The organism is Mesorhizobium sp. PL10 (assembly GCF_053714315.1).
The window spans coordinates 1-53,475 of record NZ_JBSKBR010000026.1; the positions used below are offsets into that span (position 1 = coordinate 1).

Here is a 53,475-nt window from a genome sequence, read left to right on the forward strand (position 1 = left end):
GTCCGAAAGTGATTAGGCCGCCGCCGCTACCATTGACACGACACGCCTCATATGAGGGGGGTCGCAATCAGACCCGGAAGCGCGCCGATGATCACCGCAAAGCCGCTCGCTCGCTACAGCGCTATTGAGGGCGCGCTGCGCGAGCAGCTTTGCTTCCCCGAGCGCATCGCACACGGCGCCACCATCGTCGAATCAGATTTCCTGCTCTTCGAGCGCATAGCCGGCCGAGCGTATGGTTCGGATGACGTTGTGGGGCGAGAGTGCCTTTCTCAGCCGGCTGACATGGACGTCAACGGTGCGCGCACCGACATGGATGTTGGCGGGCCAGGCGGCGCCAACAAGTTCGTCGCGGCTGCAAACCTTGCCAGGATTTTCTATCAGGTGACGTAGCAGGTTGAACTCGAGTGGGCCAAGATGGAGTTGCTGGCCATTGCAATGTACCCGACGGCTGCCGAGCTGCATCTTAAGCTCGCCGCACATCAGCGACCCTCCTTCGCCCCCGCCGTTGGGGAGCAGCGGCGTGCGCAACTTCCCGTTTAAATAGGCGAGCAATTTAGCCGGAGCGAAGGGCCGTAGGAAACTTTCATCAATGCCGGCCTTAAGCAGATCGAGCTGTTGGTGCTCGGCGCCGGATGCGATCAGGGCGATGACGGGCAGGGCCTCGGTATCCAGATCACCTTTCAGCCGGGCGCAGAGCCTGGGGCCGGCAGCGCTCGCCGGTTGGCAATCCAGGACGACAGCCTGCGGCTCACGCTCTGTCGCGTGCCGGATCGCGTCCTCGACGCCACCGGCCAGCTCAGTTGCGAAGCCGTCCACCTCCAGGACATGACTGAACAACAGGTAGAATTCGGCATCCTCAGAACAGATCAGGATGAGTGGATTCATCTGCAGGCCCTTCATAAATCAGCATTCCGCGCCAGTCGCGAGCCAACTCGCTCTCGAGCGCCGGTTCGGTGCGCGAGCTGTCCTTTCTACCGCTGCCACCAGACACCCCCCTCATGGCCCGAGGCCGATTGGAATTTGGTGTTGCCCCTGGAAACGAAGATGCACCCAAACACCTCATTTGCGGGGTTCCTTGTCGGCCACCCGCGATGGAGACCGGGGATCAGCTGTTGGATTGGGCCCGCCAGGCAAACCCGGCCGGTAGATCCGAGCTGCTGCGTGAAGGAGTCCACCCTAATCGCAGCTAACAGTTCGGCGCAGAAATCCGCCGGTAAACTCGACGCCTCCTTTATACACGCACTATCTGATGCTGACCTGACAAGGTTGCTTGCTAGCCTCGTCCCCTGGATCGCAATGTCGCTCCCCGTCATCAATGCCTCCCGGCAGTTCCCTTTCTCAAGACCAGAAAAATCAAAATGCGTGCCAACGCGAAGGGAGCCGCTGAAAAGATTTTGCGACTTTTATTTCAGGGGTTTAATGAGAATGCAGCAGAAGGTGAGGCCGAACCCACAGTGTCGCGGACTGGACAAAAGGCAACATGCCGTCGCCCGCCTGGCGTGCTTTCGGTCCCTCGCGCTGGCGATAGAGCCGACAGGGGCCAAATCTTCAAGATGTGCCTACAACAACCCCGCCTGTTCGGCTTCTTTGCGCAGGTTCTGCCGTGGCCTTGGGCCGATCTGCTGGATCACCAGTCCGGCTGCCAGTGAGCCAAGATCGCCGCAGGTCTGGAGGTCGCGTCCCTGCGTATAGCCATGCAGGAAACCGGCGGCGTAGAGGTCGCCGGCACCCGTCGTGTCGACCAGCTCCTTGATGGCGGTTGCCTTTATGACCACGGTCTCGTCGCCGCGCACGATGACCGAGCCCTTTTCGGAGCGGGTCACCGCGGCGATCTTGCAATCCTTGCGGATCTGCGCCAGCGCCTCGTCGAACGACGAAGTCTGGTAAAGCGACTTGATCTCGTGGCTGTTGGCAAAGACGATATCGACCGTGCCCGAGCGCATCAGGTCGAGGAACTCGTCACGGTAGCGGTCGACGCAGAATGGATCCGACAAGGTCATCGACACTTCACGGCCGGCAGCGTGCGCCAGCCTGGCCGTCTGCCGGATGGCTTCCTTGGCGCGCGGCGGGTCCCATAGATAGCCTTCGAAATAGGTCACCTTGGCGCCCGACGCCTTGTCAGCCTCGACATCTTCCGGCCCGAGTTCGACGCAGGCGCCGAGATAGGTGTTCATCGAGCGCTCGCCGTCGGGGGTGACGAAGATCATCGAGCGTGCGGTCGGCGGCTCGCCCTGGAGCGGCTTGGTATCGAAGGCGACGCCCTGCGCGTGGATGTCGTGCGCGTAGATTTCGCCGAGCGCATCGTTGGAGACCTTGCCGAAGAAGGCGGCGCGTCCGCCGAAGGAGGCGACGCCGGCCGCCGTGTTGCCGGCGCTGCCGCCGGAGGCCTCGATCGCCGGGCCCATGCGGCTGTAGAGCAATTCGGCGCGCTGGGTGTCGATGAGGTTCATCGCGCCCTTGATGATGCCGTTGGTTTCGAGAAAAGCCTCGTCGCACTGGGCGATGATGTCGACAATCGCATTGCCGATGCAAAGCACGTCATAATCCGGCATCAATATCTCCGCCAAAAACCCGAGCCGGCTTCTTGTCATGCCGGCCGGGTGCCCTTGTTGCGATAGATGGTCTGCCGCTTGCAGATCGAGTCGGTGGCCTCACGCACCAGCGAGACCTACCTCGCGCCGCAAGAGGTCGGCTCTGTCCGTCCTCTCCCAGGTGAACTCAGGCTCTTCACGGCCGAAGTGCCCGTAGGTCGCGGTCTTGCGGTAGATGGGGCGCAACAAATCAAGCATCTTGATAATGCCTTTGGGTCTGAGATCGAACACCTCAAGAATGAGGCGCTCGATCCTTTCTTCCTCGATCGTGGCCGTCCCAAACGTGTTGACGAAAACCGAAATCGGATTGGCCACGCCGATTGCGTAGGCAATCTGCACCTCGCAAACTTCGGCAAGTCCGGCAGCAACGACATTCTTGGCGACGTACCGGGCCGCATAGGCAGCAGAACGGTCAACCTTGGAGGGGTCCTTGCCCGAAAAGGCGCCACCGCCGTGGCGTCCCATCCCACCGTAGGAGTCGACGATGATCTTTCGTCCGGTGAGTCCGCAGTCGCCACGCGGTCCACCGACCACGAACCGTCCCGTCGGGTTGACCAGGATTCTGATCCCTGTCGTGTCCAGGTCGGTGGGCAAGACCGGCTTGATGATCTCCTCAATGACGCCTTCCCGCAGGGCTTCCTGTGAGACCTCCTCATCATGTTGGGTCGACAGGACGATGGTATCGAGCGCCACAGGGCGCAAACCTTCATAGCGTACAGAGACTTGCGATTTTACGTCAGGGCGCAGCCAGCTCAGGTGTCCTGCCTCGCGGACCTCTGCCTGCCTTTTTGTCAAGTGGTGAGCGAGTTGGATCGGCAAGGGCATTAGTGTATCGGTCTCGCTGCAAGCGTATCCGAACATGAGGCCCTGATCCCCCGCGCCCTGATCGAGATCAATCCCTCGTCCTTGATCGACGCCCTGGCTGATGTCCGACGACTGCTCGTTGATAGCCAGAACGACAGCGCAACGGCGACCATCAAACCCGATGGCGTCGTCGTCATATCCAATGTCAAGAATGGTATCGCGTGCAACTTGGCTGTAGTCGATCTGGGCGTCACTGGTGATCTCGCCAGCCAGCACGACCATCCCAGTCTTCACCAAAGTCTCACAGTTTTTCACCAAGGCCTCACAGGCGACGCGCGCCTTGGGATCCTTATGGAGAATCGCGTCGAGAATGGCGTCCGAGATGTTGTCGGCCATCTTATCCGGGTGTCCGGCGCCCACGGATTCGGAGGAGAAAACGAACTGTCTAGCCATGGATTTTGCCTCGCTTGGGGTAGGGGTTGTATGGGTTTCGTCTAGGCCGCCTTAGCGGTCGGCGATGCCGGGAACCGCGAATGCACCGGAACGCGCAGCGGGTCCCATTCGGCGTATTTGTGGGTCAAGATCGAGCCAGTCGCTTTCATGATGACCGAGGAGGCAAAATTCCGGGATGCGCTCATTTGCGCGTCGTCCGCTCCTGTCTTAGAATCAGTTCGTAAATGCGGCCATCTAACCTCACCAATGAAGACCCTGGCAGGCTCTGGACTGTGCGATGCCGCCGGCTGCGAAGTTGTTCATGATCGTTTCGCGCTCTACTTGGTCGATCTATTCAGATCATCTGTGGCCCTTGGGGCTCACGGCGGGCTGAGTGCGTTTTTTCGTCGCTCCAAATGCGGGAAGGTCTTGACGAAGCGTTCAAATTTATACGTGCCGCAGGTGATCGGTGGGTGACGCGCCGGCCTCGCTTCAGAGACACAGCTCTCCAGGGGCGCGAAACAGCGTCGTAGTCGGCATCAACGAAGAATGGAATCGAATAGCGTTCCCGTCCGGAGGTGTTCACCACCCCATGCAGGTTGGCTAGGTAGAGGTCGTTGGTCAGCTTCTGCACCAGATCGCCGATATTGATGACAAAGGTCCCAGGAATGGGCGTGCCCTCGACCCAAGCGTCATCTCGGTTCATAACCTGAAGCCCGCCGACACTGTCCTGCGCGAGAATCGTGAGGGTGCCGTAGTCGGTGTGAGCGCCAATACCGATGATCTTCTCGTCCACGACTCCAGTTTGCGGCGGATAATGCAGCAACCGCTGGATCGTGATTGGGTTCTTCATTCGAGATCGAAGAACTTGAAGGGAGATCAAGGCTGAGCGCGATTCCGCTCAGAATCTTCATTGAAAGCTCTTTCATCGCCTCGTGATAGGCGACCACGCTCTGCCGGAAACCGGGCAGGGCGGCCGGCCACTGGTTGGGCCCGCAGAAGGGGCCCTCGATGATCGACCGCTCAGGACCGATGTCGAAGCACTCTTTGAGATCCTTGGTCTTTGAAGAATCCGTGTTTTCGCCCAACACTTCGATATAGCCGTGTAGCGCGACGCCGGAATTGCTGATGTGCAGTTTCATCTTTTCGTCAAGGCGCAGATCAAAGAACGCCCGAGCCTGGGCAGAGGTCTCCCCCACCAGCTCCTCAGACACACCGTGGTTCTTGACATACATGAAGCCAACATTGGTCAGCGCCCAGCGGATCTTCCCCGCCACGCTTCGCGCGTCGCTTCCGTCAACCAGCGGAGCCATGTCGACAATTGGGACTTTGTCGAAGGACTGCCGCTGGGCGCGAAGCCTATCGTCAAGTTGGTCTAGATTCGGTTTCGTCATTACGTCACCCCTGTTGAGTCGCGTCAGCTAGGCTCGGCCAATGCGCTCTCGCGGCCGAGTTGAATTCTATGCCCCGACCATGAGCGCCCGCGGGTGAGGCTGGCGCCGTTCCAGAGATCGACGGAAACCACCCTGGGTTTAGCTCCCAGCCAGGAACAGCATCTCGTCGGGATCGTGTTCATCGAACGTTCTGCAGCATGGCGCGTGCAATTCACCCCGGTGCAAAGACGCGTGGCGTCGGCTGCCATGTGGCCAGCGCGATTTTTGCAAGCGTTATCATAGCCCCTGTTTCGCTGGTGCGCTGCCCTTCACGGGTACCCGAAGACCCAGTAGTGCGCGCCCTCCTCCGCGATGTACCTGCCGTCTCTTAAGCACTGCGCCGGCACAAGGACCCCTCATCCTGCAGACGCCGCACCTCGTCTTCAAAGCATGCAGCGTCCGCATAGCTCTTGCGGGTGCTTATGATAACAAATCCGTTCGTGCGCGCGACGCGAGCCAGCTCCCGGAGCGCATCCGGTCGGACATGCCCGAGCGTGAAGACGCCGCAGCAGACCGTAATATAATAGCTCGCGCTAGGGTAACCAGAGAGCGGCCCGTTAAGATCGACACCGGCTCGGATATGGCGGTAGACTTGGGTTTGCCGGGCCTTTTCGGCCATCTCCTCGGAGAGATCCAACCCGTCGGTCGTCCGGAAGCCGAGGCGGTCCAGTTGCACGCCGACGAGGCCTGTTCCGCTCCCAGCGTCCAGGATTGGGACGGCTGGTTGCTCCTTGGCCAAATAGGCCGTCTGCACGGCACCCGCCAATTCCGCCACGATCACGGGTTCCGCAGTATTCGTCGCGGCCAACCTCCAGCTCGCAGGCACTGGCCCATCCGCGATAGAACTCCGCCAAGCGGCCGGCGTCTCCATCGAGAGCATGGAAGTCCTTGATGCGCCTTCGTGCGGCTTGCTCGAGCGCGGTGCGTTGATCCAGGGTTTGCATGGTATTCCTCCGTATAGCGGCAGGTGGAATTTGGTGGGGCATGAGCCGGCTCCTGCAACTCTCGCGATGGGAGAAGCAAAGCTCGTGCCAGTTGGCCGAAGGGGGTTGCAAAGAAGGATTTTTCCTTAATTTTCTACTGTTTGGCCGAGGCGAACCGCAAGGTCGGTAGGCAAGCCTGTGTTGCAAACCGGACAACCAAGCGCTGGGTGTGGGGCGTTTTGAGACCCAATACGCAACCTCACACGAGCGTCACAAAGGCAGGCGCGCGTCTTCCACAAGGGGGCTCGGCCTGGTGCCGAAACAACGATCCAGTGGAGGGCGAGCCCGCCTATTCGGTATCAGCAAACGCGGCGATCGCTATCTGCGCACATTGATGATCCATGGCGCTCGCGCTGCGCTCGGTAAAGCAGGCGGCAAGCAGGATCCCCGAAGCCTCTGGCTCCGTAAGCTGCGGCAAAGGCGGCATCCCAATGTCGCGGCTGTCGCGCTCGCCAACAAGAATGCGAGGATCGTGTGGGCCATGCTCTCGGGCAGCACATTCTACGAGCCCGCACCGTCGGTGAAAGCAGCTTGAGGCGAAGCGGCAAACGAAGGAATAACAGAAGGAGGTCTCACCCCGGCAATTGCAGCAAAATGGTAGGAGATGGTGAAACGGTCATTCCGTCGCTTCCCGAACCTGATGTGTGGACCGGCTTGGCTTCGGCCAATGTCTAGGGGCCGATGAGGTGGAAGCGCGCGAAAATCCATCGGGGCTCGCGGCGAAGACGTTGTCCAGCCGCATCAGGAAGCCGGATATACGTCAGCAGTTGTGACCAACGATCCTGATCCAGCCGACCTGTTGCAATCGGGCGGGGTCCATATACGTCCACACATGAATCATAACCCAGCCTTAGACGGAACCCCCAGCCTGCCGATTTTCAAAACGGTCTCTTACTAGGTTACGGTATGCACCCGCCTAGGAATGGCAGCCGAAGCCGGCCAACTTCAGCTTGTTAATGCCCATTGGACGGGGTGGGTTGTGATTTTTGGTGAGGGCGAGATAGGAAGTGAGTGAAAGCTGCGCAAGATGTAAGCTCGACAATCTAAAGCAAGCAATCTTGCCAGCCTCAGCAGCTTGAAAGTAGTTGGTTCCTTCTCTCTTATCGATCGTCAGCTCGTCAAGGCATCAGGCGTCGACGCAACAGTGCCGCCGAAAGGAAGACCGGCAGCACTGTGTAAATGCACAGTGCGCCGATATGAAAGCCAACGCTGACGGCCGGGCGACCAAGCATCGCCGGGCGAATAAGCTCGATCGAATGTGCAAGCGGCAGAAAGCCGCCCACCTGCTGAAAAACTCCAGGCATTCGGCTCACCGGGAATACAGCCCCGGATAGGAAAAGCATGGGTGTGATGACGAGCGTTTGGTAAAAAATGACGTAGTCGTAACTGGGGGCGAGCGACGTCACGACCATCGCCAGACTCGCGAAGGCAAGGCCAGTGAGAGCAATGACAGGCAGCGCATAGAGCGCGGAGGGCCATGTCACATAACCCAGCATAGTGGCTACAATCATGATTCCGGTGCCGGCCATAAAGGCCTTCGTGGCTGCCCACGCCAATTCACCCAGCACGATGTCGCCGAGTGTGAGCTGTGTGTACAGGATTCCTTCCCAGGTCCGCTGCATTCGGCCGAAAGTTGCATAGATCGTTTCGAAAGTGGAGGAGGTCATCGCGCTGGCGGCGACCATGCCCGCTGTGAGAAATGCGATGTAGGACGTGCCCTCAATGCGCCCCACCATCATTCCGAGGCCAAAGCCCAGCCCAAACAGCGAGATCATGGGGTCGGCCAAGTTGCCGATCAGCGACGCCAGGGCCACTTTCTTCCATGCCAAGTAGTTGCGGCGCCATACAGCGATCCAATTCCACGCATTGGCTGGTAGAGCGGCCGCATAACGGTCGCCCATCATCATTTCTCCATCTCGCGTCCGGTCAGCCGCAAAAAAACGTCCTCCAGATTAGGCGGCCGCTGCAGAAGACGCAGATCCGCGCGCCCGTGCAGTTGACTGCGCACCTGCTCCGGATCGGGCGCATAGCAAAAGAGCGTCTCACCGCTCACCTCGATGCGCTCTACGTAGGGCTTGATCATCGCACTCAGCTCATTCGGGTCACCACCGTATATCTCAAGCACCTGGCACCCGATCTGCTCTTCGATCAGCGCGTGTGGGCGCCCCTCGGCGATAATGCGCCCTGCCTCTAGGACGCACAGTCGGTTGCACAGTCGCTCGGCCTCCTCCATGAAGTGGGTGGTCAAAATGATCGTCTTGCCCAGCGCCAGGAGCTTGCGCAGCCTCTCCCAGATCAGGTGGCGCGCATGCGGATCAAGGCCTGTGGTCGGCTCGTCCATGACAAGCAACTGTGGGTCGTTGATCAGCGCACGTGCGAGCGTCAGGCGCCGCTTCATCCCACCGGACAGTGCGCTGACACGGGCATCGGCCTTGCTCTCCAGGCGGGCGAACTCCAGCAGCGACGGTATGACCGCCTTCACCGCGCGCGTGCTCATGCCGAAGTAGCGCCCGAACACCAATAGGTTCTCACGTACAGTGAACTCGAGGTCAAGGTTATCGAATTGAGGGACCACCCCGATGCGCCCGCGTGCCAGGCGAGCGCGTGCTGGCATGGGCATGCCGAACACTGTGATCTTGCCTGAATCGGGCGGTGTCATGCCGAGGACCATCCGCGTGATCGTGCTTTTGCCCGCGCCGTTAGGGCCAAGCAGGCCGAAGCATTCTCCCGGGGCAACAGTGAACGAGAGCCCGTCCACAACCAACTTGTTGCCATATGACTTGGACACGCCGTCAAGGTCGATGGCTAGCTTGGGCATGCGCTTCTCTCCCCCCGCAGAACGCCGTCAACTAGCGCCAGATCTCTTGCAAGAAATTGGGATGACTCGCGGGGAGCGAGGGAAGGCACCCCGCTGACGACTGAGGCCAACGAATTGGCCGCGCCGTCCCAGCCGTCGGTCACGCGCTTATCGCCGGGCCTCGCATCCAGACCGCGCGACGCGACGGCGGTCCCGCTTGTGCCAACATACTCGACAGTCATAGAAGACTGACCGTCGCCTTGCTTCTCCTGTTCAAAGTCACGGAAGAGGCCCTCCACTTGGGCAATCGCCCCGTCACGCGTCTTCATGCCATGCATGGCTATTGTGGCTCCATTTTATCGTCTGCAGACTATTCAGCCTTCACAGAGAGGTCGTCACTGCTTTCACTCAGACGCCGCTTCGGCTCCTGGGTGTGCGGTCGTGAACAGCTCGTGGAGCCCTGTTCCTTGCTCCACACCAGACAAAGCATCGCTAAGAAGTACCCGACCTGAGTGAGCACGGCGCAGAGAACCGTCTGAACGAGCGAACCGGTCAAGCAATAGGTCGCCGCGGCGATAGCCGCCGATACGCCGATCACGTGTATCAAGAAATGTGATGCGTCCATTCGGCTCTCCTAGTCTCCCGTTTTCGTATTCCGAATTCTACCCACCCAAAGCCGACTTGGGATGCGAGCGACCAAGCAGTCTGTTGATGGTTCGCCTCGGCACTGGTGACGAGCGACCTGGTCTTGTGTGACGTGATCCTTGCGGTATCGGCGCTAGCGGCGTGCCTCAGAAGGACGAGAGGCGTCGCGCGATCCGAAAACCAGATGCCCGCCCGACGCAAGCTCGCTCCCCAGCTTTCCCGTAGCGGAGCATATCGGCCTCGACCGCGGCGGCCGTATAGAACTTCCGCACTGACAATCGGATCGAACGGCTCCTGGCTCGAGAACATTTTTAACCTCTCCGACCCTCAGGCAGATGTGTTGCGGCTCGTTCATCGGTTCGCGCCTTCGAGCTTGTGCTCGCGGCACGACAGCGATGACCGCGAGCCTGTGGCAGTGGTGCGAAAGTTTTCGTCAAACGCACCGGTCGTGCATCCGATTGTGGAGCGCGTTGCTGACCGACCCTGGGAAAACGACGTGTCGAGCGCTTGCGGGTGATTCCCGCGCTCGAACGGCTTGCCGTCGAGCCGCCATGAATCGTCGGTGGCCAATTCTAAATGCGTCCAGCGGCAACCATCATCCTCTGCCAGACTTTTCTCCAAGATCAGACAGGCAATCACTCTTGGGCGCCGATGCCAGATGATGCCACCGTCGAGAACTCCCCCAAAAGAGTAGGCCAGCCCGATGGCGCCGCACTATCCGGCAAGTCCGTGGCCCTCGAACCAACATCGGGGTTTCTGATCGGGACGCCTTTGCCACCGCCGATTGGAACCGTGGCAGCAGAGTCACGCGACAACCAATCGCTGTTGCTCAAGGTGCATAGCGCATACGCTTTCAACGGAAGTAAAAGGAACAGATTGATGGGCGTGTGTAGACAAAACCCCAGAAATCGCAGTTCGCGAGCACGAAACGCGGCCACGCTGCAGCGGATCATTGTCATGGCCGCAATCATGACGCCTGTCCACCAAGGCACTGTTTCAGTCAGCGCCAGCTGCGCGATCCCCGTTACTACCGAGACGGCGAGGAGCAGCGGCCCGACATTTTGTCCGACCACGTCCAACGTGAGATAGCGATCGAGGCTGGGTAGCAGGCGCAGCGAAAGCAGCGTGTCTCGGAAGGTGCTCCGCGCCCATCGCAGTTGTTGGCGCAGATATGGCCGCAGCCGATCCGGCACGACCGTTGCTGCAATCGCGTCCGGAATGTACTCGGTCCGCAGGCCTGCTTTCAGCATGAGGATCGTGAGATGGCGATCTTCACCGAAGTCGCTTAGCTTCCCACGAAACAGCTGCGTTTCGTACTGATCAAGAACCATGAGAAGCGCCGACCGGCGGTACATGGCACATGGGCCACAGCAGCACATGACCGCACCGAAACGAGCCTGCGCCGCGCGCTCCTCGTTGCAAGCAAGCCAGTACTCCATGTCAATCAACCAGGTCAGCCAATTCTCGTTCCTGTTGCTGGCTATCAACTGACCCATGGCCGCGCCGATCTGTGTATTTCTCATTTTCAGCGCAAGCTTCGTCACGACGTCGGAAGCCAGTGCCGTGTCGGAGTCGACGTTGAGCACCAAGTCTCCGGATGAGCGGCGTATGGCGGCGATCTGTGCCTTGCGCTTTCCAACATTCTGCGGCAGCAGAATGAAGTTGAACCTCCCGTCGAGCGCGTAGAGGTCGTGAACAGGTCCCACGGCAAGGCGATTTGCAGAGCCGTCATCGACCACATAGACTCGCAGTTCTCCGCCATAGTCTTGGTCCGCAATTGACGCTAGGCAGGCCGAGAGCGTGCCCGGATTCTCATTGTAGCAGGGGATGATGACGTCCACGCTCGGCAGACGATGGGAGCCGGCCTGGCCATCCGAGGTCGACGACAGGTCGGCCGGCGAAGCATAAACCGTCTGCATGCTTTTGTAAGCGGCCGAGAGCAGCGCATAGGTCGAGACAGCACCAGTGCTGATTGCGTCCAGCAGGGTCATGGGAATTCACTTCGTTGAGTGGTGTCGGGGAGGGAGCGGATGGCAAATCCCCGCTCATGCAGCTCTGGAATGAGACGAGACAGAGCCGTCAGCGTCTGGTCCCGCAGACCGGCCTGAGTGTCCGGCCTGAACTCGTTGGGAGGGCAGCCATCGTGCAAAAGCACTATTGCGCCTGGGCGCACAGAGGCAACGACTGTGTCGATAATCGCGTCGACCCCGGGCCGAGACCAGTCGTGGGGGTCGATCGACCAGTGGACCGGGATCAGACCAGCGCGCCCACAATGCGTTAAGACTTGATCGGTCCAGTTGCCATACGGGGCACGCATATGCGCCACCGAGGCTTGGGGACAGGCGATCCGAATGACCCTGTTTGCCTCGAGTATCTCGTAGTGTATCTGGGCAGGCCGACATCCGGACAGGTTCGGATGCGTCATCGTGTGGTTGCCGACCCGGTGCCCTTCTGCAATCATCCGTTGGATGAGTTCGGGCCGGTCTGCCGCATACGCCCCGATGACGAAGAAAGTTGCCGACACCTGGTTATCGGCCAGCAGATCGAGGACGCCCGGTGTGCAAACCGGATCAGGACCGTCGTCAAACGTCAAATAAACTGCGCGCCCGCCAATGCCGTCAGCACATTCATCATGGACTTCGGATATGCAGTTGAGGGGTCTCACAGCTCTGGTCCGTTCCGATCGATTATCGTACTGGCCGGCCATTCGGACATCGGCTGTGCAATCGGGAGAACAATGAGGACTACGTCCTCCGTGCGGGTTGGCGGTTTGTCCAGACGCGCGCATGGAAGGGTCGATCGCACACGGATCCCCGGCATGATCGTCGCCAGGCCATTTCGGCTAAACCTTGCAACGTGGTTCTGCAGTGCGGGTCGAACCGAGCCAAAGGCGAATGGGACGTTAAGCTCCCGCAGTACTGGATGCATGACCCGGACTGAATGAGCAATCCAGAGCCCCTCGAGATCCGGACGCACCCCGTACAGGCCAAGTTCTGCCACCAGTAGATCGACGGCGCCAATCCTGATGAAGCGGCGCAGCAGACCGATGTGAGCCGCTACACCCTTGGAGTCGTAGCCGATTGCACGCAGCTCAGGCCTCGCGCCGCTCCAACTTTGGCTGCCTTCGAATGGCTTTGCGTTGAAACTGCCGGTCTGCCCGTAGACCTGGCGGAGGAACGCAGAAAGTTCCACATGCTCGTCAAGATCAATTTCATTCTCCCAACACAGCCTCCAGCTCAACGGAGAGCGAACGGAGCAACTCGTTCTTTCTTGATACCTTGACTCACGCGTCACAAATTTAGTAAATTCGAAAGACATGGGTTTTGGCCTGATGAGCTTAACGGGACCTTGGCAGGTTCAATCAACGCGATATGGCATGCGCCTACTGGCGAAGAACATCACCACACAGACATAGGCATTCAGTTTATGCTCGCTCACAGCCAGAGTTCCTCTGGAACTCAGGCTTTAGACAGCAATGCTTATTTGGGTTTCAATTGTAATCTTCGAGCTACTTAATGCAGCATTTGCTAAAATAGGTAAAATCGATTGTTTTGATGGAAATCATCCAAGGCATGGATGGCAGCTGAGCACTGAGCAGCCTCAGGAGACACGAGCAGCCTTACGCCCGTTCCGACACACACGGCCTGTTGTACTCTGGACCGCCGATCGCGCCTATGCACGCAGCCGACCAAGGCTCCCCGCCGTCGCTGGAGACACGGAGTCGAACAAGGCCATCTCCCAGCTTTGGGTCGCAAGGTGGCGAGCGATCATTAAGGCGAACATAGAAACCATTGCTGACGACATCCTGACGAAGTCGCAATCCACGGCCGCCCATTTTTGCAGAACCTGACCCACACAGCCGCTTCTTGCGCGAGTACCAGATCAGCTAAGGCGGGGTTGAGCGGCCGCAGGCTGCCGGAAAATGACTTGGTCGTGATCTGCTGGGGGGTGCCGCATCGTGACTTCAGCTCTCGCTGCTCCAGGTGCCACAGAAGCATAACGGTCAGCACCGCGCAGGCCGCGCCTTGTGCCTCGCTATGGCTTGTATTGGGTCGAATAGGAATGCCGGGCGGTTCAGCGGGTGCCTGGCTCCTAATTGCCTGCAACTTCCATCCGAATTGGCCGAGTATTTTCCCCTACATCTGCCTGGCGAAGGCGGCATGCCCAGTCGCCCAGGTCGTGCATGACCCAGGTGATGCGCAGGTCTCTGGCTTCCACCTTTGCGTTCATGATGATGGGCTGTTCGACTTTAGTGCGTGGATGGCAAATTTGGCGTTCGTTTCGCCCACCGCCTGGACGTTGTGAGAATTGCGCTTTTCGTGACTGATCAAGGCAGTGACGGACCGCTTGATCTTGGCGAGGGGGGCGGTAAGCTTGTCAAGTTGGACATCTCGATGGTTCTCTTGACGGCACCACATTGGGAATGCCCAGTATCACGATCGCGCTCTTTCAAACGGACAGGACGGGCCGATATCGCCGATATCCATGACGGTGTCCAGATTTTGACCCCAGGCTCGCCTTTGCCGTCGAGCCGCTGTTTTTGCCCAAGTGCACAGTTGAGCAATTGTCGCAAAGGGCAGGTAAGCTCGGGTGCCGGAACCGCGGAACCTAACGAGGTCGCCGCTTGCCGCTACGATGACAGGTCGCCGAGTTCAAAAAATCTCGCGTAAGGTCCGCCTGCGAAGTGGCGTCGCAACTCTTCGAAATTCTCTATCGTTTGGTTCAGGGGGCGAGCTTCCTGGCGCTTAAGAATAGCCTCACCAGAGAGCCCAACAAGCGGTGGAACTTCCAGAAAATCCCAGATCGGTGCCAAGCACGTGAAGGGCTCGCCAAGAAGGCTTTCGTACTCGACCACATGCAAGTGGGTGGACGCGAAGGAGCACGTGACGCGATTGTGGAATTCGTCGGCGGTCTTGAAATAAGCCTCGCAGCAGGCGATTCCCAGTTTCACGGATGGAGCGGCGTCGTTGTCCGAACTGAACTTCAGCCACTGCCGGGTTTGCCTCGCCTGTGTCAGCGATCGCAGCGATTCCAACGTGTTTTTGCGAATCAGGAGGATGACCTTGAGGCCTGGCCAACGGGCAAGCTCAGCAAAAAAGTCCGGACGCTCGTTGAACTGAGGTTCGTTGATCTTGCAACCAACGCGCGTCACCGCCTTGTTGGTTCCGTTGGGGTAGCGCAAGTAGGCAAGCTCAAGAAGCGCGTCATCGCTGCCTGCCAAGCGATTCTTATCGGACCAATTCATATCGTAGATGTTGAGCAACTCACCGTTGCTCAGTACGTTCGGATGCTCGTTCAGCAATTCTTCCAGGTAGTGCGTGCCCGTCCTTGGCATTGCAAGGATCACAAATGGGCCAGGCGACGGCACGGGTCGTGTCATTGTGTGTCTCCGATCAATATTGCTCATGAAAGTTGTGTGGACCTAGATAGACAGGACCAGTCTTGATGAAACGGTGCAGCAGGCCAGTGTAAGCGGTCACGGTTTCGGTGCCGTTGCGTCAGAAGTCCGCAGGGGTTTTCGAAAGAATCGTGGCGAGTTCGACGTGGTCGGCAAGCTCAGTCTTTTCCAAGAACATTCCCAGCGAAATAGGAAAGCGGATCCAGACACTTCCCTCCTGCTGCTGCCGAGGCCGCATCACGCGATTTGCGTGGGCAGCTTTGCCAGTCCCCCAAACCGCTCCCGGGAGCTCTTGTTGTGGGCGCGTTGTGCGCATCGGTTGATGCTCGGACACACTTCGGGAACCAGGGCAAGCGAACAGGCATGTTATATGTGTGACAGTAACTTTCGCGATTGACATTTTTCTATGCAGGTCCTCATACCACGCGTAAAATCAATTGTTTTTATGCATCCCATCCACGCTATGGATAACGGCGCATGCGCTTCAAGGGCCTAGATCTAAACCTCCTCGTCGCGCTTGACGCTTTGATGAACGAGCGCAACCTCACCGCTGCCGCACGCAGCATCAATCTGAGCCAGCCTGCCATGAGCGCGGCTGTCGCCCGGTTGCGCGACTTTTTCCGTGATGAGCTATTTACGATGAGGGGCCGCGAACTTATCCCCACTCCGCGCGCGGAAGATCTCGCCCCCGCGGTCCGCGAGGCACTGCTTCACATCCAGCTCTCAATTATTTCCTGGGACAGGTTCAACCCAGTTCAGTCGGAGCGCCGGTTCAAAGTCAGCCTGTCCGATTTCATGACCCTTATATATTTTCAAAAGGTCGTAGAGCGTGTCGCGCGGGAAGCTCCCGCCGTCAGCTTCGAGTTCGTACCTCTCATGGATCACCCTGACGAGCTTCTCCGACGGGGTGAGATCGATTTTCTAATTCTTCCGGACGTGTTCATGTCGAGCGAGCATCCCAGAGCAGCACTGTTTGACGACACGCTCGTGTGCGTCGGCTGTGCCACGAACAAGCAGTTATCGCGGCCGCTTACGTTTGAGCGATACATGTCCATGGGGCACGTCACGGTCAAATTCGGGCGTACGCGGCAGCCCTCCATCGAAGAATGGTTTTTGCTCGAGCACGGCCGCAAGAGGCGTATCGAGGTGGTGGTGCAGGGCTTTGGCATGGTACCCGCTATGCTATCAGGCACGGAGCGGATAGCGACCATACCCTTACGGTTGGTCGAATATTTCGCACCACTGATACCGCTGAAGATCGTTGATCTTCCATTGCCGCTTCCCCCACTCGCGGAGACCGTGCAATGGCCTGCCATTCACAACAGCGACTCGGCAAGCATCTGGATGCGGGACATATTACTTCAGGAGGCGTCCCGCATGGCTCCGCCGCACAAGATCGCCAAGGTCTGAACGTTCCTCAATCGGCGTTTTGCGGCAGTTGGAACCCAGGAGCGCCTCTGCGCCGGATCTACTTGCCCTGAACGCGGCCTGTCTGAAAGGTGTGGGAATTGCCGAGACTTTAGAATAGCGTGCGGCGGCCCGGTTCGACTGGTATCGTCACGCCACGACCTGATCGCGCGCAATGTACCGTCGCTTTCGCCAAGTTTGCCCGATCGCACCTTGGGCGAAATCTGGGTTTTGCGGCACCAAGTCGTCGCCAAGGCGCAGAAGCGCCGCAAATGGCAGGAGATCAGTTCTGCTGCAGGCTCTCAATCATGCCGGTGGTGACAGGCTCGAGCCGGCAAGCCGAGCCGCAGCTTCGCCTATCGGCATGTCAATGACTGTGACGGCGCACGCTGCCAGGAAACGGCGTTCGTTTCTTGTCAGCACCGACCCATCGATCAGCGCGAAATGCGGGCCGTCGGAGCGCTTCATGATCTGCCGGGCGTAGGTGCGCAGCATTTGATCGTCGAAGCGGCAGCCGACGAAAAAAAAACCCCGATTGCTGCGCCGCTGCTTCACCTGATCAGGGATCGGCGTTTGGATATCGATGTCTGTCAGCGCTTCAACATAGTCGGAATCTGAGATCAGGAAGTTTGCCGCCGGCCTGACACTGCCATGAGGAACATAGAGGACCGTCTCAACCGGTGGTACCACCTCAAGTTCGTGTCCGGACAAATCGTAGGCTCTGGTCCAAATGTCCCCGATTTCGTTCGCCCGCGTGGCGCCTTGTATCTCGACGACATCCGTTCGGCCGGTCGCGACGAGGGCCGCGCGCATGGCGCCATCATACCAACTGTCGACGATGAGCGAGAGCGGCAGCGTGGCGAGCCAGGTGTGGAGGACCGTCGGCGCTGCCGGCGCGGCGAAGATATCGGCCATCCAGCCCTGGAGCGTCCGTCGATGCCGGCTCTGCTCGATGAACTGTGCGACAGACCACATATTGGTGCGGATCTTGGATGGAGTTGGGGCGCGCTTGTTAAGGGCCGCGGCGACTGCCTCCGGAGTATGCGGTACAACGGGCTTTGCGCACCCGAGCTGGAGGAGACCCGGGCCAAGGTAAGGAATGATCGCGTCGGCGGTGAGCGCTCCCTTGAGCAGGTCGAGCCGCGTGTCTGCATGGCTGTCCCGAGTGATTAAAAGATGGCGCGGGAAGGTTTTCATGCTCAGTCCTCTTGGCTTCATGCCGTCAACCCGCCGTTCTAGTCCCGTCGGATATTTTCCTGGCCTCAACGGTGATGGGGAGGCGTGTATCTCGCGGAAGGTCGGGCAAGACGAAGCGCCAGCCGTTCCTGAGCATGACGACCCCGCCCCACAAGCCTTCATTCTCAACCTGAATGATCGGCTCTTCGAGATCCTTCTTGGGAACATAGGCCGACAGGCCGGCGCCCGTCCTACGGATCATCAACTTCATGCGGCGGCTCCCTTGCTAGGAGCAGACCTAATTTCGGCGCTACGAGAAGCCCCGGCATTTTCGAGGCTTACCATTTCGCGCGCCCGCATTCCCACGACTGTGCCACGGCCGATCCATTCAACCGCATAGATGTAGAACTGCTGGAGAAAGGTGCCGATGTCACGCACGTACCCTTCGTCACCCTTCAACACGAGGTTTTCCCCGACCTCCCTGCCAGGGTAGGTGCCATCATTCTTGATGTGGCGGGTGGCGCGGACCCGTTCACCCGGCACAAATCGTGGAGGTTTGCCGATTTCGACCTCCTGTTCTCGCCGGAGGGGCATAGCTGTTCTTCCTTTTCGCAGTTGGAGGTTGGAACGAAGAACTCAAGGCGCCTCGCGAGCCGATCGGACGTCAGGCGGGAACGCAGGTCATCTCCACGGGACAGACCGAGGCGCATTGCTGTGCATCGAAGGTGTCCTTGCATTCGGTGCACTTCTCCGGGTCGATAACGTAGGCCTCGCCTTTGAATTTGATCGCACCGGAAGGACATTCGAACTCGCAGGCACCGCATTGGGTGCATTGGGATGCGATGATCTTGAACGTCATTTGTCTTCAACTCCTGGTCAGTTGATTGAGAGATCTCAGGCCGTCGCGGCCAATGGTTTGGCCCCAAACTCGGCGGCGTAGACCGTGCTGATCGCGGTCTCGATATGCTCATAGCCATAGTCATCCATGGCCCGGATACCGGCTCCCCTGAGCTGAGCCTTCGGGCAATCCCCGATCTTGGCGCACAGCACGATGTCTATTCCTTCGAGGGCCGCCATCACGCGCTTTAGGGTGGCATCTTCGCCCCAGCCACCCAGGCAATACTGCTCGACCGGCCGATGCCCGACCAAGCGGATCCCTTGCGGCGAGGCCTCATAGAGCTGGAATTCTCTCGCGTGACCGAAGTGTGCGTTGACGCGGCCGCCGCCCTTGCTGGCTACGGCGATAAGAAGTGACTTGCCCGAACCCGTTCCTTTGACCAGTTTGGTCGCCTCGCTTTTAGCCGCCGCTCGATCGCCGCGCTCGCGCGCGACCACCTCGCGATAGGCGTCGCGTCTGCTTGCGTCATAGGTGAGTTCGTCGCAGATCTGGTCGAGGCTGAACTCCTGGCCACGATCGTCGCCCAGCAAGCCAACGGCATCGGCCCTGCACTGCCGGCAATGGCGCATCAATTTAGCACCGCCCTCTAGACGATCTTGAAGAGCCTTCAGCTCCATCGCATTTGGGCCTCGCTGCCCGATCAGGCCGTAATGGGTACCATGCTCCCGGTTCGAAATCAGTGGCATGATGTTGTGCAGGAAGGCGCCTCGCTCCTTAACCCGTTTATTCACCTCGATCAGGTGCTCGTCGTTGACGCCAGGGATCATCACTGAATTGATCTTGGTCAGGATGCCGCGCGCCGTCAGCATCTCCAGGCCCAACATCTGCCGCTCGTTCAGGATTTGGGCGGCTTCGACCCCGGTGTAGCGGCGGTGCTTGTAAAAGATCCACGGATAGATCCTCGCGCCAACTTCCGGGTCGACCATGTTGATGGTGATTGTCACGTGGTCGACATTCATGTCGCAAAGCTCGGCGACATGGTCCGGCAACGCCAGCCCGTTGGTCGAAATACAAAGCTTGAGGTCGGGGATTTCGTTGACGATGCGTTTGAATGTGGCCTTTGTCTTTTTCCAGTCGAAGCAGGCGTCGCCCGGTCCAGCGATGCCGACCACGGAAAGCTGCGGTACTTCATTGGCGACCGCGATCACCTTGCGCACCGCCTGATCTGGCGTCAGCTTTTCCGAGACGACCCCAGGTCGGCTCTCGTTGGCACAGTCAAACTTGCGATTGCAGTAGTTGCACTGAATGTTGCAGGCCGGGGCGACCGCCACGTGCATGCGCGCGAAATAGTGGTGCGCCTCTTCTGCATAGCACGGATGGTCCTTCACCTTCTCCCAAATGGCCGGCTCCATGTCGCTAGGCCTTGCCGAGGAGCCGCACGTTGAGGAGGTGCATCCAGCCGATTTCGCGGTGGTCTCGCTTTCACGCGAAATCTTCGGTGTCGACATCGAATAGCTCTGTTCCTGGCTGACCTACACATCCAGCCGCAAGAGCTATGCCAACCACCAAAGCGACATTCACCCGAAACCTCTGCTTTTCGCGTCTGATTTGTCGGCTTGCCTACGGCCTGGATTTGTCGGGCTTCCGACATTGGAGAAGCGGATGGGATCGCCAGAGCGATTGGTCTCTGGTCCGCACAGGGGCGGGCACTCCGAAACACATCATTCAGACGTTAAGCTCGTCTAAAATTTCTTCACCTCGATACCGTGGCGGCGTAGAGCATAGCCGACTTGCCGCGGCGTGAGGCCGAGGAGACGAGCCGCTTTGGCCTGGACCGAGCCGGCCTTTTCCATCGCGTCGATCAGCCGGTCGCGTTCCGTCAGGCGTGGCCCCGTCGTGGGACAATTGGGATCACTCCGATCGGCCGACCATACCTCGGCAGCCGAGCCGAGAATGCGCCCGGCCGGCAGCGGCGATCCATCTCTGTTCATGGTGCTGCGGGCGAACCCGGAGGCGGCATTTGTACCCTGCGAAGAGCCGGCTCCTTTCCAAATGAGCGAAGAAAGACACTGGCCATTCCTGCAGGCGAAATCCGACGGAACTATCGTCTTCGACCGGGCAAGTGTCGCCGTCCTTCGCACGCAGTTTTCCAGCTCTCGGATGTTGCCAGGGAAGTGGCATTGCGAGATCAAATCAATCGCCGATGATGCGAAGGTGAGATCGCGATTGTTCTCCCTGTTGAAGCGATCGAGAAAGACTTCGGCAAGGAGTCGAATGTCTCCGGGGCGCTCCCTGAGCGGAGGCAACGTAATTGGTATCACATTGATGCGGTAATAAAGGTCGGCCCTGAACTCCCCATTCAGCACAGCCGTTTCAAGGTCCTTGTTGGTGGCGCATATAAGCCGGACATCAAATTTTAGCGTTCTGGTGCCGCCGACCCGCTCCAGTTCGCCTTCCTGCAATACGCGCAGCAGCTTGGCTTGAAAAGAAGGCGAAATCTCGCCGATTTCATCAAGCAACAGGGTTCCGCCATGCGCCAGTTCGAAACGGCCGGCGCGCTGCGAGATAGCCCCAGTGAAGGCGCCCTTCTCGTGCCCAAACAGTTCCGATTCCAAGACTGTTTCAGAGAGCGCGGCGCAGTTCAACTTGACAAAGGCCTTCGTCCTCCGGGTCGAAAGCTTATGGATCGCTTGCGCGAAGAATTCCTTGCCGGTTCCGGTTTCACCCCGCAGAAGAACAGTCGAATTGGTCTTTGCGACGATTGGAATCGTTTCTAGAACCTGCTTGACTGCCAGGCTTTCCCCGACAATTCCGTCGATTTTGACCGACGCATACCGACCGGTTTCGGCCTTTTCGTCGTCGCGCCGTTTGCCCGGTCCAGCTTGCTGTTCGATCACCTGCTGACCATCAGTGTTTCGTACACGGTGAAGATGGACAACTTGGCCCACAAGGTCGGCCACCATGTTCAGGAAGCAAAGGTCCTCGTTATGGTGAGCGTAGCTCGGCTCTTCTTTGAGGCGCTCGATCGACAATGTTCCAAGGATTTCATGCTGCGCCCTTATAGGGATACCGACAAAGCCTAGGTCAACAGCCTCGTCGTTCGACACCCTTTCAACATCAAACTGAAACAGTTCCGACTTGCTGACGTCCTCTATGACGACCGGTCTCGCCGTGGCGACGATTTGGTCGATTACAGCCTGTGGTATGGCGCGGCGAGTCGCGGAGTGCGCTGGAGAGACCTTGCCGGGCGTTGCCGCGATCTCCGGCTCTCCATCAGCGCCGAGCACAATGATTGCTCCATGACGCATTCGTACAAATGAAGATAGGATCGTGACGACATTGCCCAGTGTCGTCTCAAGCCGGGCAGGGGCGGTTAGGATCTTCGATATCTCGTACAGTCCCCTGAGCGAAATATCTGCTTTATCCATCTTTCCTATGTCTGGTTCAGGCAGGGTGATTGGAAGTCCCACTTCGTCGACCCTGCCGCGCATCGTGTCGTCCATAGAAGCAGCTCCGTGTGTTCCCCCACCGGCAGATTCTGGATTTTCGGATGCCGAAGAAGAGTATCGACTCTGCCGCCTTAAACTGACGAGTTCCTGACAACTGCCGGATGCGACGTGTTGCCGCAACCGCGAGCTGCGCCCGGGCGCACCATTGAGGGGTCAGTGCCGGAGTCATCCGAACTTGAAGAGGACACCGAAGCCGCCGCGCGGATAATTCCAGGTGATCTCGCCACTCTCCTCGCACAGCACTCGGCATGTGCCACACTCCATGCACCCGTCGGCCGCGATCTCAACTTGGCCCGTGGCGTTCAGCTCATAGCATTTGGCAGGGCAGATGCGTGTCAACGCGAGCAGGTTCGCGCTTGGGCTTTCGTGAGGTCGCACCTTGATGTGGGGGCGCCCTGCATCGATGAGATAACGGTTCTGATATAACTTTTCCTCGACGCGGACGGCCGGCACTGTGATCGTCATTTTGCCCTCCCTCAGCGCCAGGCCAACGCCAGGCGAATCGCGTCCCTGACCAGCCCCAAGCGCGAACGCGCCTTTATGAACGCAGCAGTGGTCGCTTTTTCTTTATCGATCTTCGGAGTGCCGTCGACCCGCACGAGGTTCTGCGCGGCCAGAGAAATCAGCTGCGGGTATGTCACGAAAAAATTATGCGAGTTGGTGTGCATCAGGGCCGGCATGTCCTTGTGCTTTCGCAAGTCCCTGAGGACAAACGACTTGTCCAACATGGTTTTGTAAAGAACGAGATTCCGCTTGGTCATCGGGACGTTGCGGCTCTTGACCTGGACGATTGCCTCGCCTGCGATGCGGCCGGACGTCATAGCGAGGTTCGAACCCTCACGGTGAACCGCGTTGTTCAATTGCGCTGCATCACCGACTGCCACCCAACCGTCGCCGAAGAGCTGTGGGATCGCCTTATAACCACCTTCGGGAATGAGATGGGCGGCATATTCCCTCACCTCCGAGCCCGCGATCAGCGCCCGGACCGAGGGGTGGTTCTTGAATGCGTCGAGCAGGACGTAGGGGCTCTCCATCGTGGCGGCAAAATCGGAAACGAGACAACCAATGCCAAGTGAGATCGATTCCCTGTTGGTGTAGAGAAACGCTAATCCGGTCATGCTGCGGGAGATGGTGCCCGCCGCCTCAATCACGCAGCCTTCATTGCCCTTGAGCCCGAAGCGCTGCTCGATCACCTCCTCGGGCAGGAAATGCATTTCCTTGACGGCGAGAGCCACGCTTTCTGGCCTCGGCGTTTTGCGCAGGCCCGACCGCGTGCCAAGCAGTCCGTTAACGCCTTCTGCGAGGACGACCACGTCCGCCAAAATCCTTTCGCCGGCTCTGTCGGTGCGAACACCTATGACCTTGCCCGTGATATCGTATGCGAGCTCCGTCGCCGTCGTCTCGCACAAGAGGGTCGCGCCGGCCTCGCGCGCCTTGCGCGAAAACCACTTGTCGAACTGGGCGCGGATGATTGTGTAACGGTTTGGCTTTGCCTCATTGAAGTCGTCGGACCGATAGTGGAACCCAGCATGGGATGTATTGTCCATCATCCAGAAGCGCTGCTCGATCAAATGCCGCTCAAGAGGCGCGTCATCGCGAAAGTCCGGGATGATATTCTCCAGCATGTTCGCATACATGATGGCGCCCTGGACATTCTTGGAGCCCGCATACTCGCCGCGCTCCAGTTGCAGCACCTTCAGGCCGCAGCTTGCCATCGTGAAAGCAGCTGCGTTCCCGGCCATGCCGGCGCCAATGACGATAGCATCGAACTTTTCCTCGACCATGGCCGTCTCCCTTAGCTCGCAAGCTTGTCGCGACTGTGCGGCGATAACCGCCGGGTGAAGGCTTCCGTCAACGCCGGCAGGAAGCGGATCGCATCGGCGGCGATACCGATATGGGCGAAATCGAAAATCGGCGCGTTCGGATCGGTATTGATGGCCACGATCAGATCGGCGCTTTCAATGCCCACCCGGTGCTGGATGGCGCCGGAAATTCCGGCCGCGATGTAGAGCTTTGGCCTGATGGTCTTGCCAGTCTGGCCGATCTGCCGTTCAGCCGACATCCAGCCCTTCTGGACCAGCGGGCGCGAACAGCCATATTCGGCGCCGAGCGCCCGCGCGAGCTTCGTCACAACCTGCAGGTTCTCCGCCCCGCCCAGGCCGAGGCCTCCCGCAACCACGACATCGGCATAGGCCAGATTCACCTTTACCGACTGCGCATCGGGCAGGAAGCCAAGGACCTTGGTGACGATCTCTTCTTCGAGCATCGACATCTTGTGTTCGACGACCTGCCCGACTGGCTTTTTCATACGCTGCGGCAACGCCATGACTCTCGGTCTCACTGTTGCCATCTGTGGCCGGCAGTTGAGCGTATAAATGGTGCATAGCAACGAACCCCCGAAAGTCGGCCGGGTCGCAGCAAGCGAACCGTCAGGATCCACATCAAGTTGGGTGCAGTCGGCCGTGAGCCCCGTCAGCAGGGTGGTCGCCACGGAGCCGGCAAGATCCCGGCCACGCATGGTGGCACCCAGAAGCAGGATCTCGGGTTTGTATTGATTGACCAAGTCAGTCATTGCCTTGGTAAAGGGCTCGTTGCGGTAGTCGGCGAGCAGCGGCGCCTCCACGATATAGACAAGGTCGGCACCATAGGCGAAGGCCTGGGCGACGGCATACCGTGAGGCCTCTCCCGGCGGTCCGAGCACGACTCCCGCAAGCTGCACGCCGAGCTTGTCGGCCAGCTTACGGCCTTCCCCCAGCAGTTCGAAAGAAACCGGATGGACTTCGCCCCGCTCCAACTCGATGAAAACCCAGACGTGCCGGTAATCCTTGAAACGCTCGGGCAAATCCTTCTTCATGCCGGGACGACCACTGGCGGCAGGCGGGGTTTCTTGGTTCACAAGCGACATCCTAAGCTCCTTGCCCCGAGCCACCTTCGAAGGCCAATTCGTGTTCCAGCGCCGGCTGGCGCGCGAAAATTGCGGCAATCAGCTCGTCGGCGAGATCACGCAGCGCCTTGTCTGCAGTGTCGATTTGCACCGCCTTTTCTGCCCGGCTGGGCGGGGCGAACACACGCTTCACGACAGTTGGCGATCCGCGAAGGCCGCATTTGCCGAGGTCCCCGATACCAGCCTCGGCCGCACTCCACTTTACGATCTGGCTGCGGGCGGCGCGCAGGGCATCGTGCAGCGAGCCGCGACGGATCTCGTTGACACCTTCCAGCACCGTAATGAGGCAAGGAAGCTTGCTCTTCAGCATCTGCATGCCGCCTTCCCCGCGGCGCTCGACCGTGATCTCTCGCGCATCGAGATCAAGGGAGGCGATCCTCGCGACATAGGTGAGTTGCAGGAGATCGAGGCGCTTGGCGATGCCTGGCCCGACCTGGGCCGTGTCGCCGTCGATCGTTTGCTTGCCAGTGAAGACGATATCTGGCGGGCCGAACGTCTCCCCGATCTTGCCGATAGCCTGAGACAGAGCGAAGGAGGTCGCCAGGGTGTCGGAGCCTGCAAAAAAACGGTCGGTCAGGAGCACGGCGCGGTCGGCGCCATAGGTGAGCGCCTTGCGCAGCGCGTCCTCTGCCATGGGCGGCCCCATAGTGAGCACGGTGACCTCGCCGCCGTCTGCGTCGCGTAGTCTCAGTGCCGCTTCAAGGGCAAACAGATCGTATGGGTTGATGATGGTCGGCACACCCTGGCGCATGATCGTGTTGGTAACCGGGTGGACGCGTATCTGAGCGGAGTCCGGGACCTGTTTGATACAGACGACGATATGCATGCGGTCTCTCTGGCTTCTATGGGATACGGCTTGGTGCTTGATCTGCTTGCAAGCACCATTCGTGCCAACCGTTTGGCATGTCGCTATACGTTGGAGACGCGGCACTCTGCTTTTGAGGCGTGTCCGTGAGAGGCGGGTTCGTCGGCTTCACGACATGTCTTATGGCAAACGTGTCGCGTTCACTCCTTTCCAAACGGCTTCAGGACGGAATCGAACGGGACGAAGGCAAGGCCCGGCGTGGCGGGCCGATTTGGGTCGCGGTCTTTCAGTACCTTGAAGACTCGTTGTTTGAGTGGCGAGGAAGTCGCGAAGTCCTCATAGGCGCGTTCCAGTGTGGCGCGCGCGCGTGCGGCGATCACCTGGTCGGTGAGACCGGAGAAATCCTCTTCGGCAAGATATTGGCCCATGCGCTTCATGATGTGGAGCCGCGAGACATTGAGCACCTTCGGATCATAGAAGGCGCCAAGGGCCACGAAGAACTCCTCCGCAGCAGACAAGCCTTTCAGCCGCGTGAGAATGTCGGTAACGTCGACGATTGGCCGTTCGGTGGAACAGTGGCTCATTTGTAAACTCCTTGGTGATGATGGTCCCTCGGGCTCGGCTTCCTCCTCCACCAAGATCCGCATTCAAATCCCATCGCCGTATCCGTTGCAGGCCGGGTAGGGGTCGCGCAGCTTCGCCACCAGTGCGGGCATGACCTCGAGCACCCGGTCGATATCCTTCCCGCTGTTGTAGCGCGACAAGGAGAAGCGGATTGCCCCTTGTGCGGCGCTGCCGGCAACGTTCATTGCTTTCAGGACATGGCTGAGCTCCTGCGAGCCGCAACTGCAGGCCGAGCCAGAGGAACAGGCGATGCCCTCGCGATCGAGAAGAAGCAGCAGGCCATCGGCCTCGGTATTCTCGAAGGCGATGTTGGTCGTATTCGGGAGCCGATCCAGCGGATCGCCGGTCACGAAAGCGTGTGGAATGCGCTGGAGAAGCCCGCTCTCCAAGCCGTCGCGGAGAGATCTTATCAGCTTGCTGTCCTCATCCATGAATTTCATGGCAAGTTCGGCTGCCTTGCCAAACCCGACTATCCCAGGGGTATTCTCGGTGCCGGCGCGCCGGTTGCGCTCCTGGTGCCCTCCCTTGATCAGAGAACGGAAGCGCACGCCGCGCTTGACATAAAGCCCACCGATCCCTTTGGGGCCGTGCAGCTTGTGCCCGGAGAGCGACAGCATGTCGATGGCTGTTGATTTCAGGTCCATCGGGAGCTTACCGACCGCCTGCACCGCGTCCGTATGGAACAGGGCACCGACTTCCTTGGCCAATTCAGCAAGCTCTGCCGTCGGGAAAATCGTGCCGGTCTCGTTATTTGCCCACATGATCGAAACGATTGCCACGTGCGCGGTGAGGGCGTCCTTATAGGCGTCAAGGTCGAGCCGGCCACGGCCATCCACCGGGATCTTGTGGACCTTGATGTCGCACGTCTTCTCAAGATGCTCGCAGAGCGCCAGCACGGCCGGATGCTCGACCGCGGAGGTCACAATTTCTGTCCGGCGCGGCATCACCCCCAGCGCCGAAAGGATCGCCGCATTGTTGCTTTCGGTTCCGCCCGATGTGAATGCGATTTCATCGTCGAATTGCGCGCCGATCAGCGCTTGCACCTGCTGGCGCGCCTTTTTCATGGCCACGCTCACGGCAGCGCCGAATCCGTGCTTTGACGAAGGATTGCCGAACTGATCCATAAACAGCGGCCGCATCGCTTCAAAGACTTCAGGATCCACTCGTGTGGTTGCGTTGTTGTCGAGATAGACCGGCCTCATGAGGCTCTCCTTCGCTGACCGAAAACACGCCCTTTGGGCGAGACCCGACCATTGACGGGTCTCTTCTCTCAGGCAATCAGCCGAAGGACTTCCCACAAGCGCATTTCTCCCGCGCTTTCGGGTTATCGAAGACAAAGCCAGAGGATTCGAAGCTCGTGACGAAATCGACCGTCATACCAGCGACATGGGGTTGCGAGCCTACGTCCACGAACACCCTGACGCCGTCTGTCTCGATGACCGCATCGCCCTCACGCGCAAGGCTTTCCAAGCCCATGAGATATTTCAGTCCCGCGCAGCCGCCCCCTTCCACCTTGATGCGCAAACCTTCCGCAGGCTCGCTGGCTTGGGAAAGCGCGGTCCTCACCGCGGCGACAGCATTTTCGGTGAGCGTGATCATGGGATGCCTTTCTCTTCGAGTGCGCGATGCCTTCGCCGATGTCGACGCATGTACCGTGCCAAGGAGAAAGTTGTTTTCTAAAACACCGCAATGTTTTTAGCGCCGGCACATCGCATGACGCAAATCGGATATCGCACACCACGCAGCCGGTGGAAGGCGTGGGCAGGGCTCTTCCTCTAGAAAGCTGCGCACCAAACACCCACTGTCGGCTTTGTCGAGCCCACAACATCGCGGTGTCCAGTCAGCCCCTTCAAGTCATTGAATAACATGAGGATCTGTTCTGTCAGGTCTTTCGACGCAATTGGCATGGCTTTTGAAGCTCCCTCGTCGCGAGGCGGCAGGAAAGCGACCGCCATTCATGTCAGCCGTGACATCGCAACGAAAGAAGGACAGCATCATGTCAGGTCTGCCTCAGATTCCCATTCAATGGGCCACGTGGCATTTACATTGGCCACCTCCCAAAACAGGTTCGCCGCTCCCCTCGATCTTCAGCAAAATATCTTGATCGTCAGCTGCGAGCCACCGGCCACTCCATCGGCACACCGCAGCTTCTGCGTCGACATTTCGGAAACGCCTCGAGACCGGTAGCGAACTGGTTGACGATGAAATAGCCGGCCGAGGCGACCACGATCGAGCCACCTGGTCTTCATGCGGAGGCGGACATCCTGCTCCGCAGTTTCCCTCCATTGTTCCTTTCAGTCTTCGCCATGGAAGGTGTCGATTCCGATTTGGATGCTGACGCATGCCCGGCCGGCGACCCGTCGCTTGCAAGATCATTCCACGAAGAGGGGGCACAACAACCTGCCGAAGCACTCGCGTCCTAACCAGGCCGAGCTCAGCCGTTCGCTTGCTCACCACACCACATCCAACGGCCGGGGACACACAAAATGGAACGCCAACCTTGGGTAATCGTCCTCCAGCAGGTGCTTGTTCTGGTCAGCCGCCCAACTAGCTCACCAAAGCTGAAGCAACCAGATCTGGAAGTTGTGCCCGTGAGCAGTCATGCTGATGGCGGGGCAACCGGTCCGAGGAATTCGCTCGCGCATGTGGAGGCGGCGGTTTGGGGCCGGGGCCTGAGCACGCTCACGCGTATAACATGCATGAATTTGCGGCACCGGCGGCAGGTTGCCTTCGCGATTGGATCGAGTTTCATCGCTGCAATCCTCCAGTTGCTCATTCCTGTAGTGCTCGGTGTGCTTTTTGACCAGGTCCCGATCGGCGGTACGGTCGAACCAGCGCTTTGGGTATGGGGTCTCCTGTTGCTCGCCATCACTGTGCTGCGTGGCCTTTTCACATTGGCGCACAACTACTTTGCCGAATCGGTCGGGCACCACTTCGCCTATGAGCTGCGGCTCGCCTGCTATGAGAAGATCCAGCGCCTCAGCTTCTCCTTTCATGACCAGGGGCATTCAGCCGATCTGATCACCATCTGCATGCTCGATGTCGAAGGCGTGTGCTGGTATTTCTCCACAGCGCTGGTCCGCGCCGTGCTACTGGCCATGCTAATCGGCATTGGCGCCTACATTCTGCTCTCCACCAATCTGGTGCTCGGTAGTCTGGCGCTGAGCTTTGTTCCGTTCGTCGCATGGCGCTCATCGCGCAGCCAGCTCACGCTGCGCGCCACTTGGTTCGAACTGCAAGGGCGGCTTGCGGTTCTAAGCCGCGTCATGGAGGAAAATCTCTGCGGCATTCGCGTCGTCCGCGCTTTTTCGGCGCAGGCCTACGAGATGCTGAAGTTCGATCGAGCGTCCAAGAGTGCGCTCGCACTTTCCCAAGAACGCGTGGACATTCACGCGCGCAACACTTCGGCGATGACCTTCTCCTTCTTTTTTGCCATGGGGCTGGTCCTCTGGATTGGCGGCAACAAGGTCATCGACGGTGAGATCAGCGTCGGAGACCTCACGACGTTCCTGTCATTGATGACCGTCCTGCAAATGCCGGTCCGCCAAATCGGGTTGATGGTCAACGCCTTCGCTCGCGCTTCGACATGCGGTTCGCGTCTGTTCGGCTTCCTCGACCTGGACATCACGATCAAGGATGCACCCGTCGCTAACCCCCTCCAGATCAGCGAGGGCACTTTGCGTTTTGAGAATGTCTCGTTCGCTTACCCTGGCGCTGAAAACCGCCAAACCCTGCGGAATATCAGTTTCCAGGCCCGCCGAGGCGAGACTGTCGCTATCGTCGGTCCACCCGGCTCGGGCAAGTCGACAATTGCTCACTTGATCCCGCGTTTTTACGATGTCACCGGCGGCAGCATCACGCTTGATGGGCAAGATATCCGCAACATCACCCTTTCCTCGCTTCGCAGGGCGGTCGCGGTCGTGCAGCAAGAACCGTACTTGTTCACCACAACGGTAGAGAACAACATCGCTTACGGAGACCCCTGGGCCAGCGAACCGCGGATCGAGGGCGCAAGCGAATTCGCCCAGCTGCACAACTACATCCTGGGCCTGCCCGCTGGCTACAAGACAGTCGTGGGCGAACGTGGCGTTTCCCTCTCGGGCGGCCAACGCCAGCGTCTCACAATTGCCCGCGCGATGATGTTGTGTCCATCAGTAATTGTTTTTGACGACTCGACCGCAGCGATCGACGCCGCTACCGAACAGCGCATTCGCTCCGCCATGCGCCGTTTCGCCAAAGACCGCGTGACCATCATCATTGCCCACCGGCTGAGTTCCGTCATGCATGCAAATCAAATTCTTTTCGTTGAAAATGGCGAGATCGTCGAACGTGGCACTCATGAAGAGCTTCTGGTCAAGGGAGGGCGCTACGAGGCCCTTCACAATCTTCAGAGGCGCCCACGCGATGATGACGGCGCGAACTGATGCCGCAGATCGTCGAAGTTGAAAGCGAACGCAACGATGTCGGCGACGGTACGCGTCCGCCGCGCGCTGTCGTCGGCTCGCATCGGATGGAAGATGAGGTGTTCGGACGGGCTTTTGACAAGAACATTGTCCGGCGGATCTGGGCATTCGTTGAGCCTTACCGGATCAAGGTTGTCATCGCCGTTTTCGCAGTCCTGATCTGCGCCGGAGTGCAGCTTCTCATCCCGCTGATCATTAGCTACGCGGTCGAGCACGCTATCACTCCGGGAAGCCGCGATCGATCTGCGCTGCTTGCGGCCGCTGGCGCCTTTTTTGTCGCGATTCTGGCCAATTACGCTGCCAGCTACATGCAACAGAGCGTGATCGGCAAAATGGTCGAGGTTGTGCTCTTCGACATTCGCGGCGCCATGTTCCGCCATCTGCAGAAGGTTTCGCTTTCCTTTATGGACCAGACCGAGGTCGGACGTCTAATGTCGCGACTCCAGGGCGATGTCAGTTCAATCCAGGAATTTCTCGAGACATCAGTGCTTTCGGTGGGCGATATCGCCCTTCTTTTCGGCATCGTCTTCGTCATGTTGTGGCTGGACTTGTCGTTGGCGCTCCTTACGCTTTCGGTCTTGCCAGTCCTCTTCATCGTCCGCATCTTCTGGCTGCCGAGCGCCCGCAATGCCTTCATGGCCGCGACTGAGACCAATGCGGCCGCCAATGGCGCGCTGGCCGAGGCCATTCATGGCGTGCGGGTCGTCCAATCTATGGATCGCCAGAAGGTCAATTTTGTCCTCTATGACGACAAGGCCCGTGCCAATCTCAAGACCCAACTGACAGCGGCCAAATACGCCCAGGTCACGGTGCCGATCGTCGATACCCTCACAGGCCTTGCCTTGGCCGCCATCGTCGTGGGCGGTTCAAAGGTCGTGAACGACCGCATTGATGTGGGCGTGACGATAGCATTTTTGTTTTATATCCAGCGCTTCTTCGACCCGATCCGCTCGCTCACGCTGCAGTATTCTGTCATGCAACGCGCAATGGCCTCCGGCAAACGACTGACAGAGGTGCTCGACCTGGACATCGAGATTCATGACAAGCCTGACGCCAAGGCGCTTTCGCCGCAGATGGACGGTTCGGTCGAATTCAGGAATGTCACTTTCGGCTACGATCCCAAACATCCGGTGCTGAAAAACATTTCCTTGAAGATCAGCCCGGGCGAGACCGTCGCCCTGGTGGGCCCCACCGGTTCGGGCAAATCGAGCGCCATGGCGCTCGTTCACCGCTTCTATGATGTCCAGCGCGGCCAGGTGCTGGTCGGCGGACATGATGTGCGCGACCTGACCCAGGATTCGCTCGGACGGCAGGTCGCCATGGTCCTGCAGGAGCCGTTCCTCTTCACGGGGACGATCTTCGACAACATCCGCTACCATAGGACGGACGCGACGCGCGACGAGGTCATCGAAGCCGCCAAAGCTGTCGGCGCCCATAACTTCATTGTGAACCTGGCCGGCGGCTACGACGCCCCTCTGGCCGAGCGGGGAGGCAATCTCTCGCTCGGTCAGCGCCAGCTCATCAGTTTCGCTCGCGCTCTCCTGGCCGATGCCAAGATCCTCATCCTCGACGAGGCGACCGCCAATATCGACAGCTACACGGAAATGCTGATCCAGAAGGCTCTAACAAGGCTTCTTGAAGGCCGCACTGGCTTGGTGATTGCCCACCGTCTTGCCACGATCCGCAATGTCGACCACGTCATCGTGCTGCAGAACGGAGAAGTGATCGAAACCGGCAACCACGATCAGCTTATGGCCATGGGCGGACTGTACTTCAAACTGTACAACCTCAATTATGCGTCGTTCGACAACATTCCCGAGGAGCAACCCGATGTCGCCGCCCAAAGGGGGGACCAGACTTGATGTCGTGGCAGCTGTTCACGCAATTGCAGGACCTGGTTCAGCACCCAGCGCAGCGAACACGTCGGGCGGGGCGGCCTTGGCCGGACATAGGCCACAACCACCTCTCATCAATCAAGAACGCCATCGTCTTTGATTGTGAAGTTTTCGCCGCGGGACCAGTGGGTAGATTTGATCAAGGCCAGCCACGCTTCTCCCGGCGCCGTTGCACGGAGGAGGGGATGTTCATTGCCTCCCGGTATTTCATGACGGTGCGGCGAGCAAGGTCGATGCCGTTTTGCCTCAGCCGCACGGCAATGTCCTCATCGGAAAGGACGGCATCTTCCGCGGCGATCATCGCCTTGATCTGATGACGAACGGCTTCGGCGGAGTGGGCGCCGCCGCCTTCGCAAGAGCCGATCGCGACGGTGAAGAAATACTTCAGTTCGAACACGCCACGCGGCGTGAGCATGTACTTGTTAGACGTCACCCGGCTGACAGTCGACTCATGCATATTGATCGCTTCGGCGACGGTTCTAAGATTGAGGGGCCGTAGATGGTCCACGCCATGTCTCAAAAAGGCATCCTGCTGGTGGACAATTTCAGCGGCCACCTTGAGGATCGTCTTGGCGCGCTGATCGAGGCTGCGGACGAGCCAATTCGCGTTCTCCAAGCATTCGTTCAGGAATGCCTGATCTTTCGGATTTTGGGCGGTAAGTCGGGAGACCTCGGTGAAATAGATTTGGTCGACCAGCACCCTGGGCAACGTGTCCGGATCAAGTTCGACATTCCATCCACCTGCGGCGGATGCCTGGACCCACACATCGGGTACAATCGATTCCAGTCCCCCTGATTGGAATCGGTTACCTGGCTTGGGATCGAGCGCAAGCAGTTCGTGCCGCATGTCTAGAAGGTCCTCATCATCGACCCCGCAGAGCCGCTTCAATGCCTTGAAGTCACGGTCAGCGACCATCTGCAGATTTTCGACCAGAGTTGTCATGGCCGGATCGAACCGGTTTTTTTGGCGCAACTGTATTTCCAGGCACTCGCCGAGGTCCCGCGCGAATATCCCCGGTGGGTCAAAAAGCTGCAAGGTTGCTAGAACCCTTTCCACAACAGCCACGGAAAGGTTCAGCATTCCGGCTAGCTCCAAAAGATCCACCTGAAGATAACCAGCGTCGTCCAGATGACTGGCAAGCGCGCCGGCAATCATCCGCTCCTGTGGGTTCAACGCAGTGAGGGCGATCTGACGGGCGACATGTTCGTGCAGTGTTTCGGGATTGGCGACAAACGTTTCCGCGGTAAGGTTTTCCCCGGGCCCGACAGCGGATGTGTCGTGCGTTGACTTCTGTTGCCTTAGCCGCTCAGAAGAGTCCGCTTTGAGAGGCCTATCAACCGGGTTTTCGCGTTCGCCGCTGAGCGGATCCTCCCCCAAAATCGGCGAGCCGTCACCATCAGCCTCACTGTCGTTTGTAGCCAGCTCCAAAAAGGGGTTCTTCTCGACTTGCTGCTCTACGAATTGGCGCAGTTCCGTGTGCGCCAGTTGCAGCAAGCGAATTGATTCAATGAGCTGAGGTGTTAGAACCAGAGATTGCTTCTGGCTCAGAAGCAGGCTTGCTGAGGGCTTCATGATTACCGCAATGCCCTTGGCCTGTGCGCAACTGGCCCTGAGACGTTGACTCCACCAGGCCGTACCGCGGCCGTGGTTTTAACGCCCCTCAGGGTGCCAAGAATGTTCTGCGGTGACGAGACGCCATAGGGGTCGGTCTCGCAGTTATCGGAGAAACCTTCCTCCTCGAACCATTGCTCCACTACACCATCGTTGATGAGTGCGGCGTAACGCCAGGAGCGCATACCGAAGCCGACATTGTCCTTGGCCACCAGCATACCCATTTTGCGCGTAAACTCGCCCGAGCCGTCCGGAATGAGCTGAACCTTTCTCACCCCCAAGGCCTTGCCCCACGCATTCATGACGTAGGCGTCATTGACCGAGACGCAGTAGATCGCCTCAACTCCCTCTTTCTCGAACTCATCATAGAGCTCTTCAAAATCCGGCACTTGGTAAGTCGAGCAAGTCGGCGTGAAGGCCCCAGGCAGCGAGAACAGGATGACGCGCTTGCCTCTGAAATAGTCGTCGGATGTGTTGTCATCCCAACGGTATGGATTCGGCCCGCCAATAGAGTCATCGCGAATACGTGTGCGAAAGGTAACCAACGGAATTTTATTTTTCACGGTCATCAAGGTTGCTCCTCAAGAAGGGAAACTGGTGCGGTACTTCGCTGTTGGGACGACGCAACGCCGACCGCCAACCGGCGATGAGATGAAGGCCTTGGGCGTTCCCAATCCCCGGGGAGCCCTAGTTCCTGCTCTTCGGCATCCGACAACAGTGATTTGGGTGACCTGGATCCTCTGGCACGCCTTCGGCGGCCATGCCGCTGGAAGGGAAACCGATGAGGAACGGTTTGTCCTCGCGCAAAAGGTGCCGGTGTGTCGCGCCGAAGACGGCGATATACATCGAAAGCAACAATCTCCCGACCGGCATGGTCACCACGCTCGAAATGAATTGTCCGGCCGACCCTCAAACCGGCGCAAACGTCCGCCGATCTCTGGGCGCACCGGAAATGTGTTGCTTCACGGTCAATAACGGCGGTGGCGCGCAAAGCGTGCGCCGCGCGCGGCATTGCCAAATGCGCGGTATGCAAGCCGCATCCGCATTGCCATTCCGGTTGCAACAAGGCTCATCTCCTTAGTCCGTCAAGCGTTCGCCGATATCGACGCATTTACCGTGCCAAGGGAGAAATCGTTTCGGAACAAGGAGGCGGTTCCAGTATGCTTGTCGCATGTCGGACATCGGACAAGGGCAGTCGGAAGGCTCGGAAATCCGCGTCCGCTGCGCAGAATCCTGTCCACCATTCGGGATGCTGAAACCGACACCCCAATGTCGGGTTTGTCGGAATCGGTGACGCTTGTGTCGTCCGCGTTCTCGCCGCGCTCCCACTAAACTCACGAGAAATGCCTTCTAGGTTCTCGTTGTGTCGGTGGCGGCGCAGTTGGCACGCCGTTTGAATCCCTCGCCACTAGCGGTAGGACGCAGGCTTTCAAGTCGCGGATGACGTCGTGATCGAGGCCAACGAAGCAGGAGCGAAATGTCAGGTCAGTCTCATGGCATCGTTAGGAAACCGGGCATCACTGGCGGAGTTCGAACGCCCTATTGGCCCCGTCGGCTTCCACATGCATGCGCGCCCGGCGCCGTTCAATGGCCTTCGATCGATCCGGCGCTAAGGTTCGATGAGTATGTGCTTGCCTGTGTCCTCTCAAAAGCGCTCAAGGAGATCGATGCCAGCGAGGCGACTGCGACGGAGGCAACCGGCCTTTCGCGCGCCGAACTGCGTGGTATCCTGATCGACCATTTCCCGCATGTTCCTATCAGTGCCTTCGCCCTGGAAGAGGCGACCGACGTCGAGCCGGATATGGAGGAACAACTGCTGCGCGACCTCCTGCTGGCGCAGTCCCGGCCGGAAGACCCGGCGAGCGCCCGGTTTGCCAAAATCATCGCGCGGCGCGCCATGCGCGATGACCATCTCTGGCAGGATCTTGGCCTTTTCAACCGGGCCGAACTCAGCCGCTTGCTCGCCACGCAGTTCCCGACACTGGCAGCCGGCAACACCAAGAACATGAAATGGAAGAAGTACCTTTACCGCATGCTCTGCGAAGCTGAAGGCTTTTCAATATGCACCGCGCCCAGTTGCCGCCAATGCAGTGATTTCGAAAGCTGCTTTGGCTCCGAGGAAGACGAAAGCAGGCTTGCGCGGATCAGGAACGACATAGGCCTGAACGAAAAGTCGCTTCCTTCACAGGCACGCGGCCGCTAACGCTTCATCCGCCCGTGTTACTGGGAGGAGGGAAGTTCATTCGCTTCGCACTTGTGACAGCGCTCTCGAGCCGGAGGCCCAACCCCATACGGTCCCAAGGAGGCTTCAGATGAGGAAAAACGAAGCTGCGAGCAACCCTGTTCCAGGTCATGTCCCGCCCGAACTGGTAAGGGACTTCAGCCTGTTCACGTCGCCTGGGATGCCCCCCACGGCCAACGGGGATCCGCACGCAGCTGTGAGCTGCATCCATGCTGGGCCGCCATCTTTTACACCCCCCACAACACCCGCGATGGCCGGGGTATCTGGGTCATCACGCCCGCCAGAGACCAGCGTAGCGTGCTGCAGGACACCGACACCTTTTCCAGCCACCGCAGCATCTTCGCCTCCGCGCTCGGCGAAAACTGGCCGATGATCCCACTTGAACTCGACCCACCAGCTCATGGCATTTTTCGTTCACTCCTCAACCCACTGTTTTCGCCCGAGCGGGTAAGAGCGCTGGAACCAGCTATCCGGGTGCGGGCGATCGCACTCATCGACAGGATCGCCGCCTCGGGCACAAGCTGCGATGTTATGAAGGATTTCGCCTTCCCTTTCGCGGTCAGCATCTTTCTTCGCTTTCTCGGGCTGTCCGACGACCGCCTCGACTTATTTGTCGGCTGGGGGAAGGATCTTCTGCACGGCGAGGGTGTCAAAAGGCCGGCAGCAGCCCAGCGGATTGTCTCTTTTATCGACGACCTCGCAGCCCTGCGCCGCAAGGTACCCGTCGGTGATTTCATGACCTTCGTCGTCGAGGCTAAGGTCGAGGGCCGCCCGCTGACCGACAAGGAAGTCCTGGGCATCGGCGTGCTCGTGTTCGTTGCGGGTCTCGACACGGTTGCAGCAGCAATAGGCTTTGATTTGGCCTATCTCGCGCGCAATCCAAAAGACCAGGAATGGCTGCGGCCCAAACCCGAACGCATCGTGCTGGCAGCCGAAGAATTGCTACGCGCCTTTCCGACCGTGCAGATGATCCGCGTGGCAACCAAAGATATCGACTTCGAAGGCGCACCTATCCGCAAGGGGGACTATATTTCCTGTGCCACGATGACTGCCAAACGTGATCCGACGGAATTCGCATTCCCCGACACGGTCGATCTGGCACGAGAGGACAATTGCCACACCGCCTTTGCCCATGGTCCCCCCGCTGCCTTGGCTCACACCTTGCGCGGCGCGAGATTGTCATTGGCCTTGAGGAGTGGCTGGCGCGCATCCCCGCGTTCCGGATCAAGGAAGGTACGACGCCCATCACCCACGGCGGCCATTTGTTCGGGATCAAAAATCTGATCCTGGACTGGTGCTGACCAACGCCGAACAAATGTGGAGCTAAAGCCATGCGCATCATCGTCCGCAATGCCAAATGCCAGGGTCACGCGCGATGCTGGGCACAAGCACCGGATGTCTTCACGCTTGATGACGAGGGCACATTCTGCCCGGTGACATCAAGGTGGCGGTGGGAGACGAACTGCTGGCGGCACGCGGCGCACGATCATGCCCCGAGCGTGCCCTGCAAATCGATTGCACGGCCGTTGCTTGAATTGCGACCATCTTTGTCACGGGGGCCTGGCTCGCATCGAGCCGCACCAAAAACGCGCAAACAGCCAGGCGAGGTGCATCCACCGTCCCCGTCAAGCGCCGAACAACCGTTGTTGCGCAACTCAATGCGCGAAAACGCCTCTCCCAATCTCAGAACCTGGGACACAGCAATGGACCACGCAAGAGTTATCGAACTGCTCGACCGCGAGGCAATCCGCGACTGCCTTTATCGCTACTGCCGCGGAATAGACCGCGCCGACGAGGCGGCACTGCGCAGCGCGTACTGGCCCGATGCGCATGACGATCATGGTGCCTATTGCGGCCCGGCCGAGGGCTTCATCCAGTTTGTGCTCGATATCTTCAAGACCCGACCGCGCTACGTCCATCAGGTCACTAACATCCTGATTGATTTCATCAGCCCCGCTAACGCCGCAGTCGAGAGTTATTTCACCGCGCTACAACGCGGACCCGGTAGGACCGGCGAGATGCGCCAGGAGCTCCTCTGCGGCCGCTATTGCGATCTATTTCAGAAGCGGGAAGGGGCGTGGCGGATTGCCGAACGGACGGTGGTCTACGACTGGCTGGAGGAGCAAATCCCGCCAGCGGGCTTCGAGCCCGAGCGGTTCGGGCCCCGGCAGCCGATCGGAGCACCGCATCCAGTCGACCCGGTCTACGCGCTCGCCACGCGCCGCGGCGGAGGCGAAAGACTGTGACTGTGGTGCGATGTCCCAGCCCCTTTCCGGCGAAAGCCCGTCCGCTCGCCATGCTGCGGAGAAAATTTGTGACCCAGAGCGGATCTGGCCCACTTGGGCGGAAATCCTTCCGACGCCTGGCGTCGCAGGGGCCGAGATCGGTGGCGCCGATGGCGGCGCTGGTCTCATGAACCGGCTGGCAGGACGCATCGTGATCATTACAGGCGCTGCAGGCGCGAGCGGCCATGTCCTGGCCAATACGCTTGCCGCAGGGGGAGATGTCGTCGTTGCGGTGGACCTTCCCGGCAGTGGGGTGCTTGAACTGGCTCGCGGTCTCGGCCGTCCGCATATCGGCCTCGAGTACGATGTCTCGAAAGAGGAGGACATCCTTGCCCTTTACCGCCGGGTCGAAGCACAGTTCGCGCAGATCAGCGTACTCGTCAACAACGCAGCTATTGGGCCCACCATGGATGCGACTGTCGAGACCAGTATCGAGTCCTTCCGACGCACCCTGGCAGTAAACTTGATCGGGCCCTTTGTCATGGCCCGCGAAGCAGCGAGGCGGATGCAACCCGGCGCTGTCATCGTCAACGTCGCGTCGATATCGGGCATAGCCAGCAATCCCAAGCGCAATGCCTACGGTGCGTCGAAAGCGAGGCCTTATCTCCTTCACGAAATCTTTGGCATGCGAGTGGGCTGCGCGCGGCATTCGCGTGACGGCAGTGGCACCGGGCTATGTGCGTACTTCGATGACGGCGGCACTTGAAACTGACGGCAATGCGGACCTGGCGGCGGTGCGCCGCCGCGTGCCGATGGGGCGCATAGGGCGCCCCGATGAGGTCGCCCGGGCCGTACGATTTCTGGCCAGCCCGCAAGCGAGTTACATCACCGGTTCAGTGATCACGGTTGATGGTAGTTGGATGTCCTTCAATCAGCCGGCGATGCACATCCGCCGGTCGATGGGACGCCAGGAGCCGAACTCTCCCGTCCAGCCGAGCCCACCGGCGCGCGGGTCGTGCTTGTCACGGGCGGGGCAAAGGGCATGGGCGCGGCCGTCGTTCGCCGCTTTGCCGCGAACGGGGACACCGTCGTGATTGCCGACAGAGATGGCACTGCCGCGACAGAACTCGCTCGATCGCTCGGCGGCGAGCATGTCGCGAAAACGGTGAAGACCGTCGAGAGCGACGTGGTGGCGCTGTTCGACGAATTGAGGGGGCGCTTCCGCCGCTTGGAGGTCCTGGTCAACAGTGCTGCTGTCGCCGATACGTCGGCGGTCGACCGAATGCCGGCACAGACCGACCACGTTCTTGATGTGACTCTTGCCGGCGCCTTCACCTGCGCGCGTGAGGCGATCAAGATGATGGGCCCCGGAGGCATGATCCTTCATATCTTACCGCTCGACACCTCTTTGCCCTTGGCACCGCGCCATGCCTATGGTGCATCCAAGGCGGGGTTGGAAATTCTGACCCGGTGCATGGCGGCCGAATTGGGGCCGAGCGGCATGCGGACGGCCACCGTCGCTCGTGGCTACATCGGCACCTCTGGCAGCAGCATTGACCCGAAAGCGATCAGCCGGCGCATCCCGATGGGCAGGATGGGACAGCCAGAAGAAGTCCCGGACGCAGTGCTCTTCCTGGCTTCGCCTGACGCTTCATACGTCAACGGCTCAATCCTGTATGTGGACGGCGGCTTGACCTCGTTCGGTGATGCAGGTTCACCAGCGAACTCGATCAGGAGGCAACCGAGGACTGGATGATTTTTCGACTGAACTGGCGGGCTGGTGCACGAAAGCGCGGCGCAAGGCGGGGCCGCATAAAGCGCCAACCTTCCGGGCTGCGATCGCCGAACCGGAAGCGGCTTAGCGCAGTGTGGTGGACTGATCGACCACCAAGACAGCATCGACACCGCGGCCAACGCCTGGACACACATCTCAAGCATCCCCCGTTCAGCCAACCTCCGTGAAACAAGGAACCATCATGGAATTCGCGACATTCATCCTGGCCGCTCAACGCGGCTATCATCAATCGTCCAGCAGTGTGATCCGCAACTCCATTGAACAGGCGGTGGTTTCCGAACAGGCTCAATTCAAAACCGCCTGGTTCGCCGAGCACCACTTCAACAATTACAGCCTGATTCCGTCGCCCTTGATGATGGTGGCGCACTGCGCCGGTGTGACGAACACCATTCGGCTCGGCACCGGCGTGTGCGTTCTCCCGCTCCATCAGCCACAGCGCCTCCTCTCCGAGATAGGCTTCGCCGACATCGTTTCGAATGGCCGCCTCGAGCTCGGAGTCGGCTCGGGGTACCAGCAGTTCGAGTTCGAGCGTTTCGGCGTCGATGTCGATGAGGCGCCAGCTGTATTTTCTGAATATTTGGATATTCTTCTCAAGGGCCTCAACCAAAAGATCTTCGAGCACAATGGCCAGTATGAGAAGATACCGCCGACGGCGATCTCGTTACGCACCCTTCAGAAGCCGACCCCCCCGATCTGGATTGCTGCCGGGTCCGCGCGCAGCATTGGCCGGGCGTATCGTGAGGGACACAATCTTTTTGTCACGGCATTCCATAACGGCTTGGAGACAATGCGGATGCTGCGCGAAAGCATCGAGAAGGCGGCGAGTTGCGAGGCCAAGAATGCCGCGCACGCCAGGATATCGCTGCTGCGATGTTGCTTTGCCAGCGACAACGCCGCGGAAATCAACAGCTATCTCGACAATGCCCGTTTTCAGCGCCGGCTATCTGAAGCACTGCATCAGCGCCGCCAGCAGAGCCAGGACGGCTACCTGCTGCACGAAACACCGACGCAGCAAGATCTGTCCTTCGAGATTATGCGCGAGAACTTGCCGATCGGCAGCGTGAATCGAGTGATCGATCGCCTGCTGGAAGAGATAAACATCCTGAAGCCGGACCAGATAGCGATTCAGACCCAATTGGGAGATTTCGACCAGAAGACGATGTTGCGCCAGCTCGATCTGTGGGGGAACAAGATCATCCCGGCGGTCAACAAAGCGCTTGGTCACGCCGGGGTTTCAAATTCGCAAGGGCCTGAATTGAATTAGTCTGTGCTGGCGTGGTGCTGTGCGTTTCGACGGACTCCTTTTAAGCGACGTCGCTCTTGGTTCGACCAAGCGCGCCCCTCTTTCACGGCGGGAATCGGAAACCAGCTTCAACCTTCGGCGTAATGGCCCAGTTCGTCAGGGTGTCGTCAGCAATGATCTCTATCGAGGCCACGGTGATCCGCCTGCGAGTCAAAGCAGGCAGGGTGACTTTGATCTCGAATTGACCAGGAGTTAGAAAATGAAGGGGGCCTTCCTGCTGCCGGCCACTGCAGTTGCCTTGCTCGCTCTGTTTATGACAGCGGCATCGTTTGCGTCCGAAGTCAACGACCGCTTGGCTCCAGCGCCCACGCCACCCCCGGCACCCGGGACATGCACGGCATCAAGCGACGACGCCCAAGATGCCCGCGTTGATCCGGCCGGTGTTCTTGGGTTAGGCGAAAGAATCCTCTGCTTCCTAGGGCTGGGGAAGTGCACCCCCCGATCCTCGGTTCTGAGCGATTAGCTCTCTCGATCGGAATGAGACCTTGCCGTCGGCCATGCTGATGGCCGGGATCAGTCAGCGTCTGCTCCGGTCCGCCCGGCCCCCGATGGCTGCTCCGTCAAGATGTCGTCAGCAGCGGTGCGCAAGTTCGTCAAATAGGCCCGCCCTCATCCTGGGACTCAAAGCCGGCAGAGTGGCATGGACCCGATCTGCCGTTCCCAAACTGACAACGGAGACAGAAATGAAGAGGACCGTTCTGATCATAATTGCCTTGCTGGGTCTGCTTGTGACAGCAAGATCGTTTGTGTCAGTGCTCGATCCATCGGCGCCGGTATCGGCCACGGCACCAACCGACGACCGCCAGGATGCCACCCATGGGTCAGCCGACGATCCTGATTTAATACCCGACTACGAGTTCATCTGCTGGTTCTTGCCGCGATGGGTCTGCGAGAATTGAATCAGAGGGCGAAGAGGTTCGGCGGCCGAAGTCAACGTCCACTCGGCCCCGGCGCCCACGCGCAAGTGATGCCGCCGCAATGCAACCGATGATCTGGGGCGGCGAAAAGATCCTCCTGCCTGCTTTTGCCGGGGAACTGCACTGATGCTCGCTTCTGAGGTGTCAGCGCTCTCATCGCAGGGATGAGAACGCAATCAGGCCGGAATTGGCGATAAGCGGCGAGAAGGGTATCGGCCGAGATTCGTCGGCATCTACGCCGATCCGCCTTGCCAGTAATCGCAGCTGTTTCAGGATGTCATCAGCGGCGGTCCACAGGGTCGTCAAATCGACCTGCCCGCCACCCTGCGGCTGAAGGCCTGCAGAGTGGTTTCGACTCGATCTGCCGTTCCCAAATTGCTCAACGGAGACAGAAATAAAGAGGACCATTTTTCTAGCGGCAACCGCGATTGGCTTGGCGGGCTTTCTTGTGACAGCGAGATCATTTGCGTCCAGAGTCGATCAATCGACCCCGGCAACGGCCACGACACCAAGAGACGATGAGAACCATGACGCCACAACCCAAGCAGATGATCATGCCATAAAGGACAACCACGATTGTATCTGCCTGTTGCTGGGTGCATATCGGAGAGCGAAATCGTCTGCGTCCGAAGTCACGACTCTCGGCCCAGTAACGGCCGCGGCAACAGGCGATGATAGGTTCGATGCCAGCGCCTGAGCAGCCGATGATCCTGCTGGTGGAGGCCAGCGGCAACACCCAGGTCGGACACGGGCTCTCGCGCGCCGGCCATTGGCGTTTTTTGGTAGAGATGGTCGTCTCTTACAATGATGGTGTGAACGGGGCCATCACGCGGTCATTGTCAAGGGTTGTCGATTGCTGAGCTGTGATGGGTCACCGTCGACATAACCAATCGACATTTATGTGGGCTTTGTCGGATCTGCGACATAGGTGTTTGGCCAATATCAGCCGTCTTGCATGAGGATAGACCGCTCAAAACAAATGCTAATTTTTCTTCACGTCGGCCCCACGCAGGTTGGCACGAGTTTTGATCCGTTCTTAGGAGCGGCACATGATCTGCCGACCGGTCATTCGCGTATTGGCCCCACTATATGGAACGAAGGAAGGAAAGCTACATGTCGCGTTTGCGTCAGATCGCATTCTACGGAAAGGGGGGCATCGGGAAGTCTACCACCTCCCAAAACACGCTCGCTGCCCTGGTGGACCTCGGGCAGAGGATTCTCATCGTAGGCTGCGACCCTAAGGCCGACTCTACCCGTCTTATCCTAAACGCCAAGGCGCAAGACACTGTGCTCCACCTTGCCGCACAGGAAGGGTCCGTCGAAGACCTCGAACTCCAAGACGTGCTGAAGATCGGTTACAAGGACATCAAGTGTGTCGAATCCGGCGGACCCGAGCCGGGCGTCGGTTGCGCAGGCCGAGGCGTCATCACTTCCATCAATTTCCTTGAGGAGAACGGCGCCTACGAAGACGTGGACTACGTCTCGTACGACGTGCTTGGTGACGTTGTGTGTGGCGGCTTCGCAATGCCTATCCGCGAGAATAAGGCTCAGGAAATTTACATCGTCATGTCCGGTGAGATGATGGCGCTCTATGCCGCCAACAACATCGCCAAGGGTATTTTGAAATATGCCCATTCGGGCGGCGTGCGTCTCGGCGGGCTGATCTGCAACGAGCGCCAGACCGACCGCGAACTCGATCTGGCCGAGGCTCTCTCGAAAAAGCTGAATTCCAAGCTCATCCACTTCGTGCCGCGCGACAACGTCGTCCAGCATGCCGAACTGCGCAAGATGACGGTGATCCAATATGCGCCAGACTCCAAGCAGGCCGGAGAATACCGCGCGCTTGCCGAGAAAATCCACGCCAATGGCGGTCAAGGCACCGTCCCGACTCCCATCACCATGGAAGAGCTGGAAGACATGCTGCTCGATTTCGGCATCATGAAGACGGAGGAGCAGATGCTTGCCGAGCTTGCGGCAAAGGAAGCCGCACCTGCGGCCGCTCAATAGTCCCGCCCAGGGCGCCGGGTATCCCGGCGCCTTCACCGAACGGCGTCTACCAGGCGCCAGACGACGAACCTCAAAAAGGGCAGCTTTATGAGCCTTGACCCCCAAAATGACGGCGCCTTGCACACCAAGCTCATTGAGGAAGTGCTATCGCGGTATCCAGACAAGACGGCAAAGCGGCGCAAGAAACACTTGGGCGTCGCTACCAGCAGCCAAGAGGTTGCTGGAGAGGCGGAGCCATTCTCCGAATGCGACGTCAAATCGAACATCAAGTCCATTCCCGGTGTGATGACGATCCGGGGCTGCGCCTATGCGGGTTCCAAAGGCGTGGTGTGGGGGCCGGTGAAGGACATGGTCCACATCTCGCATGGGCCTGTCGGGTGTGGCCAATATTCCTGGTCGCAGCGCCGCAACTACTATGTCGGCACCACGAGCATCGACAGTTTTGTGACGATGCAGTTCACCTCAGACTTTCAGGAAAAGGATATCGTCTTCGGCGGCGATAAGAAGCTGGAAAAGATCATCGACGAGATCGAAGAGCTTTTCCCGCTGAACAACGGCATTAGCATCCAGTCGGAATGCCCGATTGGGTTGATCGGCGACGACATCGAGGCGGTTTCACGCAAGAAGGCCAAGCAGTACGAAAAAACCATCGTGCCGGTGCGCTGCGAGGGATTCCGCGGGGTCTCGCAGTCGCTCGGCCACCACATCGCCAATGACGCAATCCGCGACTGGGTCTTTGAGAAGAAGGAAGATGAGTTCGAGGCAGGCCCTTACGATGTCAACGTCATTGGTGATTACAATATTGGCGGTGATGCCTGGGCGTCGCGTATCCTGCTCGAGGAGATGGGCCTGCGCGTGGTCGGCAACTGGTCGGGTGACGCGACGCTCGCCGAAATCGAGCGCGCGCCGAAAGCCAAGCTCAACCTCATCCATTGCTATCGATCGATGAACTATATCTGCCGACACATGGAAGAAAAATACGGCATCGCCTGGATGGAGTACAATTTCTTCGGACCCTCCCAGATCGAAGCCTCGATGCGCACCATCGCCAAGCATTTCGGGCCGGGGATCCAGGAAAAAACCGAGTCCGTGATTGCCAAATACCGCCCGCTGGTGGACGCGGTCATCGACAAGTATTGGCCGCGCCTGGAGGGCAGGACGGTGATGCTCTACGTTGGTGGCCTGCGCCCTCGGCACGTGATCTCCGCCTACGAAGACCTTGGCATGGAGATCGTCGGCACAGGCTACGAATTCGCACACAACGACGACTATCAGCGCACCGGTCATTACGTGAAAGAGGGCACGCTGATCTATGACGACGTGACCGGTTACGAACTTGAGAAGTTCATCGAGGGAATCCGTCCTGATCTCGTCGGCTCCGGCATCAAGGAAAAGTACCCGGTCCAGAAGATGGGAATACCATTCCGTCAAATGCACTCCTGGGACTATTCCGGCCCCTATCACGGATATGACGGCTTCGCCATCTTCGCTCGGGACATGGACTTGGCCATCAACAACCCGGTCTGGGACCTCTACGACGCGCCCTGGAAGAACAGACCCGCGCCGTCGGCGGCGGTCGCAGCCGAATGAGAACCTTGCTTCGCATCGCCTGCGAGGCCTCGAGCGCCTGCGGCCCTTGATCCGCGGGAGACCCGAACATCTTGACGTCCCTGTGCCGCCCGATGGCGCCGCCAGATCAAAAGAGGTAACCCATGCCGCAGTCGGCCGAAAAAGTTCTCGATCATGCACCTCTGTTCCGTGAGAAGGAATACAGGCAGATGCTGGCGGGAAAGAAGCTGAATTTCGAATGTCCGCATCCGGATTACATCGTTACGGACCAACGCGAATTCACCAAAACCTGGGAATATCGCGACAAGAACCTCGCTCGCGAGGCGCTCGTCGTTAATCCGGCCAAGGCCTGCCAGCCACTTGGCGCCGTGTTTGCCGCTGCGGGCTTCGAACGCACTATGTCGTTCGTCCACGGCAGCCAGGGATGCGTGGCTTACTACCGTTCGCACCTGTCACGCCACTTCAAGGAGCCGGCGTCGGCGGTCTCGTCCTCCATGACCGAAGACGCAGCGGTGTTTGGCGGCCTGAAGAACATGATCGACGGACTCGCCAACACCTACAAGCTCTACGAGCCGAAGATGATCGCGGTCTCCACCACCTGCATGGCAGAGGTGATCGGTGACGATCTACATTCGTTCATCGAAAATGCCAGGCAGGAAGGCTCAGTCCCGCAGGACTTCGAAGTGCCTTACGCACACACCCCAGCCTTCGTCGGCAGCCATGTCGACGGCTATGATGTCATGGTCAAGGGTGTATTGGAAAATTTCTGGAAGGGGAAGCAACGCTCCGCAGTCGCCAACAGCGTAAACATCATCCCCGGTTTCGACGGCTTCTGCGTCGGCAACAATCGCGAGCTTAAGCGTCTGCTGGATCTGATGGGTGTATCCTACACCTTTATCCAGGATGCTTCGGATCAGTATGACACCCCGTCGGATGGCGAATTTCGCATGTATGACGGCGGCACCAAGATCGAGGACGTGAAAGCGGCACTCAACGCCGAGGCAACGCTGTCGCTGCAACACTACAACACCCGCAAGACGCTGGAATATTGCCAGGAGGTCGGGCAGACAACGGCCTCCTTCCACTATCCCATCGGGGTCGAAGCCACCGACGAGCTTCTGATGAGGGTGTCGGAAATATCCGGCAAAGAAATCCCGGAGGCGATCCGCCTCGAACGTGGACGCCTGGTGGATGCGATGGCCGACAGCCAGTCGTGGCTGCACGGGAAGAAATACGCCATCTATGGTGACCCGGACTTCGTTCACGCTATGGCCCGCTTCGTCATGGAGACAGGCGGCGAGCCGACCCACTGCTTGGCTACCAATGGCACCAGTGCCTGGGAAGCTGAGATGAAGAGGCTGCTCGCGACCTCCTCCTTTGGCAAGGAGGCCCAGGTCTGGGCGGGCAAGGACCTATGGGCGATGCGCTCTCTGCTCTTTACAGAGCCGGTGGACCTGCTGATCGGCAATTCTTACGGCAAGTATCTGGAGCGCGACACGGGCACGCCATTGATCCGACTGATGTTCCCGATCTTCGACCGTCATCATCACCACCGTTTCCCGCTCATAGGCTATCAGGGTGGACTGCGCGTGCTGACGACGATCCTCGACAAGATCTTCGACAAGCTCGACCGAGAGACGATTGAGACGGGCGTGACGGACTATTCCTTCGATTTGACCCGCTAAAGCAGCGACCAGCCACCGTCCGGACGGACTTCAGGAGACCGGCGCAATGTTCTTGCCCAATGCCAAACTGCGGGACGTCTTCAGCGAGCCCGCTTGCGAAAAGAACCAGGGCAAGGATGCCAAAACGCGCAAAGTGGGTTGCTCCAAGCCGCTGACGCCCGGAGCTGCAGCCGGAGGCTGCGCCTTCGACGGTGCCAAGATTGCGTTGCAGCCCATCACTGACGTGGCGCATCTGATCCATGCGCCGCTCGCCTGCGAGGGCAACTCCTGGGACAACCGGGGCGCGACGTCATCCGGGTCGGCCTTGTGGCGCACAAGCTTCACGACCGATCTCACCGAACTCGACGTCGTGATGGGGCAGGGCGATCGCAAGCTTTTCAAGGCCATTCGCGAGATCAGCCAAGCTTATGCGCCGGCGGCGATCTTCGTCTACTCCACCTGCGTGACCGCGCTGATCGGCGATGACATCGATGCCGTCTGCAAGCATGCGGCGGCAAAGTTCGGCTTGCCCGTGGTGCCGATCAATGCGCCGGGCTTCGTCGGCTCTAAAAATCTCGGCAACAAACTCGCCGGCGAGGCGTTGCTCGACCACGTCATCGGCACCGCAGAACCCGATGATGCCGGCCCTTGCGATATCAACGTCCTCGGCGAGTTCAATCTCTCCGGGGAGTTCTGGCAGGTAAAGCCACTCCTTGATCGACTCGGCATCCGCGTGCGCGCCTGCATACCGGGCGACTCACGCTATCTCGATATCGCCTGCGCACACCGCGCCCGGGCAGCGATGATAGTGTGCTCGACCGCTCTCATCAGTCTCGCCCGCAAGATGGAGGAGCGCTGGGACATCCCGTTCTTCGAGGGTTCCTTTTACGGCATCACCGCCACCTCGCATGCACTTCGCAACATCGCTGATCTGCTCGTCAGGAAGGGGGCCGACCCGGAACTTGTCGACCGCACCGAGGCGCTGATTGCACAGGAGGAGGCGCTTGCTTGGAAGAAGCTCGCCGCCTACCGCCCAAGGCTTGAAGGCAAGCGCGTGCTGCTCAATACCGGCGGTGTCAAGTCCTGGTCGCTCGTCGATGCTCTGATGGAGCTCGGCATCGAGATCGTCGGAACGTCGGTCAAGAAATCGACCGTTGAAGACCAGGAGCGCATCAGACAGACGCTAAAGGAAGAGAACCAGATCTTCGAGTCCATGGCACCGCGCGAGCTTTACGCCCTGCTCTCACAGCGCAAGGCCGACATCATGCTGTCGGGCGGGCGCACGCAATTCGTCGCGCTGAAGGCAAGGACACCCTGGCTCGACATCAACCAGGAGCGTCACCACCCCTATGCCGCCTACGACGGCATGGTTGAGCTCATGCGCCAGATCGACCTCGCCATTCACAACCCGATCTGGTCCCAGGTGCGCGAGCCGGCGCCGTGGGATAGCCATCCTGCCGTGGAGGATCACCCGACAAGCACAACCAGCGCCAGTTCGACGGGCCGCGCTGCTCAGAAATTCGCTGACACCACGGCCAAGGCCGTCGGCCAGGGTTGAGGAAACCGATGGCCAGCATTCTTGCCCAGACCAAATCGGCCGCGGTCAATCCGCTGAAGTCGTCACAGCCGCTGGGTGCCGCGTTCGCCTTTCTCGGAGTCGATGGTGCAGTTCCGCTGTTCCACGGCAGTCAAGGCTGCACCAGCTTCGCTTTGGTGCTCTTCGTGCGGCATTTCAAGGAAGCGGTGCCCCTGCAAACAACGGCGATGGATGAATTGGCGACAATCCTCGGCGGCGCCGAGCATCTCGAAGAGGCGATCCTCAACCTCAAGACCCGCACCAATGCAAAGCTGATTGGGGTCTGCACCACGGCGCTGACTGAAACCCGTGGCGAAGATTTCGCAGGCCACATTGCCAGCATCAAGCTCGAGCGTGCGCAAGAGCTCACGGGTACGCAGATCATACTGACCAACACGCCGGATTTCGACGGCGCGATCGAAGAGGGCTGGGCCAAGGCCGCTACCGCGATGATCGAAGGCATGACACGGCCTGGCGAGCAGGTGCGGAAGTCCAAGAAGCTCGCCATCCTGCCCGGCTGGAACGTCAACGTGGCCGACATCGAGCACTTGCGCGAGATGGTGGAAAGCTTCGGCCTCGAGCCGGTGATCCTGCCGGATGTCTCCGGCTCGCTCGATGGTACGGTGCCGGACCGCTGGATTCCCACCACCTGTGGCGGCACCAGCGTCGAGGACATTCGCGAGCTTGGCACGGCGGCGCACTGCATTGCCATTGGCGAGCATATGCGCTGCTCGGCAGACGCGCTGCGGCGGCTGACGGGAGTGCCTTACATGCTGTTTCACTCCCTAACCGGATTGAAGGCCGTCGATCGGCTTGTCTCGCTTCTTTCGTCGATTTCGGGCGCGGCGGTGCCGGCCAAGATACGCCGTCGTCGGGCTCAATTGCAGGATGCCTTGCTCGACGGACATTTCCATTTCGGCGGCAAAAAAATTGCGATCGCTGCCGAACCAGACCAGCTCTACCAGTTGACGACCTTTTTCATCGGTATGGGCACCGAAATCGCGGTCGCAGTGACCACGACCGATAGGTCAAAGATTCTCGAGAAAATTCCAGCGCAATCGGTGCAGGTCGGCGATCTTGGAGATCTGGAAACCCTTGCCGCCGGCACTGACCTTCTTGTGACCCATTCCCACGGACGCCAGGCGGCAGAGCGCCTTGGCATTCCGCTCATGCGCGTCGGCTTCCCCATCTTCGATCGCCTCGGCAGCCAGCACAAGTCCACAATCCTCTACCAGGGGACGCGCGACCTCATCTTCGAGGTCGCCAACATCTTCCAGGCCAACCAGCATGCGCCGAGCCCTGAGACCCTTGATCCGTTCCGCAACCGAGAAATGCCAAATGACCTCGCTTCGTCGCCTCTCGCTCGTTACTGACGAGGTCCACGCATTGCCGCCGGAAAGGCAAGCCGGCGCATTACGCGTGGCGATCGCCACGCAAGACTTAAAGGACCTCAACGCCCATTTCGGATCGGCCAAGCGCTTTGCCGTCTACGACGTAACGTCTGCCGAATGGAATTTCGTGGAAGCAGTGATGTTCGATGACGTTTCTGACGAAAGCGGAACGCATCGAACCGAGGGCGATGACCGCATCGCCCCGAAAGTGTCGGCATTGAAAGGCTGCCATCTTCTGTTTTGTTTGGCGATCGGCGGGCCTTCCGCAGCCAGGCTCGTTGCAGCAAAAATCCTTCCGATCAAAGTGCAGCGCCCTGAACCCATCGCTGGCGTCCTGTTGCGCACCCAGGAGATGCTCAGGAAGGCTCCTCCGCCCTGGCTGCGCAAGGTGTTAGCGGACGCCGGCGTTCCCCGAAAGAAACCGTCCTTCGAGGACGACGAAGATTGAAACGAGGAGAATGCGCAATGGCTGATGCGGCGGTCCTCCCTGCTGTCAAAGAGGACGAGGCGGCGCTTGCCACGCCTTTCGTCAAGTGCCTCGTGCGGCTGGTTCGCGCGCAGGACTCTTACGGTTCATGGGAAGGCAAACCGGACCCAGAGCTTCTGGCCGACTTCATTATCACCAAGGAAAAGCGTCGTGAAATCCCAATCATCGGCGATCCTGATCCGGACGTGCTGTTGAGACTCGATATTTACTACGCCGCGGTCGGGCTTGCGATCGAGGAGCGCGCCGGCCTGATGGCATCGCCCATGATGAAAATTAGCCATGAGGGCTTTGGGCGCGTGCTTCTCACGGCCGGGCGATTGGTGGTTCTGTCGAAGACGCTTCGCGACGTCCACCGGTTCGGCTTCGAGACATTCCGAAAGCTTGCTGAGGCCGGTACGAAACTGGTCGACGATGCGATCTTTGCCATCGAAATCTATCCCGAAGCGGCCCGGGCGTGACCAACGCATTCGAGGAAACAGATCATTTCCAGAACCTTGAGGAGTGCAGAAGAACCTCGGGAGCCGCCGGCGCGCCGGACCCTGGGAGGGAATTCAAGGGCACCGCAGGTCTTGACCAGCCCAAACGGGCCACGAACTGGCCGGCTACGCTCTCGATGAGCAGGGCGGCAGACAATGAAGCGAATGCGGTGCCTTCGTCCACTCTACTGCTGGAAGTAAATGGTGCAGCTTCGAATACGTGTACAAGTACAAGAATACTCGGAAAGAAACACTCAAATGGCTTTTAGAACCGTATTGTGTGTCACGGAAGTTGAACACTCCGATCAGGACGTCAGAACCGCCGCCGACCTGTGTGCCGAGGTTGGCGCATGTCTGTCCGTACTGGTCATCAAATTTTCCAAGCGTCGGCCGAACGGCGCGGGCGTCTGGCCTGAGCACACACCAGACGTGGTCAGACTGGAAAGACGAATTCGCGAAATCGACACCCTTTCACAGAATATCGTCAGACTGGAAAAACGGTCCAGGGAAATCCATTCGCTGCTGGAAACCATGTGGGCTCGCTGTGACGTGGACACCGACTATTGCGACAAGGCCAATGTCGGTGACCTGGTGCGGCGGCGGGCCCTCCTTGCGGACCTGACAGTCATCGGACCCTCGCTTCTCGATGACGACGATCTCGGGCCTCTTGCTATTGACGGTAGCCTGTTCGAATCGGGAAAGCCGGTGCTTGTGGTGCCGCGTGGCGCCAAGGCTTCTCTTAGGCCGCGGCGCATGCTCGTCGGCTGGGATTCGCGAGTCGAGACCTCGCGTGTCGTTGGGGACGCGCTGCCTCTGCTATCCGATGCAGAGGATGTTCGTGTCATATTGCTCGATCCGCAGGCAACCGGGGACGGAAACCGCCCCGGGCGGGGAACCGACATCGCGGGCTACTTCGCCCGGCACGGTATCCGGGTGGCTATCGACCGGCTGCCCAGCCCCGTCCAGTCGCTGCCCACAGTCCTCATGCAGCACGCGATTGACACGTCCGCCGACATGGTCGTCATGGGCACTTATGGCCACCGCCGGTTGCATGAGCGGATCTTCGGCGGTGTGACCAGATGGATAGCTGAGAAGCCGCTATTGCCGCTGTTTGTGGCGCGCTGAAGATCGAGGCTGTTGTCGCACGAAGCAATCGAGCCTGGCCGAAACGGTTCGGCTGGAGGTCGCGCCGTGCAACCGATTCGGAGGAAGGAATGTCGGACCTTGAGAAACTGCAAAAGAAAGTCCGCAAGCTCCAATCGCGCGCGGGAACCGCGAAGATGGACTTGCACGACCTTGCCGAGGGCCTCCCGGTCGGCTGGCGCAAGATAAAGACCGTCGCGGAGAAAACGTTCGACGTTTTTTTTGAGTTGGACGGCAAGGAGAGAACTCGCAGCCTGGGAGAACACGATGACCAGCCCGTTCGTTACCCGCGACGGCTCCAGATGGATGCCAGACTATCTGACC

Annotated in this window: 50 protein-coding genes and 3 pseudogenes; 23 read left to right on the plus strand and 30 right to left on the minus strand. The window is 59.3% G+C overall.

The window, feature by feature from the left end; all coding sequences use genetic code 11:
• Positions 1-192: 192 nt before the first annotated feature.
• From ACWGTO_RS27860 to ACWGTO_RS27890, 7 genes are all read right to left on the minus strand, one after another.
• On the minus strand, positions 193-900 hold the full coding sequence (locus tag ACWGTO_RS27860) for a response regulator transcription factor (protein WP_454578003.1): 708 nt from the start codon (positions 898-900) through the stop codon (positions 193-195).
• Positions 901-1,559: 659 nt separating this feature from the next.
• Entirely contained in the window at positions 1,560-2,552 is a 993-nt protein-coding gene (locus ACWGTO_RS27865; RefSeq protein ID WP_454578004.1) for an adenosine kinase, read from the minus strand.
• A 99-nt stretch (positions 2,553-2,651) separates the two neighbouring features.
• On the minus strand, positions 2,652-3,848 hold the full coding sequence (metK, locus tag ACWGTO_RS27870; protein ID WP_454578005.1) for a methionine adenosyltransferase: 1,197 nt from the start codon (positions 3,846-3,848) through the stop codon (positions 2,652-2,654).
• Between the two features lie 41 nt (positions 3,849-3,889).
• The gene (locus ACWGTO_RS27875; RefSeq protein ID WP_454578006.1) at positions 3,890-4,033 is read right to left on the minus strand and encodes a hypothetical protein; all 144 of its coding nucleotides are present in this window, start codon (positions 4,031-4,033) and stop codon (positions 3,890-3,892) included.
• Between the two features lie 149 nt (positions 4,034-4,182).
• Positions 4,183-4,623: a 2OG-Fe(II) oxygenase family protein gene (locus ACWGTO_RS27880; RefSeq protein ID WP_454578007.1), complete on the minus strand. Its 441-nt coding sequence runs from the start codon at positions 4,621-4,623 to the stop codon at positions 4,183-4,185.
• Positions 4,520-5,221 (minus strand): 2-oxoglutarate and iron-dependent oxygenase domain-containing protein, encoded by a 702-nt coding sequence (locus ACWGTO_RS27885; RefSeq protein ID WP_454578008.1) that lies wholly within the window; start codon positions 5,219-5,221, stop codon positions 4,520-4,522. Before ACWGTO_RS27885 ends, ACWGTO_RS27880 begins: the two co-directional genes overlap by 104 nt.
• Positions 5,222-5,588: 367 nt before the next feature.
• Positions 5,589-6,068: a class I SAM-dependent DNA methyltransferase gene (locus ACWGTO_RS27890; RefSeq protein WP_454578009.1), complete on the minus strand. Its 480-nt coding sequence runs from the start codon at positions 6,066-6,068 to the stop codon at positions 5,589-5,591.
• Between the two features lie 419 nt (positions 6,069-6,487).
• Here ACWGTO_RS27890 and ACWGTO_RS27895 point away from each other — a divergent pair.
• A pseudogene (locus tag ACWGTO_RS27895) lies at positions 6,488-6,778 on the plus strand (transposase); the annotation flags it as partial.
• 583 nt (positions 6,779-7,361) lie between these two features.
• On the opposite strand, the gene ACWGTO_RS27900 reads toward ACWGTO_RS27895, so the two are convergent.
• The 8 genes from ACWGTO_RS27900 to ACWGTO_RS27935 form a co-directional block, all read right to left on the minus strand.
• Positions 7,362-8,144, minus strand: a complete 783-nt coding sequence (locus tag ACWGTO_RS27900) for an ABC transporter permease (RefSeq protein WP_454578010.1) — start codon at positions 8,142-8,144, stop codon at positions 7,362-7,364.
• 2 nt (positions 8,145-8,146) lie between these two features.
• Entirely contained in the window at positions 8,147-9,061 is a 915-nt protein-coding gene (gene nodI, locus ACWGTO_RS27905) for a nodulation factor ABC transporter ATP-binding protein NodI (RefSeq protein WP_454578011.1), read from the minus strand.
• 349 nt (positions 9,062-9,410) lie between these two features.
• Positions 9,411-9,665 (minus strand): exopolysaccharide production repressor protein, encoded by a 255-nt coding sequence (locus tag ACWGTO_RS27910; protein ID WP_454578012.1) that lies wholly within the window; start codon positions 9,663-9,665, stop codon positions 9,411-9,413.
• Between the two features lie 371 nt (positions 9,666-10,036).
• On the minus strand, positions 10,037-10,255 hold the full coding sequence (locus ACWGTO_RS27915; RefSeq protein WP_454578013.1) for a hypothetical protein: 219 nt from the start codon (positions 10,253-10,255) through the stop codon (positions 10,037-10,039).
• A gap of 65 nt (positions 10,256-10,320) precedes the next feature.
• Entirely contained in the window at positions 10,321-11,676 is a 1,356-nt protein-coding gene (gene nodC, locus ACWGTO_RS27920) for a chitooligosaccharide synthase NodC (protein ID WP_454578014.1), read from the minus strand.
• A complete protein-coding gene (gene nodB / locus ACWGTO_RS27925) occupies positions 11,673-12,392 on the minus strand; it encodes a chitooligosaccharide deacetylase NodB (protein WP_454578015.1) in 720 nt (239 codons plus the stop codon). Before nodB ends, nodC begins: the two co-directional genes overlap by 4 nt.
• The gene (locus tag ACWGTO_RS27930) at positions 12,347-12,925 is read right to left on the minus strand and encodes a NodA family N-acyltransferase (protein ID WP_454578051.1); all 579 of its coding nucleotides are present in this window, start codon (positions 12,923-12,925) and stop codon (positions 12,347-12,349) included. Before ACWGTO_RS27930 ends, nodB begins: the two co-directional genes overlap by 46 nt.
• Before the next feature lie 1,390 nt (positions 12,926-14,315).
• The gene (locus ACWGTO_RS27935) at positions 14,316-15,065 is read right to left on the minus strand and encodes a sulfotransferase (protein WP_454578016.1); all 750 of its coding nucleotides are present in this window, start codon (positions 15,063-15,065) and stop codon (positions 14,316-14,318) included.
• A 495-nt stretch (positions 15,066-15,560) separates the two neighbouring features.
• Between ACWGTO_RS27935 and ACWGTO_RS27940 the strand changes: the two genes are divergently transcribed.
• Positions 15,561-16,493 carry a LysR family transcriptional regulator gene (locus ACWGTO_RS27940; protein ID WP_454578017.1) on the plus strand — a complete coding sequence of 311 codons (933 nt, stop codon included), beginning with the start codon at positions 15,561-15,563 and terminating at the stop codon, positions 16,491-16,493.
• 303 nt (positions 16,494-16,796) lie between these two features.
• Here the strand turns inward: ACWGTO_RS27940 and ACWGTO_RS27945 are convergent, their stop codons facing one another.
• The 13 genes from ACWGTO_RS27945 to ACWGTO_RS28005 form a co-directional block, all read right to left on the minus strand.
• Positions 16,797-17,687 (minus strand): SIR2 family NAD-dependent protein deacylase, encoded by an 891-nt coding sequence (locus tag ACWGTO_RS27945; protein WP_454578018.1) that lies wholly within the window; start codon positions 17,685-17,687, stop codon positions 16,797-16,799.
• A gap of 25 nt (positions 17,688-17,712) precedes the next feature.
• Positions 17,713-17,937 (minus strand): putative nitrogen fixation protein NifT, encoded by a 225-nt coding sequence (gene nifT / locus ACWGTO_RS27950; RefSeq protein ID WP_454578019.1) that lies wholly within the window; start codon positions 17,935-17,937, stop codon positions 17,713-17,715.
• Entirely contained in the window at positions 17,934-18,260 is a 327-nt protein-coding gene (locus ACWGTO_RS27955; protein ID WP_454578020.1) for a nitrogen fixation protein NifZ, read from the minus strand. The genes nifT and ACWGTO_RS27955 overlap by 4 nt, the downstream gene beginning before the upstream one ends.
• 70 nt (positions 18,261-18,330) lie before the next feature.
• Complete coding sequence (locus tag ACWGTO_RS27960; RefSeq protein WP_454578021.1) at positions 18,331-18,525, minus strand: 4Fe-4S binding protein; 195 nt, start codon at positions 18,523-18,525, stop codon at positions 18,331-18,333.
• Between the two features lie 35 nt (positions 18,526-18,560).
• Complete coding sequence (gene nifB / locus ACWGTO_RS27965; RefSeq protein WP_454578022.1) at positions 18,561-20,012, minus strand: nitrogenase cofactor biosynthesis protein NifB; 1,452 nt, start codon at positions 20,010-20,012, stop codon at positions 18,561-18,563.
• A 234-nt stretch (positions 20,013-20,246) separates the two neighbouring features.
• On the minus strand, positions 20,247-21,932 hold the full coding sequence (nifA, locus tag ACWGTO_RS27970) for a nif-specific transcriptional activator NifA (RefSeq protein WP_454578052.1): 1,686 nt from the start codon (positions 21,930-21,932) through the stop codon (positions 20,247-20,249).
• Positions 21,933-22,178: 246 nt separating this feature from the next.
• Positions 22,179-22,478, minus strand: a complete 300-nt coding sequence (locus ACWGTO_RS27975) for a ferredoxin family protein (RefSeq protein ID WP_454578023.1) — start codon at positions 22,476-22,478, stop codon at positions 22,179-22,181.
• An 11-nt stretch (positions 22,479-22,489) separates the two neighbouring features.
• Positions 22,490-23,797, minus strand: coding sequence for an FAD-binding protein (locus tag ACWGTO_RS27980; protein WP_454578024.1), 1,308 nt, complete (start codon positions 23,795-23,797; stop codon positions 22,490-22,492).
• 11 nt (positions 23,798-23,808) lie between these two features.
• On the minus strand, positions 23,809-24,918 hold the full coding sequence (locus ACWGTO_RS27985; RefSeq protein WP_454578025.1) for an electron transfer flavoprotein subunit alpha/FixB family protein: 1,110 nt from the start codon (positions 24,916-24,918) through the stop codon (positions 23,809-23,811).
• Between the two features lies 1 nt (position 24,919).
• Entirely contained in the window at positions 24,920-25,783 is an 864-nt protein-coding gene (locus tag ACWGTO_RS27990) for an electron transfer flavoprotein subunit beta/FixA family protein (protein ID WP_454578026.1), read from the minus strand.
• Positions 25,784-25,962: 179 nt separating this feature from the next.
• Positions 25,963-26,346 carry a nitrogenase stabilizing/protective protein NifW gene (nifW, locus tag ACWGTO_RS27995; protein WP_454578027.1) on the minus strand — a complete coding sequence of 128 codons (384 nt, stop codon included), beginning with the start codon at positions 26,344-26,346 and terminating at the stop codon, positions 25,963-25,965.
• Positions 26,347-26,409: 63 nt separating this feature from the next.
• Positions 26,410-27,588, minus strand: coding sequence for a cysteine desulfurase NifS (nifS, locus tag ACWGTO_RS28000; protein ID WP_454578028.1), 1,179 nt, complete (start codon positions 27,586-27,588; stop codon positions 26,410-26,412).
• Positions 27,589-27,664: 76 nt separating this feature from the next.
• A complete protein-coding gene (locus ACWGTO_RS28005; protein ID WP_454578029.1) occupies positions 27,665-27,985 on the minus strand; it encodes an iron-sulfur cluster assembly accessory protein in 321 nt (106 codons plus the stop codon).
• 887 nt (positions 27,986-28,872) lie between these two features.
• On the opposite strand from ACWGTO_RS28005, the gene ACWGTO_RS28010 reads away from it, so the two are divergent.
• Positions 28,873-30,810, plus strand: coding sequence for an ABC transporter ATP-binding protein (locus ACWGTO_RS28010; RefSeq protein WP_454578030.1), 1,938 nt, complete (start codon positions 28,873-28,875; stop codon positions 30,808-30,810).
• On the plus strand, positions 30,810-32,711 hold the full coding sequence (locus ACWGTO_RS28015; protein WP_454578031.1) for an ABC transporter ATP-binding protein: 1,902 nt from the start codon (positions 30,810-30,812) through the stop codon (positions 32,709-32,711). Before ACWGTO_RS28010 ends, ACWGTO_RS28015 begins: the two co-directional genes overlap by 1 nt.
• A 172-nt stretch (positions 32,712-32,883) precedes the next feature.
• On the opposite strand, the gene rpoN is transcribed toward ACWGTO_RS28015, so the two are convergent.
• Both rpoN and ACWGTO_RS28025 read right to left on the minus strand, forming a co-directional pair.
• Positions 32,884-34,317, minus strand: a complete 1,434-nt coding sequence (gene rpoN / locus ACWGTO_RS28020) for an RNA polymerase factor sigma-54 (RefSeq protein WP_454578032.1) — start codon at positions 34,315-34,317, stop codon at positions 32,884-32,886.
• A gap of 2 nt (positions 34,318-34,319) precedes the next feature.
• On the minus strand, positions 34,320-34,925 hold the full coding sequence (locus ACWGTO_RS28025; protein WP_454578033.1) for a redoxin family protein: 606 nt from the start codon (positions 34,923-34,925) through the stop codon (positions 34,320-34,322).
• Between the two features lie 908 nt (positions 34,926-35,833).
• Here ACWGTO_RS28025 and ACWGTO_RS28030 point away from each other — a divergent pair.
• The 19 genes and pseudogenes from ACWGTO_RS28030 to ACWGTO_RS28120 form a co-directional block, all read left to right on the plus strand.
• On the plus strand, positions 35,834-36,559 hold the full coding sequence (locus ACWGTO_RS28030; protein ID WP_454578034.1) for a nitrogen fixation protein NifQ: 726 nt from the start codon (positions 35,834-35,836) through the stop codon (positions 36,557-36,559).
• Positions 36,560-36,668: 109 nt separating this feature from the next.
• Positions 36,669-37,899: pseudogene (locus ACWGTO_RS28035) on the plus strand (cytochrome P450).
• Between the two features lie 30 nt (positions 37,900-37,929).
• A pseudogene (locus ACWGTO_RS28040) lies at positions 37,930-38,132 on the plus strand (ferredoxin).
• Positions 38,133-38,301: 169 nt separating this feature from the next.
• Positions 38,302-38,844: a nuclear transport factor 2 family protein gene (locus ACWGTO_RS28045; RefSeq protein WP_454578035.1), complete on the plus strand. Its 543-nt coding sequence runs from the start codon at positions 38,302-38,304 to the stop codon at positions 38,842-38,844.
• A gap of 166 nt (positions 38,845-39,010) precedes the next feature.
• Positions 39,011-39,589 (plus strand): SDR family NAD(P)-dependent oxidoreductase, encoded by a 579-nt coding sequence (locus ACWGTO_RS28050; RefSeq protein ID WP_454578036.1) that lies wholly within the window; start codon positions 39,011-39,013, stop codon positions 39,587-39,589.
• Entirely contained in the window at positions 39,504-39,917 is a 414-nt protein-coding gene (locus ACWGTO_RS28055) for an SDR family oxidoreductase (protein WP_454578037.1), read from the plus strand. Before ACWGTO_RS28050 ends, ACWGTO_RS28055 begins: the two co-directional genes overlap by 86 nt.
• A complete protein-coding gene (locus ACWGTO_RS28060) occupies positions 39,866-40,579 on the plus strand; it encodes an SDR family oxidoreductase (RefSeq protein WP_454578038.1) in 714 nt (237 codons plus the stop codon). The genes ACWGTO_RS28055 and ACWGTO_RS28060 overlap by 52 nt, the downstream gene beginning before the upstream one ends.
• A gap of 220 nt (positions 40,580-40,799) precedes the next feature.
• Positions 40,800-41,882, plus strand: a complete 1,083-nt coding sequence (locus ACWGTO_RS28065) for an LLM class flavin-dependent oxidoreductase (RefSeq protein WP_454578039.1) — start codon at positions 40,800-40,802, stop codon at positions 41,880-41,882.
• Between the two features lie 722 nt (positions 41,883-42,604).
• Complete coding sequence (locus ACWGTO_RS28070; protein WP_454578040.1) at positions 42,605-42,820, plus strand: hypothetical protein; 216 nt, start codon at positions 42,605-42,607, stop codon at positions 42,818-42,820.
• A gap of 722 nt (positions 42,821-43,542) precedes the next feature.
• Positions 43,543-43,698: a hypothetical protein gene (locus ACWGTO_RS28075; protein ID WP_454578041.1), complete on the plus strand. Its 156-nt coding sequence runs from the start codon at positions 43,543-43,545 to the stop codon at positions 43,696-43,698.
• Between the two features lie 253 nt (positions 43,699-43,951).
• Complete coding sequence (nifH, locus tag ACWGTO_RS28080) at positions 43,952-44,845, plus strand: nitrogenase iron protein (protein WP_454578042.1); 894 nt, start codon at positions 43,952-43,954, stop codon at positions 44,843-44,845.
• 87 nt (positions 44,846-44,932) lie between these two features.
• On the plus strand, positions 44,933-46,435 hold the full coding sequence (nifD, locus tag ACWGTO_RS28085) for a nitrogenase molybdenum-iron protein alpha chain (protein ID WP_454578043.1): 1,503 nt from the start codon (positions 44,933-44,935) through the stop codon (positions 46,433-46,435).
• 122 nt (positions 46,436-46,557) lie between these two features.
• The gene (gene nifK, locus ACWGTO_RS28090) at positions 46,558-48,099 is read left to right on the plus strand and encodes a nitrogenase molybdenum-iron protein subunit beta (RefSeq protein ID WP_454578044.1); all 1,542 of its coding nucleotides are present in this window, start codon (positions 46,558-46,560) and stop codon (positions 48,097-48,099) included.
• Between the two features lie 46 nt (positions 48,100-48,145).
• Complete coding sequence (gene nifE / locus ACWGTO_RS28095; RefSeq protein WP_454578045.1) at positions 48,146-49,636, plus strand: nitrogenase iron-molybdenum cofactor biosynthesis protein NifE; 1,491 nt, start codon at positions 48,146-48,148, stop codon at positions 49,634-49,636.
• Positions 49,637-49,644: 8 nt separating this feature from the next.
• Positions 49,645-51,027, plus strand: a complete 1,383-nt coding sequence (nifN, locus tag ACWGTO_RS28100) for a nitrogenase iron-molybdenum cofactor biosynthesis protein NifN (protein ID WP_454578046.1) — start codon at positions 49,645-49,647, stop codon at positions 51,025-51,027.
• Positions 50,993-51,493, plus strand: a complete 501-nt coding sequence (nifX, locus tag ACWGTO_RS28105) for a nitrogen fixation protein NifX (protein ID WP_454578047.1) — start codon at positions 50,993-50,995, stop codon at positions 51,491-51,493. Before nifN ends, nifX begins: the two co-directional genes overlap by 35 nt.
• A gap of 17 nt (positions 51,494-51,510) precedes the next feature.
• On the plus strand, positions 51,511-51,990 hold the full coding sequence (locus ACWGTO_RS28110; RefSeq protein WP_454578048.1) for a NifX-associated nitrogen fixation protein: 480 nt from the start codon (positions 51,511-51,513) through the stop codon (positions 51,988-51,990).
• A gap of 276 nt (positions 51,991-52,266) precedes the next feature.
• Positions 52,267-53,133 (plus strand): universal stress protein, encoded by an 867-nt coding sequence (locus ACWGTO_RS28115; RefSeq protein WP_454578049.1) that lies wholly within the window; start codon positions 52,267-52,269, stop codon positions 53,131-53,133.
• Positions 53,134-53,222: 89 nt separating this feature from the next.
• Positions 53,223-53,475, plus strand: a 253-nt coding sequence (locus ACWGTO_RS28120) for a CCE_0567 family metalloprotein (RefSeq protein ID WP_454578050.1), incomplete at its 3' end; no start/stop codon positions are given.

Bases quoted from the DNA above. Each gene is read 5' to 3' on its own strand.
- ACWGTO_RS27860 (WP_454578003.1), bottom strand. From the start codon at position 900: ATGAAGGGCCTGCAGATGAATCCACTCATCCTGATCTGTTCTGAGGAT.
- ACWGTO_RS27865 (WP_454578004.1), bottom strand. From the start codon at position 2,552: ATGCCGGATTATGACGTGCTTTGCATCGGCAATGCGATTGTCGACATC.
- metK (WP_454578005.1), bottom strand. From the start codon at position 3,848: ATGGCTAGACAGTTCGTTTTCTCCTCCGAATCCGTGGGCGCCGGACAC.
- ACWGTO_RS27875 (WP_454578006.1), bottom strand. From the start codon at position 4,033: ATGAGCGCATCCCGGAATTTTGCCTCCTCGGTCATCATGAAAGCGACT.
- ACWGTO_RS27885 (WP_454578008.1), bottom strand. From the start codon at position 5,221: ATGACGAAACCGAATCTAGACCAACTTGACGATAGGCTTCGCGCCCAG.
- ACWGTO_RS27900 (WP_454578010.1), bottom strand. From the start codon at position 8,144: ATGGGCGACCGTTATGCGGCCGCTCTACCAGCCAATGCGTGGAATTGG.
- nodI (WP_454578011.1), bottom strand. From the start codon at position 9,061: ATGCCCAAGCTAGCCATCGACCTTGACGGCGTGTCCAAGTCATATGGC.
- ACWGTO_RS27910 (WP_454578012.1), bottom strand. From the start codon at position 9,665: ATGGACGCATCACATTTCTTGATACACGTGATCGGCGTATCGGCGGCT.
- nodC (WP_454578014.1), bottom strand. From the start codon at position 11,676: ATGACCCTGCTGGACGCAATCAGCACTGGTGCTGTCTCGACCTATGCG.
- nodB (WP_454578015.1), bottom strand. From the start codon at position 12,392: ATGGCCGGCCAGTACGATAATCGATCGGAACGGACCAGAGCTGTGAGA.
- ACWGTO_RS27935 (WP_454578016.1), bottom strand. From the start codon at position 15,065: ATGACACGACCCGTGCCGTCGCCTGGCCCATTTGTGATCCTTGCAATG.
- ACWGTO_RS27940 (WP_454578017.1), top strand. From the start codon at position 15,561: ATGCGCTTCAAGGGCCTAGATCTAAACCTCCTCGTCGCGCTTGACGCT.
- ACWGTO_RS27945 (WP_454578018.1), bottom strand. From the start codon at position 17,687: ATGAAAACCTTCCCGCGCCATCTTTTAATCACTCGGGACAGCCATGCA.
- nifT (WP_454578019.1), bottom strand. From the start codon at position 17,937: ATGAAGTTGATGATCCGTAGGACGGGCGCCGGCCTGTCGGCCTATGTT.
- ACWGTO_RS27955 (WP_454578020.1), bottom strand. From the start codon at position 18,260: ATGCCCCTCCGGCGAGAACAGGAGGTCGAAATCGGCAAACCTCCACGA.
- ACWGTO_RS27960 (WP_454578021.1), bottom strand. From the start codon at position 18,525: ATGACGTTCAAGATCATCGCATCCCAATGCACCCAATGCGGTGCCTGC.
- nifB (WP_454578022.1), bottom strand. From the start codon at position 20,012: ATGTCGACACCGAAGATTTCGCGTGAAAGCGAGACCACCGCGAAATCG.
- nifA (WP_454578052.1), bottom strand. From the start codon at position 21,932: ATGGATAAAGCAGATATTTCGCTCAGGGGACTGTACGAGATATCGAAG.
- ACWGTO_RS27975 (WP_454578023.1), bottom strand. From the start codon at position 22,478: ATGACGATCACAGTGCCGGCCGTCCGCGTCGAGGAAAAGTTATATCAG.
- ACWGTO_RS27980 (WP_454578024.1), bottom strand. From the start codon at position 23,797: ATGGTCGAGGAAAAGTTCGATGCTATCGTCATTGGCGCCGGCATGGCC.
- ACWGTO_RS27985 (WP_454578025.1), bottom strand. From the start codon at position 24,918: ATGTCGCTTGTGAACCAAGAAACCCCGCCTGCCGCCAGTGGTCGTCCC.
- ACWGTO_RS27990 (WP_454578026.1), bottom strand. From the start codon at position 25,783: ATGCATATCGTCGTCTGTATCAAACAGGTCCCGGACTCCGCTCAGATA.
- nifW (WP_454578027.1), bottom strand. From the start codon at position 26,346: ATGAGCCACTGTTCCACCGAACGGCCAATCGTCGACGTTACCGACATT.
- nifS (WP_454578028.1), bottom strand. From the start codon at position 27,588: ATGAGGCCGGTCTATCTCGACAACAACGCAACCACACGAGTGGATCCT.
- ACWGTO_RS28005 (WP_454578029.1), bottom strand. From the start codon at position 27,985: ATGATCACGCTCACCGAAAATGCTGTCGCCGCGGTGAGGACCGCGCTT.
- ACWGTO_RS28010 (WP_454578030.1), top strand. From the start codon at position 28,873: ATGGAACGCCAACCTTGGGTAATCGTCCTCCAGCAGGTGCTTGTTCTG.
- ACWGTO_RS28015 (WP_454578031.1), top strand. From the start codon at position 30,810: ATGCCGCAGATCGTCGAAGTTGAAAGCGAACGCAACGATGTCGGCGAC.
- rpoN (WP_454578032.1), bottom strand. From the start codon at position 34,317: ATGAAGCCCTCAGCAAGCCTGCTTCTGAGCCAGAAGCAATCTCTGGTT.
- ACWGTO_RS28025 (WP_454578033.1), bottom strand. From the start codon at position 34,925: ATGACCGTGAAAAATAAAATTCCGTTGGTTACCTTTCGCACACGTATT.
- ACWGTO_RS28030 (WP_454578034.1), top strand. From the start codon at position 35,834: ATGTCAGGTCAGTCTCATGGCATCGTTAGGAAACCGGGCATCACTGGC.
- ACWGTO_RS28045 (WP_454578035.1), top strand. From the start codon at position 38,302: ATGGACCACGCAAGAGTTATCGAACTGCTCGACCGCGAGGCAATCCGC.
- ACWGTO_RS28050 (WP_454578036.1), top strand. From the start codon at position 39,011: ATGAACCGGCTGGCAGGACGCATCGTGATCATTACAGGCGCTGCAGGC.
- ACWGTO_RS28060 (WP_454578038.1), top strand. From the start codon at position 39,866: ATGGGCGCGGCCGTCGTTCGCCGCTTTGCCGCGAACGGGGACACCGTC.
- ACWGTO_RS28065 (WP_454578039.1), top strand. From the start codon at position 40,800: ATGGAATTCGCGACATTCATCCTGGCCGCTCAACGCGGCTATCATCAA.
- ACWGTO_RS28070 (WP_454578040.1), top strand. From the start codon at position 42,605: ATGAAGAGGACCGTTCTGATCATAATTGCCTTGCTGGGTCTGCTTGTG.
- ACWGTO_RS28075 (WP_454578041.1), top strand. From the start codon at position 43,543: ATGATCCTGCTGGTGGAGGCCAGCGGCAACACCCAGGTCGGACACGGG.
- nifH (WP_454578042.1), top strand. From the start codon at position 43,952: ATGTCGCGTTTGCGTCAGATCGCATTCTACGGAAAGGGGGGCATCGGG.
- nifD (WP_454578043.1), top strand. From the start codon at position 44,933: ATGAGCCTTGACCCCCAAAATGACGGCGCCTTGCACACCAAGCTCATT.
- nifK (WP_454578044.1), top strand. From the start codon at position 46,558: ATGCCGCAGTCGGCCGAAAAAGTTCTCGATCATGCACCTCTGTTCCGT.
- nifE (WP_454578045.1), top strand. From the start codon at position 48,146: ATGTTCTTGCCCAATGCCAAACTGCGGGACGTCTTCAGCGAGCCCGCT.
- nifN (WP_454578046.1), top strand. From the start codon at position 49,645: ATGGCCAGCATTCTTGCCCAGACCAAATCGGCCGCGGTCAATCCGCTG.
- nifX (WP_454578047.1), top strand. From the start codon at position 50,993: ATGACCTCGCTTCGTCGCCTCTCGCTCGTTACTGACGAGGTCCACGCA.
- ACWGTO_RS28110 (WP_454578048.1), top strand. From the start codon at position 51,511: ATGGCTGATGCGGCGGTCCTCCCTGCTGTCAAAGAGGACGAGGCGGCG.
- ACWGTO_RS28115 (WP_454578049.1), top strand. From the start codon at position 52,267: ATGGCTTTTAGAACCGTATTGTGTGTCACGGAAGTTGAACACTCCGAT.